This is a genomic window from Rhizobium leguminosarum, from assembly GCF_002953715.1.
Taxonomy (GTDB): domain Bacteria; phylum Pseudomonadota; class Alphaproteobacteria; order Rhizobiales; family Rhizobiaceae; genus Rhizobium; species Rhizobium leguminosarum_V.
The window spans coordinates 1,508,141-1,563,397 of the sequence record NZ_CP025012.1; the positions used below are offsets into that span (position 1 = coordinate 1,508,141).

Sequence of the window (55,257 nt, forward strand, 5' to 3'; positions counted from 1 at the left end):
GATCATCAGCACCGGCCGGCCGCTTTCGAAGAGGAAACTGTCGACGTCGACGTGGCTGTCGGAAGGTCTGGCCGGGTCGGCCTGCGATGCGATCAAGAGATCGGCGCTGCGCGCACTTTCGATCAGCGGTGCGGAGCCGTATCCGGTTGATGTGGCAAAGCTGCGCCATTCGAAGGAGGCGCCTGATGCTTCCGCTTTCGCCCTGAAGATGCGCTCAACCGCAATCGTTTCGCTATGCGCCATGTCCTGCAGCGCCTGCACGGCGACGGGATCGGGGATTTCCATCGGCGCCACCAGCGGCACGGCGGAGATGATTTCGGCATGCAGGCCGATCACATGGGCGCCGCTTTCGGCGGCGATGGCAAAGGCGAAATCGGCAACCGCGCCGCTATTGTCTGATGTATCGAGAATGGCAAGAATAGTTTTGTAAGACATATCAATTCTCCTTGCGCTGAAATGGCGTGCGCCAGGGAAGGAATGCACCGGACCCTTCTGCTGTTCCTTGATGGGGATCAAGGATGGCCCTGAGTTCCGGCGTTGCCCTCAAGCCTCGGCAGAATGGTTTTCGGCGATGTCCTTCCTTTGGCGGATGGCGTCGATCATCTCCTGGACTTCGGTGCCTGCCGCATCGATTGCCGCCTGCGAGCGGCCACGCACGACGATCTCGGTCGAGAATTTCTGGCCGACATAGCGCGGGTAGGAGCCGATGCTGGTTTCCGGATGGGCCTTCTGGATCGCGGTCAAGGGCGTGCCGATCTCGCCTTCGCCGTAAGGGCAGGCGATGGCGAGCGAGAGCACCGGCGTGCCGCTCCGAAGCGTCGGCAGCACATTGTCGACCATCGCCTGGAAGACCTGCGGCACGCCGGCCATGACGTAGACGTTGCCGATGATGAAGCCGGGCGCGGTCGAGACCGGATTGGCGATATGCACAACCCCGCGCGGCATGCGCGCCATGCGCTGGCGCGCCTCGGTGAATTCCATCTCGCGGCGCCGGTACATCTCGGCAAGCAGCGTCATTGCCGCTTCGTCATATTCGCAGGGCACGCCGAAAGCCTTTGAGATGGCATCGGCGGTGATGTCGTCATGCGTCGGCCCGATACCGCCCGAGGTGAAGACGTAATCATATTTGCCGCGAAGCGCGTTCAGCGCCTCGACGATCGCCTCCTCGTCGTCGGCGACGATGCGCACCTCCTTGAGGTCGATGCCGGAAAGGGTGAGCAGGTCGGCGAGGTGGCCGATATTTTTGTCCTTGGTGCGGCCGGAAAGAAGTTCGTCGCCGATGGCGAGCATGGCGGCGGTGACGACGATGTCTTGGCTCATGGGATGTTCCGTGATCTGAGGCTGGTGAATAGGTAGTGCCGTTCGGCCGCTTTGCAAACAGCCAGAGCATGATGCCGAAAAGTGCAAGCGGGAACAGCATTCAGATTTCAGGCCGAGCCAGCCGGAAATCTGAATGCTGTTCGGCGATACCTTCATTTTTGCTGAAATGAAAACGCAAGTGAATTTTCGTCTACGGATGCTGAACACTGAGTTCTTCAAGGCATGGCTGTGTTCGGAAATAGGCGCTGATAGAACTCCCTCGGTCACGAAATTCAACCAGTGCTCCAAGGGAGATTGAAGATGGCGAAGGTTCTCGTCCTTTATTATTCGGCTTACGGCCATATCGAAACCATGGCCTACGCCGTTGCCGAAGGCGCGAAGTCGGCCGGTGCCGACGTCACCGTCAAGCGCGTTCCGGAACTGGTTCCGGAAGATGTCGCCAAGGCTTCCTATTACAAGGTCGATCAGGCGGCTCCGATCGCCACCGTCGACGAACTGGCCGACTATGATGCGATCATCGTCGGTGCCGGCACCCGTTTCGGCACGGTCGCCTCGCAGATGCGCAATTTCTGGGATCAGACGGGCGGCCTCTGGTTCGCCGGCAAGCTCGTCGGCAAGCTCGGTTCGGCCTTCACCTCTTCGGCCACCCAGCACGGCGGCCAGGAATCGACCATCCTCGGCTTCATCCCCACCTTCCTGCACCAGGGCATGGTCGTTGCCGGCCTGCCTTATGCCTTCCAGGGCCAGATGGGCACCGAGGAAGTCAAGGGCGGCTCGCCCTACGGCGCTTCCACCATCACCAATGGCGACGGCTCGCGCCAGCCTTCCGAGATCGAGTTGGAAGGCGCGAAATACCAGGGCGCCCATGTCGCCAAGCTGGCCGCCAAGCTCGCCTGATCTTTGAGGCTGGAATGATGAAGGCGCGGCGGGCGTGGACTCGCCGCGCCTTTTTTGTCCATAGACAGACTGGCGGCCCTTGATCGGCGGCGGCTTTCGAGAGGATGCTTGACCGATCATTCATCGGTGCTGCCGGCCAAAACAGGCACGATTTTTACGCCTCCCGGCTCTTCCCATCGCCCATGGCGCAAGATATTGAAAACGCGAGCGCGGGCGTGGCGAAACTGGTAGACGCAAGGGACTTAAAATCCCTCGGCCTTGGCTGTACGGGTTCGACCCCCGTCGCCCGCACCACAACTATCCTGTTTGAATTTGTCCGTATCTGCGCGTAAAAGCGTGTTTTTGCTTGACAATGGCATTTTCGATGCAAGGATTGCGCCGCGACAGTAGGGCGGTTGAGTAAGTATTGTCTTGTGGGAGTAAGACGATGGTTTACGATTGGAATGGGACTAGGGTTCGGCGCATCCGGATCTTCAAGACCAGCGTCGCACTTGTTCTCGGAACTGCGATAGCTGCGATACCACTGTTCTTCTGGGCAGTGCAGTTGGGCGATTTCTAACTCGAGATAATCAGCGTTCTGCGAAGGGAAGCGCGTTTGACGCTTTGGTCTCGCGCCACCTGTTGATCACCCAGCCAGCGAGCAACCCGAGGGCAGCGCCCATCGCCTTGATGCCGGCATCGTGCAGGCGCGGATGGCGTGTTGGTGTGAGATACTGCAGATATTCGATGGCGACCGCACCGGCGATCAGCAGCACCGCCACCATCTTCCACTGTTTGGGATAACCGAGCGCGAAGGCGAGGCCGACCAGAACAAAGGCGCCCCCACGGTCGGTATCGACCGTCGTCATCGTTTCCGGCCTCAGCCCGATCGGCGAAACGGTGACGAAGAGGATGAGGGCGAGCAGCAGCCAGGCGAGCGGTCTTGCGAATTTGAAGATCATCATGACTTCATATTAGTGGCCGGGCTTTTCATTGACAGTTAAAATCAGTTCATGTGCCATCAATTTTGCGACTGGCTTAAGAAAGGCTTTCCCCCAGAGCGATCCAGCGCTGAAGCGAACTGGAAATGGCTGAAACGGGCTTTCTTTTGTCGATCGGCTCGTGCCATAGCGGCGGTGGCTAATCATGAGAATGGACCACGCCCGTGACGAGACTTGATGTCGAAAGCGCCGAAGAGGCAATGCGCAGCCTGTTTCCGGCAACGCCGCTGCAGCTCAATGATCATCTGTCGGCCCGCTACGGTGCCGATATCTGGCTGAAGCGCGAGGATCTGTCGCCGGTGCGCTCCTACAAGATCCGCGGGGCCTTCAATTTCTTCCGCAAGGCGATCGGGCAGGGTGCCGCCGGCAAGACCTTCGTCTGCGCCTCGGCCGGTAATCACGCCCAGGGCTTTGCTTTCGTCTGCCGCCATTTCGGCGTGCCGGGCGTCGTCTTCATGCCGGTGACGACACCGCAGCAGAAGATCGACAAGACCCGCATGTTCGGCGCCGAATTCATCACCATCCGGCTGTTCGGCGACTTCTTCGACCAGTGCTACCAGGCCGCCCGCGAACACGTAGAGGCGGTCGGCGGCGTCATGGTGCCGCCCTTCGATCATGCCGACATCATCGAAGGCCAGGCAACCGTCGCCGCCGAAATCATGCAGCAGCTGCCGAAGGGAACTGTGCCGGACATGGTCGTCCTGCCGGTTGGCGGCGGTGGACTTGCCGCCGGCATCACCGGTTATCTCGACGGCACGGTGCCGAAATCGGCTTTCGTCTTCACTGAGCCCGCCGGCGCGCCGAGCCTTAAGCGCAGCATCGAGGCGGGCGCGGTAGTGACACTTGCGAAGGTCGACAATTTCGTCGACGGCGCGGCGGTGGGGCGCATTGGCGACCTGAACTTCGCGGCTCTTCGCGATTTTCCGACAAGCCAAGTGCAACTCATGCCGGAGAACGCCATCTGCGTCACCATTCAGGAAATGCTGAATGTCGAGGGCGTCGTGCTCGAGCCGGCCGGCGCGCTGTCGCTGACGGCGATCGCCGCGATGGACGGCCAAACAATTCGCGGCAAGACCATCGTTGCCGTCGTCTCCGGCGGCAATTTCGATTTCGAGCGTCTGCCTGACGTAAAGGAAAGAGCCATGCGTTACGCAGGGTTGAAGAAATACTTCATCCTGCGGCTCGCCCAGCGCCCTGGCGCGCTTCGGGATTTCCTCAATCTGCTCGGCCCCGACGACGATATCGCCCGCTTCGAATATCTGAAGAAATCGGCGCGCAACTTCGGCTCCATCCTGATCGGTATCGAAACCAAGGCGCCTGAGAATTTCGCCCGGCTGATCGGAAATTTCGAAGCAGCCGGCATGGGTTACGAGGATATTACCGAAAACGAGATCCTCGCCAACCTGATCATTTGACTTGGCGATAGCGATGCCGTCGTGCTAAAGGCGGTTCATGGCTTCGTTCATTTCAAATATCTTTTCGATGTTCTCCGGCGGCGGAAAACCGGCCACGGAAGCGGCAGGCCCTTCGGGCGAGCCGCAGCTCTACGGCGATTGCACGATCTATGCCGAACCGCGTAGGGAAGGCAGCCAGTATCGCCTTGCCGGCCGCATCGAAAAGAAGGTCGGCGACGAGGTGCTGGTGCGCAATTTCATCCGCGCCGATCTGTTTACCTCCTCCGACGATGCGATCGAATGCACGGTGCGCAAGGCGCAGCAAATCATCGATCAGCATGGTTCGTCGCTCTTTGGTGACGGCGAGAAGCTTCGTCAGGTCTGAATCGGGATCCGGGCATAGGTCCCTGATAGCGGCTGCAACTATTCCTGTGTGTGACCCGGGGCCCTCCAGCGAGCGCGTTCTCACTCACGCAATCTTAAAGGATTGCGGTGAAAGGTATCGCCTGCAGGATTTGCAGGACACCCCCAGTGTTTGACTGTTTCGGACGATTGACCAAAGCATTCGCTGTCGCGATCACCGCGCCAGCAGGAGGCCGAACGTCCGGAGCCGAGGTCTCATGATGGAGACACTCAACCTCCTTCTCTTCGTCGTCGAAGCCATCGCCTATTTCGTGCTGATGGTAACGCTTCTGCATTTCCGTCATCGGCTCGGTCTCGGGGTTTTCCTGACGGCGCTCGGTGTCATGCATTTCATGGAGACCTATCTGGCGGCGGTCTTCTACGTCTCGCTGCCGTTTGGCGATGTGTCGCCGGGCTCATCCGTCTTTTTCTCCGGCAAGCTGATGATGATCCTGATGCTTTACCTGCAGGAGGATGCGGCGACGGTTCGCCAGCCGATCTACGGCCTGTTCCTCGGCAACCTGCTCACCGTCGGTATTGCCTGGGTGCTGCAGCTGCACCAGCCGCTGCAAATGTCGACCAACCACACGCCGGACGTCGATTTCCTCAAGGAGATGGGCTGGCTGATGGTCTGGGGCACGGCGCTGCTCTATGTCGATTCGCTCGGCATCATCCTGCTTTACGAAAAACTCGGCGATTTCTTCCGCCGCCGCGTCGTCCTGCGTTTCCTGATTTCGGGCTTCGTGCTGCTGACCTTCGACCAGATCGGCTTCTTCGCCGCGCTGCATTATTTCCTTGATGTGCCGATCGCCGCATTCTGGGGCGGATGGAAGGCGAAAATGCTTGCCGTCTGCCTCTACGCGGCGATGTTTGCGATCTATGAGTATCGTGTTCGCCGTATCGGCACAGCCGGGTCCGCACGTTCGATCAGCGACGTATTCGGTGATTTGACGTTCCGCGAGCGCTACAACGATCTTCTGGAGCGCACCGGCCGCGACATGCTCACTGGCGTCTATGATCGGACGCGCATGGAAATGGAAGCGCCGCTGATGCTGCTGGAGGCACTGAAGCAGGGGCTATTCGCCACCGTCCTCATTATCGACGCCGATCACTTCAAGGATGTCAATGACGGCTACGGCCATCTCCAGGGCGACGAGGTGCTGAAGGCGATCGCCGCTCGGCTCGGCACGACGCTGCGCTCCAACGACCGCGTTTTCCGCTTCGGCGGTGAGGAATTCGTTGCCGTCTGTCCGGGCACCGACCACGAAGAAGGGCTGCTGCTTGCCGAGCGACTGCGTTGGACGATCGCGACCAGCGTCAAGACGCCGGATGACAGGCCGGTCACGGTCAGTATCGGCGTTGCGACCGCCGATGAGGACGGCGTCGATTTCACCGCCGTGCTGACGGCTGCCGACGGCAGGCTCTACGCGGCCAAGAAGAGCGGCCGCAACTGCGTCGTCGGCCGCTCCGGCGTGGTGAAACTCAATTAGCCCGGCTAACTCAGTTAGCCCGACCAACCCAGTTGGCCCCGGCCAGCCCCATAGCTATTCCTCGAGAATTCGCATCGATGCTGATGGCGCGCGAGGTCGCGGACGTCGGGAGCGGGTTCCTAATCATCGATCGATACAGTGCGTCGGCCGGGATGTTGAGGATGTTGCTTAAACCGAAACATTTGTCTATCGATCTATGTCTTTTCAATATGTTACAAGCAATATAAAACGGCTTGTTCGTAAAATGCAAACGTGATCTCCATTGCGGAAATATCCCAGATGAGTTTTCCTGCAAGGGGCGTGGAGACATGAGTGATTCAATTGCACGGACGAAAGCCGATGGCGGCGAGTTTGCCGTTTTGTGTATCGGAGGGTTTCTTCTTTCGATCGCCTATGGCGTGACCTTTCTGATCCCGGTGCTGGTGGGCCAACGTGGCGGCGATGAGGCGCTGGCCGGCACGATCATCTCGGCCGCAACTGTCAGCACCGTCATTCTGGTGATCCTGTCCGGCCACATCGCGGATGCCATCGGCTCGGCGCGGGCGGTGGCTGTTTCTGGACTGTTTCTTGCCGCGTCAGCGCTGGGATTCGCCATGGTTCCCTCGGCCGGGTTGAGCCTGATGGCGGTCGGTTTCATCCTCGGTATAGGCTGGGGCACCTTCTATGCGCTCGGACCCATTCTGGTTGCCGCGATCGTCGAACCCGAACATCGGATCAGGTTTTTTGCCCTGCTTTCGGGATCGATGATGTCGGGCATCGGCGCCGGACCGATTATTGGCCGCATCGCCACCAATTGGTCGATGCCGATCGAGGCGGCCTTCGTATTTGCATTCCTTGCCAGTCTCGCCGGCGGTGCGCTCTACTTTTGGCTCCACCTCCGGCTGACCAAGGCCGGCAAGATTTTGCTGCATGTCAACAAGATCTCATTTGGCGCAGCACGCGAGGTGATCGGCTCGCGGGCCATCTATTCCATCATCATGGTCGGCATCGGCGGCGCGATTTTCGGCGGGTTGTCCAGCTTTCAGACCAGCTACGCCAAAGCGCATGGGTTCGACTACTCCCTGTTCTTCATCGGCTTCATGTCCGCCGCGATTCTAAGCCGGCTGTTCGTGGCGGGATATGTGGTCAAGAAGGACCCACTCTATTCGCTGTTGGTCCTGACAAGTCTGACGCTGGCATCGATCCTGCTGTTCCTGATGCTGACATCAAATCAGTTTGCCTATCTGGGAGGCGCGGCGATGCTGGGGGTGGGCTATGGCTTGACCTATTCCGTCATCAACGGCCTGGCGGCCAATGAGGCTCCCGCGGGCCTTATGCCGCAATCGCTGCTGTTATTTTCGCTCGCCTATTCCATCGGCGTCTTCGGCTTTCCGCTGATCGCCGGCAATCTGATCGTTTTCTCCGGCATCCAGACCATGCTTTGTGTATTGCTTCTGCTTGCCGTGCTGAATTTGGCAATCGTTCTGTTTCGTGTTGCCCACCGTGCAACGCAAGAACGAAACAAAGCATCCGTAGGAGACAATACGAGCACTCTATGACGGGTGACCGAGGCCAGCGAAGGGGCCGGGCAAGTTTAACCTGCCCAGCCCGGCTCACTCAGGCAGCGCGGAAGATCTTGGCGCCGGAGGGGGCACTCGTCATGCCGCCGTCGACAGTGATCTCGATGCCGGTGACATTGGCGGAGTCATCCGAGGCCAGATAGAGCGCTGCCTTGGCGATTTCGTCGGCTTCGCTCATGCGGCCGAGCGGGCTCATGCCGCCGATGCGCGCCTCGAGCGCCGACATGGCGTCTTCCGTCTGGGCCATCGGCGACCAGATCGGCGTCTTCGTGCCGCCGGGCGTTACCTGATTGACGCGAATGCCGCGCGGTGCGAGTTCGGACGCCATATTGCGCGTCATCGCACGGACCGCCGCCTTGGTCGCCGCATAGGCCGACCATCCGGGAGCGCCGAGCACGGCATGCACGGAACCGTTGAGGATCACCGAAGCGCCGTCATTGAGATGCGGCAGAGCCGATTGCACGGTGAAGAAAACCGCCGTGAGGTTGGTGCTGATAATCTGGTTAAATTGCTCCGGCGATGTTTCGCCGAGCGGCGTCGCGCCGCCGATGCCGGCATTGGCGAAGACGATGTCGAACTTGCCGACTTTTCCGGCGGCTTCCGCAAAGGCCTTCTCGGTAGCGGCGGCATCGGTGACGTCGACCTTCAGTGCCAGCACACCGGCCCCGAGCGCCTTTTCGGCGGCGGCGAGCGTTTCCGGGTTGCGGCCGGTGATCACAACACTGGCACCCTCGTCGATGAAGACCCTGGCGGTCGCAAGACCGATGCCGCTGTTTCCGCCGGTGATCAGGGCGACCTTGTTTCTTAGACGCATGATTCATGCTCCTCTTGGAATTGGCAACGATCTAGATTATGATCGTTATCTACAAGGATTATGATTATAATCTACATGAGTCAAGAGGCAGTGCCGGGGAGATGTCCGATGGGCCGTTCGCAGCTGGAAAAACAGAAGACGCACGAGAAGATTATCGAGATCGCGTCGAAGCGACTACGCGAAGAGGGGCTCGAAGGTATTGGCGTCGCCGACCTGATGAAGGAAGCCGGATTGACCGTCGGCGGCTTCTACAAGCATTTCGCCTCCCGCGACGATCTGGTCGCCGAGGCGATCCAGTCCGCTTTCGATTCATGGGGACGCAAGCTGGAGGCCGAGGGGGTGAACCCGGCAGAGATGACGGCGGCCGATGTCGCCGATCGTTATGTGAGCGCCGATCATCGCGACAATCCCGGTGAGGGCTGCCCTTTTGCCGCGCTGACCTCCGATATATCACGCAGCGGCGAGAAGGCGCGGGGAATCGCGACGGACGGTCTCAGGCGTAATTTCGCGTCATTGGCGAGCAAGGCTGCGGGAGCAGACGATAGCGAACGGCGGCGCAAGGCGATCATGGCCTTCGCGATGATGGCCGGCGGCGTCGGCCTTGCCAGGATTTCGTCCGATGAGGAACTCTCGGCCGAAATCCTGGCGACGGTCCGGGATTTTGTCGCCGGTATCGACAAATGAAAAACGGCCGGCAAAAGCCGGCCGTTCCATGGAGCGTTGAACAGCCGATCAGGCGGCCAGCGCGATTTCCTGGACGCGCGACTTGGCAGCGTCGATCGCCTTTTCGGCAGCTTCCGGACCGAAGGCCAGGCCTTCGACATAGATGGTCTCGATATCGCTGATGCCGAGGAAGCCGAGAACCGACTTCAGGTACGGCACGGCATGGTTCAGGGGAGCGGCCGGGCCCTGCGAGTAGACGCCACCCGAGGCGAGCACCACGTAAACCTTCTTGCCGGTTGCGAGGCCGACCGGGCCGCTTTCCGTGTACTTGAAGGTCAGGCCGGCGCGGGCGACGTTGTCGATCCAGGTCTTCAGCGACGAATAGATGTTGAAGTTGATGAGGCCGGTGCTGATGACGATCGTGTCGGCGGCAAGCAGTTCGCTGACAAGTTTGTCGGAGGTCTCGACGGCCACGGTTTCCTCAGCGTTGCGGGCCTCGGGCGGCTTGCGGATCGCGCCGGTGAAGAGGTCATCGATATGCGGCAGCGGGTTAGCGGCAAGGTCGCGGCGAACGATGACGCTGCCCGGGTTCTGGCTCTTCAGCTTTTCGGCGAGATCGACGGCGATCGGCGTCGAGAGCGATTCGGCACGCGGGCTGGACGTCAGAAGAAGGATGGACGACATGGTGCATTTCCTTTCGAATTGAATTTGACGGCCCGTTGCTGGGAGGTGAGCCGCAGTCTCGATGAGGAAAATAGGTCTGGCCAGCTATCGAAAAAACGGTGATAATGTCGATCGAAGCTATCGATGGAATGGATAGAAAATGCTCCCGAACCCGACTCTGGACCAATTGCAGGTGTTTCTGACCGTTGCCGAGACCGGCAGCTTCTCGGCCGCTTCGCGAGCGCTGAACCGTGCGCAGTCGGTCGTGAGCTATACGATCGCCAACTTGGAGGCGCAGCTTGAAGTGCCGCTTTTCGAGCGCTCCGGCGCGCGCCAGCCGAAGCTGACGGAGGCGGGCAAGGCGATGCTGGAGGATGCGCGGCGCATTCTAGGCGACCTGCAGGTCATGCGGGCACGCGTCAAGAGCCTGAGGGAAGGGCTCGAAGCGGAGGTATCCGTCGCCATCAGCGTTATGGTGCCTTCACGAGCCCTGGTGGACGTCCTCCACGAATTCCGCGAGATGTTTCCATCCGTTTCGTTGAGCCTCAATGTCGGCGAGCTCGGAATGGTCATGGATCTCGTCCTCAGCGGCAAGGCGACGATCGGGATTGGTGGGGCGGTCGTCAAGCAGGACGATTCGATCGTCACGGAACGGATCGGTCATTCCTTCATGTTGCCGGTTGCCGCGCGCAACCACCCGCTTGCCGGGATCGGCCGGCCGCTGACGCTGGGCGACGTGCGCGAAGAAGTGCAACTCGTCGTCACCGATGCGTCGGGCCGGACGAAGGGGCGTGATTTCAACGTTCTCTCCTACAAGACATGGCGTGTCAGCGATATCGCGACGAAGCACCAGCTCATCAAGGCCGGCCTTGGCTGGGGCGGCCTTCCGGCTTCTGTGATTCATGACGATCTCGTCAGCGGCACGCTCGTCCATCTCGATCTGGATGCCTACGAACAGGGAGAGTATGCCATCTATTCCGTGCGCCAGCTCGCCAACCCGCCCGGACCCGCTGCCACCTGGATGATCGACGCGTTCCGCATGCGGCTTTCCCATTGCCCGAACCAGGCCGATTTTCATGCTCAGATGGCGGAACTCCAGGAACCCGCGACACCGCTCGCGGCCGAATGACGAAGGCGCGGCGAGCGCGCCTTCACCGGCATCCTCTTCGGCCTAAAGAACCAGCCTGAACTTCGAGAAACCGTCGGCCCCTTCGCCGGCATCCTCGATCTTCACGCTTTTGACCTCGGCGAGGAACTGCTTCGCCTTCGGGCCGCTTTCAAAAGTCGCGGTCGTGCCCGGGAGCGGCTTGAAGGTCCAGTTTGCGTCAGCCGACGGATTGATCGTGCCCTGATCATGGATATAGCGGACGATGACGTCGCGGTTGGTATCCGGCGCCTGGAAGATCACCTTATCAGCGGTGATCTCAGGGAAATTGCCGCCGCCGCCGGCGCGGTAGTTGTTCGAGACGACGACGAACTTTTGAGCCGGATCGATCGGCTTGCCATTGAAGGCGAGGTTCTGGATGCGGTTGGCGTCCGGATTGATCGGCTTGCCGGATGAATCATATTTCGGCGGCTGCGACAGGTCGATCTGGTAGGTGACGCCGTCGATCACGTCGAAATTGTAGGACGGGAAATCGTTGTTGAGCAGCGCCGCATCCTTCGAGCCGGCCTCGATGTGATTGAACATGCCGGCAGACATTTCGAGCCAGTTCTTCACCTGGGCGCCGGTGATGGCAACAGCCTGAACCGTGTTCGGATAGAGATAGAGGTCGGCAACGTTCTTGATGGCGATATCGCCGGCCGGAACATCGGTATAGTAATCGGCGCCGCCGCGACCGCCGGCCTTGAAGGGAGCCGCCGCCGAAAGCACCGGCAGATCCTTGAACGCGGTATCGGCGAGCATTTGCTTGATGTACCAGGTCTGGGCTTGGCTGACGACCTGCACGGAGGGATCGTCGGCGACCAGTGCGAAGTAGGAATAGAGCGGTGCGGACGTCTTGCCGACCGGGGTGCGGACATAGGTTAGTGTCGCCTCGTGCTCGGCCTTGGCGGCTTCGATCACTTCCTTCTTGTCGGCGTAGTCGGCAACCACCTTCTTCTTGTCGTCGCGATGATAGATCGGCCGTGCTTCCGAGGTAAAATCGACGATCTTCCAGCTGTTACCGTCCTTTTCGAGCAGCAAGTCGATAAGGCCGAGATGCGAGCCCCAGAAGCCGGCCATCACGGCGGGCTTGCCATGCAGCGTGCCCTTGACGGGATCGGCATTGGCGATGCCGTCCCAGCTCTTCGGGCCGGGGAAGACGAGATGCTGATGGCCGGTGAAGATCGCGTCGATCCCATCGACGGCGGCGAGATGCAGCGAGGCGTTTTCCATCTTTTCGGACGGTGCGCTGCCATCGATGCCGGAGTGCGAGAGCGCAATCACGATATCGGCGCCGGCTTCCTTCATGGCGGGAACCCAGGCCTTGGCCGCCTCGACGATGTCGCGCGTCTGCGCCTTGCCTTCGAGGTTCTTGATATCCCAGAGCATGATCTGCGGTGGTACGAAGCCGATGAAGCCGATCTTGACGGGGCTCTCGTTGCCGGCGCCGTCCTTGATCTGCTTTTCGACGATGATGTAGGGCTTGAAGAAGAGATCGTCCTGCTTCGGGTCGGAGGCGAGCTGGCCCTTGGTCAGGTTGGCGCAGACGAAGGGGAAGTTCGCGCCTGATAGTACCTTGAGCATGAAGTCGAGGCCGTAGTTGAACTCGTGATTGCCGAGCGTGCCCACGATATAGCCGAGCGTGTTCATCGCCTTGATCACCGGATGGACGTCGCCGTCCTTCATGCCATGCTGATAGGCCATGTAATCGCCCATCGGATTGCCCTGCAGCACGTCGCCATTGTCGATCAGCAGTGAGTTGACGGCCTCGGCGCGGATGCCGTCGATGATCGTCCCGGTGCGTGACAGGCCCATCGTGTCGTTCGGCTTGTCGGCGTAATAGTCATAGGGGAAGACGTTGACGTGAATGTCTGTCGTTTCCATCAGCCTGAGATGCGCCTGGTTGGCGCTGGCGCGGGCGCTGAAAGGATGCAGCAGCACCAGGGCGGAAGTGGCGGCGAGGCCGCCGAGCAGGGAACGGCGGCTCATTACGCCAACATCGAAAATGGAAGACATGGAAACTCTCCTTCAGGATCATGCATCGTCCGGCCCGTCAGAATTAGGACGATTTGGCGAGGAGTACACTGCGAAAATGACAGGACGTCAAACAATCCGCCGGAAAAGCGTCATGGCTCAGAAATGCAATTTATGATATAGTTACTCGGCGCCAGGCTGCCGCAGACGTAAGGCCACGGTCACCCTCGGCGGTCGGTGTCAACGGCAGCCGTTGGAGCGATCTCAGCCGCTCCGGCGCAAAGGTGGGGCAGCCTTACGATTTCAGCGTCGATGTCGCCAAGTGAGGCGTCCGCTCGACGTTGGCGGCGGTTCTAACCAGCGGGCGTACCGCCAGCACCGGCCGCATTTCCTTATGGAAAAAGCGGAAATAGGAGGAGATCTGTGCCCGCGCATTTGAATTCACGTCGAACTGGATGCCGACGCGGCCATTGTGCTTCCAGCGGATGACGCCTTCGAGCAGCCCGAGGTTTTCGGCCTCGATGCGCACCTTGCTGCCAGAGGCGGCATGGAGCGGCCCCTTCATCTCCAGGGCGGCACCGGTCGGCGACAGGTTGAGGATGCGGGCATCCACCTGGCTGTTCAGATATTTGACATGGCCGAACACGCGGCAGCTTTTCCGGTCGGCCTTTCTGGCCGTGATTTTCAAGTTGCGGGTCATACTGTCTCCCTTGGTATAGCCGGGGAGCATAGCGCCGGAAAATTGAAATGGTTTTAGGGGCTTGGCTAAAATTGCAGTGAAACCGTCAATTGGCGGCCGCCGCTCTGCGTCCCACCACATGTTCGCGCCAGACGGTGAAGATGCCGGCGGCGACCACGATCGCCGAGCCGACGATCATGTTGAAGCTGAGCGTTTCGCCATAGATCACCATGCCGATGATAGAGGCGTAGACAAGTGACAGATAGGTCAGCGGTTGGACGGCGGCGGCATCGAGAACATCGTAGGCGCGGATCAGGAAATAATGGCTGGAGATGCTGGTCATGCAGACGAGCGCCATCCAGCCCCAGTCGGCCGGCGCCATCCAGCTCCAATAGAACGGCCCAACCAGCGTCATCGTGACGCCGCCGACGACGCCGGTATAGAAGAAGCTGGTCATCGACGAATCGTCGCGGCTGACCAGGCGGGTGGCGATAACGTAGAAGGCGAAGTTGAAGCAGGAAATGACGGCGAGAAGCAGCTTAAGGTCGAAAAATTCGCCTTCCGGCTTCAGGATCAGCAGCACCCCGAAAAGTCCGGCGCCGATGGCTGCCCACCGCCGCCAACCGACCCGTTCGCCGAGGATCGGCATCGCCAGCAGCGCGATCAGGATCGGCGTCGCGGAGAAGATCGCCTGTGAACGGGCAAGGCCGATCACGGCGAAACAGGTGATGGCCAGAACCACCTGAACCGCAAGCAGAACGCCGCGCGTCACCTGCAGGAAGGGGCGTTTGGTGCGGGCCGTCGCCTTGATCCCGCCGCGCATCTTCGACGCGAGGATGATCGTGAAAAGTGCGAAGGCCCAGTAGCGGATCATCGTTACGAAGATCGGCGGATAGGCCGTCGCCAGATGTTTCGAGATGGCGTCCTGCAGCGAAAAGATGGTGAGCGCCAACAGGGCGAAAATATAGCCTTGGGTCTTCGATGTCATGACTTGCCAATGAGCGGGAAACGCCCGCGCGCATCGAAAGTCTGGACAGGCTTTCGGCAAAGATGCAAGGCCTCAAAGGCCGACATTCGGCTTGTCGATGATTTCTCTGAGCGCGAAGCTGGAATTGATCTTGACGACGTGGGGAAGGGCCGACAGCCAGTCGCGGTGGATGCGCTCATAGTCCTCGAGATCACGGGCGGCGACTCTAAGGATATAGTCGTATTCGCCGGACATCAGGTAACAGACAAGCACGTTCGGGCAGAGCTTCACCGCCGCCTCGAATTCCGCCAGCGTCTTGGCGAACTGGCCGGAGAGCGAGATATGCACGATGGCGATCATCTTGTAGTCGAGCGCCTTGTGTGAAAGCCGCGCATGGTAGCCGCCGATGACGCCGCTTCTTTCCAAGATATCAAGCCGGCGCGAACAGGCCGAAGGCGACAGTCCGATCCTTTCGGCAAGCTCGGCATTGGTCATGCGGGCATTGGCCTGCAGCGCCTTAAGAATCGCAAGATCGATGGTGTCGAGATCGGCCATTCGAAGAACCTTCGAAGAAAGATAGAAAGACTGCAATAATCGCCGAAAAATCGCCTCTTCGCAAATCGTCTTTGCAAGGACATTTCACTGCCTTGATGGTTGGATTCCTCATCTGAAAAATCCGCGGCCGCGGAGATAAAATTGAGAGGAACGCGCATGCGTGTCGGTTGCCCGAAGGAAATCAAGAATCATGAATATCGCGTCGGTCTGACGCCGGCTTCGGTGCGCGAATATGTTGCCCACGGCCACGAGGTCTGGGTGGAGACCAAGGCAGGCGTCGGTATCGGCGCTGATGATGCCGCCTATGCCGCGGCCGGCGCGAAGATCGCCGCCTCCGCCAAGGATATCTTCGAAAAGTGCGACATGATCGTCAAGGTGAAGGAGCCGCAGCCCGCCGAATGGGCGCAGCTCCGTGACGGCCAGCTTCTCTACACCTATCTGCATCTGGCGCCGGATCCCGAACAGACCAAGGGTCTGCTCGCCTCCGGCGTCACCGCGATCGCCTATGAGACGGTGACCGACGAGCGCGGCGGCTTGCCGTTGCTGGCGCCGATGTCGGAGGTCGCCGGACGCCTGTCGATACAGGCGGGAGCGACCGCGCTGCAGAAGGCCAATGGCGGCCTTGGCGTCCTGCTCGGCGGTGTACCCGGCGTGTTGCCGGCCAAGGTCGCGGTCATCGGCGGCGGCGTTGTCGGCCTGCATGCCGCCCGGATGGCCGCCGGCCTCGGCGCCGATGTCAGCATCCTCGACAAGTCGCTGCCACGCCTGCGCCAGCTTGACGATATCTTCTCCGGCCGCATCCACACGCGTTATTCCAGCATCCAGGCGCTGGAGGAGGAAGTCTTCTCGGCCGATCTCATCATCGGCGCCGTGCTGATCCCCGGCGCTGCTGCTCCGAAGCTCGTCACCCGCGAGATGCTCTCCGGCATGAAGAAGGGCTCCGTCATCGTCGACGTCGCCATAGACCAAGGCGGCTGCTTCGAGACCTCGCATGCGACCACCCATTCCGATCCGACCTATGAAGTCGACGGCGTTGTGCATTATTGCGTCGCCAACATGCCGGGCGCCGTGCCGGTCACCTCGGCGCACGCGCTGAACAATGCCACATTGGTTCATGGCCTGGCGCTTGCCGATCGCGGCCTGCGCGCCATCGCCGAAGACAAGCATCTGAGGAACGGCCTCAACGTCCACAAGGGCCGCATCACCAGCAAGCCGGTCGCCGACGCACTTGGCTACGAAGCCTTTGCGCCGGAGAGCGTGCTGAACGTAGCGTAAGCTAGCTGACTCAAGGTTAGGCGCCAGCCTCCGCCAGGGCCGGCGCCTTTACCTTGTCGATCCGGCATTGGAAGCAGTTGTTGCGCGCTGAGCGCACATGCACATAGGCGATATCAGATCGTCCCAGCAACTCTTCGCCATAGGCTGGAATATCGCCGATCTCAGTCACCGCGCCGGTACCGTAGACGATGCGGTCGTTCTCGCTGTAGCCGCGGACGATGAAGTCACGGCTCGTCGTCAGCACCGGCGGCATGATCTCTTCGGCGGCATAGCGTGCGCAAGGCTGTTTGTGCAGGAAGACCGGGCCGGTTTCGGCATAGGGCTGCAGCTCGGGGAAGGGCCGGTAGGCGAAAACCAGCAACGCCTCGCCCGCATCGATATTCTGAAGACAATGGCGGCAGGGATGGCCGGGGCCATCGGAAACGATCGTCTCGGGCAGCCTGTCATAGGCGTCGCGGCCGCCGTTCCAGAGGTGTTCGGCGTCGGTCGTCGGCATCGCGACAAAACGAATGGCGGTCATGGCAGATCTCCTTTGTGATTGCCATGAAATGCACCTGGACGAGCGGGCAAGCCACCCGATTCTTGCCGGCGTCTGCATATGAGATCGCCGGAGAGCGAAAAGCGGAGTATCTTCTGTGCGAACGCTGTAAGCCGAAAGGAGAAGGCCTTGGCCGACGTCGATCTCGCGCTGCTGGCGCAACAGAATGCAGAAATACTGGAAGAGCTCAGGGCTCTGCGCCGGGAAGTGGCGGAACTGAAGGAACAGTCGGGCCGCGCGCTCGATTTCGAGCGCCGCAACGACCCGCGCCGCCCGAACAGCCTGACGCATCGTTAGCCATCTCCCCTTACGTCAAGCCGTCAGCTTTTCCGCGCTATCTCCAAAAGCTCCTTGTCGCTGAGCGGCCGGACGATGCCGGTGCCGGTCGAAACGGGGGAGAAGCCGTACATCTGGTAGAGCTGCAGCGCGCGCGGGTGGTCGAGATTGTTGGTGGTGGTGGTGACCCGCTTCGGATTGAGCGACCAGATGGCATAGAGCGCCTGCAGCAGGAACCATTTGCCGATGCCGAGACCGAGCGCATGTTCGATCAGGCCGAAATGGCTGAGCTCGATCATATCCTCGTCTTCGCAGAAATATTCGTAGAAGCCGGCGGGCGCGCCATTCACGTAGAGAACGCTGATATTGTTGCGCTTGTCGTTCAGCGTCTCGGCAAGCTGCTCGTCGCTCATGCGCAACCGATCCACCCATTGCCAGCGCGCACCCACCTGCCGGTAGAGATAGCGGTAGAAGGGCAATGGGATCTCGGGAGCGCGCATGATCGCCGTCTGGATATTGACGGGCACCGGCATGCTTGCCTTCGGCGGCGCCGTCATTTCGAGCCGGGTGATGTGAGCTTTCAGCGAAGCGGGTGTCTTCCCCATGGCGATCAGGCTTTGACCGGCGTCGGCGGACCGGTGACGATGGGCGTATCGTCACGGCTGCCCCATTCGCTCCACGAGCCGTCATAAAGCTTGTTGTCGTGATGGCCGAGCGATTCCAGCGCCAGCGTGATGATGGCGGCGGTGATTCCCGAGCCGCAGGACGTGACGACAGGCTTGGACAGATTGATGCCGGCATCCTCGATCGTCTGCTTGAGTTCGGGCAGCGACTTGAATCGACCCTGGTTGGCGAAGACGCCGGACGGCAGGCTGCGGGCGCCGGGCATATGGCCGGAACGCATGCCGGCACGCGGTTCTGGTTCGGCGGCTGCGAAGCGGCCGGCGCTGCGGGCATCGGCGATCTGCATCGCGGCGCTGGAGACGATGTCGCGCATCGTATCGAGCGTCACCACGCGGCTTTTATCGAAATTCGGCATAAAGGTCACCGGCACATGCTTGGGTGCCGCGGTTTCCAGCGGACGGCCCTCGGCCTTCCAGCCGTCGAGACCGCCGTCGAGAACGAAGACGTTTTTCGCGCCCATCACCCGGAACAGCCACCAGACGCGCGGCGAGGCGAACAGGCCGATGCCGTCATAAACGACGATTCGATCATTCTCGCTGATGCCGAGCCGGCCGACTTCGGCAGCAAAATAATCGGGCGAGGGGATCGTGTGCGGCAGCGACGTCGAATGGTCGGCGATCTTGTCCTGATCGAAGCGGATGGCGCCGGGAATATGGCCGGCCGCATATTCGGCATCGGCATCGCGCTTCTGCGCCGGCAGATAGAAGGAGGCGTCCAGCACGCGCAGGTCGGCTTTGCCGAGCTCGGACTGCAGCCAGTCAGCCGAAACGACGAAACGGCTCTTGGTCTCACTCATTATGGTCTCCCTTGATGGTCAGGCTTCGTCGCTGGGCGTGCCGAAGCGGATGCGGAAGCGCCGGTTCTCTTTGCCCTTCTTCTCGATTTTGGCGATATGGATGCGGCCGACTTCCTGAGTCTCGGAGACATGTGTGCCGCCGCAGGGTTGGCTGTCAATCGAGGAGTTGTCGCCGATGCAGACGAGGCTGACGCGCCCGAGCCCCATCGGCGGGCGCACGTTCTTCGATTTGACGATGTCGGGATTGGCCGTAAGCTCCTCGTCGGTGATCCATTGCAGATAGACCGGATGGTTCTGCTCGACCAGTTCCATCAGTTTGGTCGTCACCTCGTCCTTGTCGATCGTTTCGGCCATGTCGAAGTCGACGCGGCTCTCCTCCTCGCCGACGGCAGCCCCGGTGATCGGATAGGAGCAGACGACGGAAAGCAGGTGGCAGGCCGTGTGCATGCGCATCAGCCTGTAACGGCGCGGCCAGTCGACATGCAACACCAGCGTCTCGCCGACCGCAGGCCGCGGCTCGTTTTCGAGCGGCACATGGATGATGACATCTTTGCTTGGACCATGCTTCGTCTGACCGAGCGCGATCTTGGTCCCGTCCGCACGTTCGAGCTGGCCGGTGTCACCAGGCTGGCCACCTGATGTCGCATAGAAGCAGGTCTGGTCCAGTTCGATGCCCCCGTCTTCGTGAATGGCGGTGACGACCGCCTCGCACGTCGAGAGATAGAAGTCGTCACGATAGAGGGCATTGACGGGCATGGGTCTCACACGGGTTCGTAGGGAACGTGGATCTCGGGTGACTTGGCCATCCAGCCCGGAACGGGCAGCCCCTTCGAGGTGAGGAAATCCGGGTTGAAGAGCTTAGACTGATAGCGGTTGCCGTAATCGCAGAGGATGGTCACCACCGTGTGACCAGGTCCAAGATCCCGGGCGAGATTGACAGCGCCGGCAATGTTGATCGCTGTCGAACCGCCGAGGCAGAGGCCCTCGTTCTCGACAAGGTCGAAGAGATAGGGAAGCGCTTCGGCATCGGAAATCCGATAGGCGAAATCGGGCGTGAAGCCTTCGAGATTGGCGGTGATACGACCCTGGCCGATGCCCTCGGTGATCGAGGATCCCTCGGATTTCAGCGCGCCGTTCTGGTAGAATTCATAGAGCGCGGCGCCGTCGGGATCGGCGATGCCGATCTTGACGTCAGACTTGAAAGCCTTGAGGCCGGCCGCCACGCCTGCCAGCGTGCCACCGGAGCCGACCGAGCAGATGAAGCCGTCGACCTTACCGTCGGTGTCTTTCCAGATTTCCTTGGCGGTCGTTTCGATATGCGCCTGACGGTTGGCGACGTTGTCGAACTGGTTTGCCCAGATCGCTCCGTTCGGCTCGGTCTTTGCCAGTTGCTCGGCGAGCCGCCCGGACACCTTCACGTAATTGTTCGGGTTCTTGTAGGCAACGGCGGGCACTTCGACGAGTTCGGCGCCGAGCAGCTTCAGCGCGTCTTTCTTTTCCTGGCTCTGCGTTTCCGGGATGACGATGACGGTGCGATATCCGAGCGCCTTGGCGACCAGCGTCAGTCCGATGCCGGTATTGCCGGCCGTACCCTCGACGATGACGCCGCCCGGACGAAGCAATCCCTTCCGCTCTGCGTCGCGGATGATGTAGAGCGCGGCGCGATCCTTCACCGACTGGCCGGGGTTCAGGAACTCCGCCTTGCCGAGAATGGTGCATCCGGTCACCTCTGAGGCACCCTTGAGTTTGATCAGGGGCGTGTTGCCGATGGCTTCAAGGACGGAGGGGTGGAAGGTCATGGAATCTGCCTCTATTCGAACTCTTACTTTAGGAACGGTCTTTTCCCTTCACAAGGCTGAGTTGGCAAGAAAAGCTATTCCACACCTCTGTCGGACGCGATAAAATTTGGCTTTCCTCCCCCGAAATGACGCATGCCCGCAATCCAGCGGTGTAAGGGGTGATCCGAAGATTGACTTTCCCCGTACGGATGACGACAAAGCGAAAACGGAGCGCGGCAACAGGGCGTGACCAAAACCGACATGGTTCACGAGCAGATCGACACGATCGATGCATTGATGGCGCATTATGTTGCCGGCTCCTTGCCCGAGCCGGCGCGTGTGCTGGTGCAGTCTCATCTCGAAATGAAACCGGATAATCGCAGCCTGGTGAACAGCCTCGAGCTGCTGGCAGGCGAAGCTCTGGAAAACGCGCGTGAAGTCGCCATTGCCGATCGCGACGGGCGGCTTGCGGCGATCTTTTCCTCTGCGTCTCCCGTCCCGGCGCCGCAGACGGCCGCGCGGCCGGAAAATGCGCTGTTTCCTCAAGCGTTGCGCGCGCTCTTGGGCTTCGAGGCCGAGGATGTGCCCTGGCGCCGGCGGTTGCCCGGTTTCAGGGAATATTCGCTCGACATGGACGGCTGCGAGGTCAGCCTGATGTGGATTCGGCCGGGCCGCGCCTTGCCGGCGCACACCCATAAAGGCATGGAACTGATCCTCATCCTCGACGGCGCCTTCAACGATGAACGCGGCCGTTTCGGTCCCGGCGACATTTCCATTGCCGACGAGACGGTCGACCACCGGCCGGTCGCCGAAAAGGACAGACCTTGCATCGCCTTTGCCGTTTCGGACGGGCCGATCAAGCTCACCGGATCCTTTCGTCAGATGATCGGCGACCTGATCGGCTGAAAGCAGCCACAATGGTGTGATAGAGCCCTAAATCCGGGAGGAGCAGAGAAACTTCCGGACCTGTTTTCGTGTTGATCAGGCGGCCCGGAGGAACATGTCATGCGTGATTTCATTGCCCATCCCGAACATGGAATCGTCTGGATTTCGGGCGCGAGTTCAGGCATCGGCCGGGCGCTGGCGTTAAAGCTCGCCGCCGAAGGATACAAGGTCGCCGTCACCGCCAGAAGTCACGAAAAGCTGGTGGAACTGCAGACCGAAGCCAGCGGCCTTTCCGGCGGCATTGTCGTTCTCGACGGCGACGTCACCGATGCCGAGGACATGGAACATGTCATGGCCTCCATCGAATATGAGCACGGGACACTCGCGATGGCGATCCTCAATGCCGGCGTCTGCCTGCCTGTTCATGCCGAGGACCTGAACCGCAGCGATTTCGAAAAGAGCTTTGCCGTCAATCTTTCCGGCGTCGTCAACTGTCTGTTGCCCGCGATCCGCCATATGAAGGCGAAAGGGCAGGGACAGATCGCCATCGTTTCCTCCGTCACCGGCTATGGCGGCTTGCCGACAGGGGCTGCCTATGGCGCCACCAAGGCGGCGCTGATCAATATGGCCGAAAGCCTAAAATTCGATCTCGACAAGATGGGCATCCGCATCCAGCTCGTCAGCCCGGGCTTCGTCGATACGCCGGCGACGAGGAAGAATGCCTTTCCGATGCCGGCCCTGGTATCGGTCGAGGAGGCCGCCCGGGAGATTGCTGCGGGGTTGAAATCGCAGGCCTTCGAGATCACGTTCCCGAAGCGCTTCACCACCATGCTGAAGCTCGCGCGCCTGCTCCCTTATGGCGCTTATTTCACGCTGGTGAACCGCGTAACCGGCTGGCGGGAGCGGCCGCCATTGTCTGGTCACCGTCCGGTGACGCCGCATGCGGCGGAATGATCAACGGCGCGAGAACACGACCTGGCGCACATCGATATTGCGGGCGCGGAAGCCGGCCTCGCAATAGAACAGATAGAATTCCCAGAGCCGCTTGAAACGCTCGTCGAAGCCCATCGGGCGGATGCGTTCCCAGACCGACCAGAAACGCTCGCGCCATTCGGCAAGCGTGCGGGCATAGTCGAGCCCGAAGCCGAAGTCCTTGACCAGTGACAGGTCAACCTTGCCGGCGAGCTCGGCCAGATGGTTGCGCGTCGGCAGCATGCCGCCGGGAAAGACATATTTCTGGATGAAGTCAGGGTTGCTGCGATACTGGTCGAAGGACTCGTCCTTGATCGTGATGATCTGCAGGCCGGCCTTGCCGCCCGGCTTCAGACATTGCCTGAGCTTGGAGAAATAGGACGGCCAGTATTTCTCGCCGACCGCTTCGAACATCTCGATCGAGACGATCCGGTCGTAGAGCCCTGCTTCATCGCGGTAGTCCTGGAAACGGAATTCCACGCGGTCGTCGAGGCCGGCCTTGCGAATGCGCTCCTCGGCAAAGGCGAGCTGCTCACGGCTGATCGTCAGCCCCGTCACCTTGCAGTTCAGCTCACTTGCCGCAAATTCGGCAAAACCGCCCCAGCCGCAGCCGATCTCCAGCACATGGTCGCCAGGCCCGATGCCGGTCGCCTCGGCAAGCGCCCGGTATTTGGCGTTCTGGGCCGATTGCAGATCGTTGGCGCCGGTGGAATAGAGTGCAGAGGAATAGGTCATGCTCGGATCGAGCCATTCCCTGTAGAAATCGTTGCCGAGATCGTAATGGGCGGAAATATTGCGCTTCGAGCCCGTTTTGGTATTGGCATTCATCCAGTGGCGGACGCGCTCGAAGAGGCGGCCAAGACCGCCCTTGCCATGCGCATAGCTGAACGCGGCCTCGCCGTTGACGAGGAAGAGTTCGAGGAAGGCGGCGATGTCGGGGCTGTCCCAATCGCCGTCCATATAGGTTTCGGCGACCCCGATCGTGCCGCTCGTCAGCGCCCGATAGGCAAGGTTCCAGTTGTGGAGGCTGAGCGCCGCCTTTGGCCCGGCCTTCTTGCCCTCGACCAGCAGCCTGCGGCCGTCGGGAAGGGTAACGGCAAGCGAACCGTGCTGCATATGCAGAAGTCCGCGCAGCGCCAGCTTTGCCTTGAAGGGCAGACCCTTCACCATGCGGGACATGTTTTCGGCCGTCAGCGTCACAGCATCACGAGCCAGCAGATTCCAGTCCTGCGCCTTGCTCATTTCTCCTCCTCCTCCAGCATTTTCCTGCCGGTTAGGGACGAAGCCACCCTTGATGATACGCGCGGCCGCCCCCCGGCCATTGCATCGAACGCTAATGTCATTCCGCTGCTTCCGCAAGCGGGCGGGTTTGGCGGACGCTGACTTCAGGCGGGGGCGCAGGACGCCTGACCAAGACGGCCTCGGCACCGCTCTCCCTGATGAAGGCGCGGAGCACCTCGAGCGCTTCGCCGCTTGCCAGCACCAGCCGCCCTTACCGCTCACGCAGCGACCTGTCGAGCGTTTCCAGCGAATGATGCAGCCACCAGGCCTGCGCAGCGCCCAGCGGACCGGTGTCTGCTGCCTCCGGCTCTCTTATATAGAGCGGGATGATCGGCCCCCCGAAGCGATGGGCGGCTTCGAGAGCCTGCTAGGGATGTACGGAACGCGCGGATCAAAAGTTTCATCCGGCGGAAAAAGCTTTTCGTGGCCTTCGCGACATGAAAAAGGCCGGCGTGAACCGGCCTTTTTTTGAGAGCGGCAGTCTGTCGCTTAGTTGTCGTATTCGCGGCAGGCTTCGCTGATCGATGCGCCGCTCTGGCCGCCGCGCGTGTCGACGCCGGACATCTGTTGCGGCATGCCGGGGCATTCCATCGTCCTCGGCTGGCCGATGCTCTGTGTCGTCGTCGGATCGACGGGCGAGACGGGTACCGGACGAATGCCGTTGTCATCGTTGGTGTAATCGGATGAATAGGTACCCGAATTCGGATCAGTCGAGCCGCCATTCGTCGGCCCGATTGGATCGGGGTTCGATTGGGCAAAGGCTGACGATGCCATGCCGATCGCAAGCAGCGAAGCGGCGATAAGGGATTTGGACATGGGATATCCTCCTTGGATTTTCATCTTGGATGACCGAGGGGTAACTGCCTGATGGAATCATTGTTCCGAAATTTGCTGAAAACCTGCATTCAAGCCTCGCGGCATACCCGGCATGGTTATGCGTAAACCTTAACGGGCGATGTCGCTGGATCGGCGCCAGCGCATGTCCTACTTGCATGCGGAGATACTAAAAAACCGTGGCATGAGGCCGCTATGTTCATCTCCTTTCGTGAAGCCGCAGATCTCGGTCTCCAGATCGTACTTGCACTCACCTTGACGATGAGTGGCATGGCGGTCGCCTCCTACGCCGTCAGGAATGACAAGGCTAAAATTTCCGCGATCGACGTCAGCCGTCCCTCGCTCTGGACCGCTGCTCCGATGCGCGTCGATCCGACTACGCAAGCCTACCTGCGCGCCGATGCTTCGGCCGCACTGGAACTCGCCGATGGTGCCGATGACCTCTGCCACGACCCCATTGGCCTCCGGCTTTCCTGCGACTTGATCGTTACCTCCGGTACTGCGGCCTTCTAGGCGAAGGCGGTTGGGAGGCGTCACCGCCATCCTCCCGAAAGCTTGCAAAACGCAATGATTTGCCGTTTCATCGCGATAGCGACCACCGTTCGACTCTTTCCCTGAAGGATTCAGCCTTTTGTCTATGCCGATGCCCCGCGGCTTCGAGAAGCCCTATGCCGCCTTCCTGTTCGATATGGACGGCACCATCCTCAATTCGATCCATGCGGCCGAGCGTGCATGGAGTGACTGGGCAAGGCGCCATGGGCTCGATGTCGCCACCTTTTTGCCGAAGATGCATGGATCGCGCGGCATTGACACGATCACCCGGCTAAACCTGCCCGGAGTCGATCCCGAACATGAATCGAAGCTGGTGACCGAGGCCGAAATCGCCGATGTCAGCGATGTCGTTGCCATTCCCGGCGCCGCGACCTTTCTGAGTTCACTGCCCCCGGATCGCTGGGCGATTGTCACCTCCTCGCCGTTGCGCCTTGCTCACCGGCGACTGGAGGCAGCAGGCTTGCCGGTGCCGAGATTCATGGTGACGGCTGAGGACGTGAAGGTCGGAAAACCCGACCCGCAATGTTATATTCTGGGAGCCGAGCGCCTCGGTGTCAGCACCCAGGATTGCCTGGTCTTCGAGGATGTCGCAGCCGGCATCACTGCCGGCGAGGCGGCGGGTGCCGATGTCATGGTCATCACGGCAACACATCACCACAAGATGGAGACGCCGCACCCGACCCTCTCATCCTATGACGAGATATTGGTCCGCATCTCCCCCGATCACAGGATGCTGATCGTCCCGAACGCGGGCTGACAGTGCTCCGGCTGCGTCCTGCTTGCTTTTACGCGGTTCACTCCGCGGCTGCGGCAAGACAGCGATCGATGATCCTGCCGATTTCGCTGCGGCAGGAGCCGCAATTGGTTCCAGCGCTCGTTTCCTTGCCGACCGCCTCGACGCTGTGACATCCGCCGCGCACGGCAGCAGCGATCTGGTTGACCCCGACACTGAAGCAGGAGCAGACGGTTGCGCCCGGATCCGGCCTGCCTGCTCCGGGACGACCCGCAACGAGCGCAAAGCGTTTCCTGAGGTCGCCATGCGAGGCGGAGAGCTGCGAGATCGCCCAGTTGCGTGCGACGGCGACGGGCTCGCGTGCCAGAAACAGCGCGGCAAGCAGGACCTCGCCATCGAAGAAGGCGAGCCTGAGGTCGCCGGATTGCCGGTCGGCATAACCAAGCGGTTCGATCTCTGCCGGAATGGCGAAAACCGCGCGGCACCAGGCCGTCCAGTCTTCGACGTTTTCGCCGAAAGCAAGCTCCAGCCGCCAGCCGCCGGCGGCTTTCGCCAGCGCCCAATAGGCGGCGTCAGGCGTGGCGGGTTTTGTCGCCGAGACGGCGAAACCGTAATGGGTGGCGCGGAACGGCCGGACGGCGACGGCAACGTTCTTCGATGCAGGCTGACCGGAAACAGGATCGGTGATCGGTGCGACCACGGCGTCGATCCGCGCTCTTGCGGCGAACTGGTCGTTCCAGTGCATCGGCGCAAAGATGCCGCCGCGTGCCTGGCGATCGGTGACCAGCGCCCTGACGATTGCTTTGCCGTGTGGGCTGTCGATCTCGACGAGGCCTGCGCTTGATATACCGGTCTCGATCGCGTCGCGCGGGTGGATCTCGGCAAAGGGTTCGGCGATATGGGCAGAAAGCCGCGCGCTCTTTCCTGTTCGCGTCATCGTATGCCACTGGTCGCGGATGCGTCCGGTATTCAGCGTGAAGGGGTAGGCGGCATTGGTGCGATCGGTTGCGGGCGGTTTGACCGCGATGAAGCGCGCCTTGCCATCGGGATGAAAGAAACCGCCCTCGGCGAAGAAGCGGGTGATGCTCGGTTCTGTCCCTGCCGCCTGCGGCCACTGGAAGGGCGACAGTTCGTCATAGGCGCTGCCGCTTATGCCGGCGCGCGCGCCGATGTCGAAATCGCGGCTGCCGTTATTTTCGAAGGCGGAAAGCGCGGCGTGTTCTGCAAAGATTGCGTCCGGCGCATCAAAATCGAAGGCGGCGGCAAATCCCATGCGGCGTCCGACCTCTGCAAGCTGCCACCAGTCGGCCCTTGCGTCGCCGGGGATATCGAGAAACGGCCGTTGCCTTGAAATGCGCCGTTCGGAATTGGTGACGGTGCCGTCCTTCTCGCCCCAGCCGAGCGAGGGCAAAAGTACATCTGCGTGCCGGGTCGTATCCGTCTCTTTGAGGATGTCCGACACGACGACGAAGGGACAGGCGGCGATCGCGCTTTCGACGCTGTCGGCATCCGGCATCGAGACGACGGGATTGGTCGCCATGATCCAGAGCGCCTTGATGCGCCCGTCGGCCACGGCGTGGAACATGTCGACCGCCTTCAGGCCGGGCTTTGCGGCGATGACGGGGGAGTTCCAGAAGCGCTGAACGCGATCCCGATCTTCCGCATTCTCGATCGCCATATGGGCGGCAAGCATATTGGCGAGACCGCCGACCTCTCGCCCGCCCATGGCGTTCGGCTGGCCGGTCAGCGAAAACGGTCCCATGCCGGGACGGCCGATGCGACCGGTCGCCAGGTGGCAGTTGAGGATTGCATTGACCTTGTCGGTGCCGGAGGAGGATTGGTTGACGCCCTGGCTGTAGCAGGTCACGACCTTAGGCGTCGTCTCGAACAGGCGGAAGAACTCCCTGATCTGCATGGTCGGCAGGCCGGTCCGTTCCAGGAGATCGTTGATATCAAGCGCGGCGGCCGCCGCAAAAGCCTCGGCGAAACCTTCGGTATGGGCGGCGATATAATTCTGGTCGATGGCCGGACTTGTCGCGAGATGGGCAAGCAGTCCCATGAACAGCGCGACGTCGCCGTCCGGGCGGATGGCGAGGTGCAGGTCGGCGATGTCGCATGTCATCGTCCGGCGCGGATCAATGACGACGATCCGCATGTTTGGCCGCGCCGTCTTTGCGGCGGCAAGCCGCTGGTAGATGACGGGATGACACCAGGCAAGGTTGGATCCGGTCAGGACCACCAGATCCGCAAGCTCGATATCCTCATAGGTCCCGGGCACCGTATCGGCGCCGAAGGCGCGGCGATGCCCCGCCACGGAAGAGGACATGCAGAGCCTTGAATTGGTGTCGATATTACCGGAACCGATGAAGCCCTTCATCAGCTTGTTGGCGACGTAGTAATCTTCGGTCAGCAACTGGCCCGAGACGTAGAAGGCAACCGAATCCGGCCCGTGTTCGGCGATCGTTTCAGAAAAACGCCGGCCGACCAGATCAAGCGCTTCGTCCCAGTCGCTCCGTTCGCCTCCGATCTCGGGATAAAGAAGCCGGCCATCGAGGTCGATGGTCTCGGCAAGGGCAGAACCCTTCGAGCAGAGCCGGCCGAAATTCGACGGATGCTCGGGATCTCCTTTGACGCTGACTGCGCCTGCCTCGTCGATCGTGGCGACAACGCCGCAGCCGACGCCGCAATAGGGACAGGTGGTCTTGACCTCAGCCGCCATCTATTCCGCCGCCATCATCAGGCTTTCCAGGGCGATGAACAGCCGGCCATCTTCGTTCAGCACCGGTATCGTTCGGACCTCGCCTTCGTCGGCGCCGAGCGCCTTGCCTGTTTCCAGCGAGATCACCCAGTTGTGCAGCGGGCAGGTGACCGACTTGGCGTGGACGATGCCCTGGGAGAGCGGGCCGCCCTTGTGCGGGCAGTGATCCTCGATGGCGAAGACCTCGTTTTCGGCTGTGCGGAAGACGGCGATCTTGCCCTGCGGCGTCTTCACGCAGCGCGCGCCGCGCAGCGGGATGTCGGAGAGGTCACCGATTGCGATCCAGTTCATGTCCATCTCCTTATTCTGCAGCCTGCGGATAGCCGATCGTCGCCATCGGCTTGAACTCGTGCTTGTCCTTGCCGGAGACACGCTCCGACCAGGGGTCGACCTGGGCAAATTTTTGGCTGAAGACGAAGCGTTCGTAATAGGCCTTGCGCTTTTCGGCATCGCCCATGATCTGGCGGCGGATTTCCTCTAGGCCGACGCGCTTGGCCCACTTGTAGATGCGCTCGAGATAGCGGGCCTGCTCGCGGTACATCTGCGTCAGTGCCACGATATGCTCCAGCGCCTCGTCCTCGGTCCGGACAAGCCCAAGGACCTCGGTGCCCTTGATGTCGAGACCGGCCGCTCCGGCGAAGTGGATCTCGAAACCGGAATCCACGCAGATCACGCCGATGTCCTTGCAGGTTGCTTCCGCGCAGTTACGCGGGCAGCCAGAAACCGCCATCTTCAGCTTGGCCGGCGTCCAGGAGCCCCACATGAACCTCTCGATGCGGATGCCGAGACCGGTGGAATCCTGCGTGCCGAAACGACACCAGTCGGAGCCGACGCAGGTCTTCACCGTGCGCAGACCCTTGGCATAGGCTTGACCGGAGACGAAGCCGGCCTTGCCGAGATCGGCCCAGACGGCGGGCAGGTCTTCCTTCTCGATGCCGAGCAAGTCGATGCGCTGGCCGCCGGTGACCTTCACCATCGGGATTTCGAACTTGTCGACGACATCGGCGATGGCGCGCAGCTCGTTCGCATTGGTGACGCCGCCCCACATGCGCGGAACGACGGAGTAGGTGCCGTCCTTCTGGATGTTGGCGTGCACGCGCTCATTGATGAACCGCGACTGGTAGTCATCGGCATATTCGTCGGGCCAGTCGCAGACCAGGTAATAGTTGAGCGCCGGCCGACATTTGGCGCAGCCGCAGGAAGTCTTCCATTCGAGCTCCTGCATGACGGCAGGGATGCTCTTCAGACCCTTCGCCTTGATCAGGCGGCGGACATCGTCATGGCCGAGTTCGGTGCAGGTGCACATCGGCTGGACCGCAGCCGGGTTGTAGCTGTCGCCGAGCGTCAGTGCCATGAGTTGTTCGACGAGGCCGGTGCAGGAGCCGCACGAAGCGGATGCCTTGGTATGGGCGCGCACGTCGTCGAGCGACGTCAGCCCTTTGCCCGAAATCGTCGAGGTGATTTTGCCCTTGCATACGCCGTTGCAGCCACAGATCTCCGCGTCATCCGGCAAGGCTGCAACGGCCGCCATAGGGTCCAGCGGCGACCCTCCCTGATAGGCCTGTCCGAAGATCAGCGTCTCGCGCATCTCCGAAATATCGGTTGCCTTCTTCTTCAGGTCATTGAACCAGGCACCATCAGCGGTCTCACCGTAAAGCACGGTGCCGATGATCTTATTGTCCTTCAGAACCAGGCGCTTGTAGACGCCGGCTGAAGCATCGCGCAGCACGATCTCCTCGCGGTCGTCGCCGTCGGCGAAATCGCCGAGTGAATAAAGCTCGATGCCGGTGACCTTGAGTTTGGTCGGCGTATCCGCGTGAACGAAGGCGGGCGAGCGATCTCCGGAGAGATGAGCGGCGGCGATACGGGCCATTTCATAGAGCGGCGCAACGAGGCCATAGACCATGCCGCCGACCTCGGCGCATTCGCCGAGCGCGAGAATATCGCCGTCCGAGGTCTGCATGCCGGCATCAACGACGATGCCGCGATTGACCGCAATGCCGGCGTCCTTCGCCAGGCCGACACTCGGACGAATGCCGACGGCCATGACGACCAGCGTTGCCGGGATGATGCGGCCGTCGTCAAGCTCGATGCCCTCGACCTTGCCGTTGCCGACGATCGCCTTGGTATTGGCCTTGCAGATGACCTTGATGCCGCGTTCCTCGACCGCCTTCTGCAGCAGGTAACCGGCGGCAGGGTCGAGCTGGCGCTCCATCAGCGTCGGCATGACGTGCAGCACGGTGACGTCCATGCCGCGCTGGGCAAGGCCGGCCGCTGCTTCCAAGCCAAGCAGACCACCGCCGATGACGACAGCCTTTTCGCGCGACTGGGCGGCAAGCAGCATGGCCTGCACGTCGTCGAGATCGCGATAGGTGATGACGCCGGGCAGATCCTTGCCGGGAACGGGAATGATGAAGGGCACGGAACCGGTTGCGATCACCAGCTTGTCGTAGCTTTCGGTGACGCCGTGGTCGGAGGTGACGGTCTTGGCGGCGCGATCGATATTGACGATCTTGTGGCCCTTGTAGAGCATGATGCCATGCTTGATATACCAGCCGTCGCCATGAATGATGATCTGCTCGTAGTCCTTTTCTCCTGAGAGAACCGGCGACAGCATGATGCGGTCGTAATTGACGCGCGGCTCGGCATTGAAGATCGTAACTTCATAGCGACCCGGCGCCTGCTCGAAGAGGTGCTCCAGCATGCGCCCGGGCGCCATGCCATTGCCGATGATGACAAGTTTTTCGGTCATATTTCCAGGTCCTTAGATCAGGTTGCAGCCACGGGCGCCGAGTGCCCTTGGCGCGACAGTTGCTTGACGGACAGGTGCATCCAGATGAGAGAGATCACGACGATCGCAAAGAGCAGCAGGAAACAGCTGGACCAAAGGCCGGTCATGTCCTTGAGGAGGCCAAAGGCGATCGGAAGGATGAAGCCGCCAAGGCCGCCCATCATCCCGACGATACCGCCGACGGCGCCGACGTTTTCGGGGTAGTAGGCCGGAATGTGCTTATAGACGGCAGCCTTGCCGAGGCTCATGAAGAACCCGAGCACGAAGATGACGACGATAAAGATGACGGGGGTGATACCGAACGCCGGACCCGTCCCGGCCACAGAAGCAGCCGGCAGCGAAAGGATAAGGGTGGCCACGGCCGATACGGCGAGCATCGTATACATCACGCTGCGCGCCCCCTTCTTGTCCGACAGCACGCCGCCGAAGGCGCGGAAGATGCTGCCCGGGATGGAGTAGGCGGCCGCGACCATACCGGCGGTTTCCAGGTTGAAGCCATAGACGCCGACCAGGTAGCGCGGCAGCCACAGCGACAGGGCGACGAAGCCTCCGAAGGCGAAGAAATAGTAGAGCGAGAAGCGCCAGACCTGAACGTTCTGCAGCGGCGCGAATTCCTCGGCAAAACTCTTGGTGGCGACGCGGCGTTCGCGGCGGAGACGGTAGGCCGGATCGTCGGTCGTGGTGAACCAGAAGACGATTGCCATCAGTGCCAGACAGACGGCCCAGATCTCCGCAACCGCCTGCCAGCCCCATGCGAGCAGCACGAAAGGGGCGGCGAATTTGGTCACAGCCGCGCCGACATTGCCGGCACCGAAGATGCCAAGCGCGGTTCCCTGCTTCTCGGCCGGGAAGAAAGGCGAGACATAGGCGACACCGACCGCGAAGGAGCCGCCGGCCAGGCCGACGCCGAGGCCGGCGATCAACATCTGCGTATAAGTCTGGGCGTAGGAGAGCAGGAAAGTCGCCAATGCGGCGGCCAGCATGGTGAGCGTGTAAACGAGACGGCCACCGTAGCGCCCCGTCCAGATGCCAAGAACGATGCGCACGAGCGAGCCGGTAAGGACGGGGGTGCCGACCAGCAATCCGAACTCGGCCTCGTTCAGCCCGAGGTCCTGCTTGATGCGAATGCCGATGATCGCGAAGATCGTCCACACGGCAAAACAGAGGGTGAAGGCTACAGTGGAGATCCACAATGCTTTGGCTGGTTCGCCGGCCGACATAGGCTGTGCTTTCTCGATGACAGACATAACTTCTCCAGGGCCCGACAAGGTCGCGCCGATCCATCGCTGAGGGTTAAAACAAAAAGCCGCTGATCAGGACGCGCATACACGAGGTGCGCGAAATATCCTGATCAGCGGCTTTGCTGGTGGCGCCCGCCGTTGGACGCCGAATTCTTGGGCCTTCTAGCCCTTTTGCCTGGGAGCAATCCGTTGGCCGGATTGCTCAAGCTAAAAACCTACCTCTTCAATCTGAAGAGCAGTCTCTGTATCTTCCGCGAGCGTCTATCACTCACTCTGCGCTGATCGCCATTGACCGGCGCAATAAAGATTATGCAAGCTGCGTGCCAGTTTTGTGATCTGCGTTCAATCCACTGAATACAAATGATATTTTCGGAAATGTGTCGCCTGCTTGTTTTTCGGGCGGCCACCCGCTCATGCAAATATTTTGTGCGCTTGTCGTGAGGCGGGCAGATACTTGCTGGCGTTTTGTGCAGGCCGGCATCGGTTAAACTTCGTCGTCGCAAACGAAGGCGAGGGCGCTTTTGACTGCAAAACCTGCGACATAGTCCGGCAGCCTCGCCGGGTCGAAGACGTGGCCGTCCATGAAACGGTCGCCCTCGTCACTGCCTTCGATGCGGATATCGGCATCTTCAGGCGCGTTGGCGTCACCGAGAGCCGTGCGATAGAGATCCGGGCGGTAAGCGGATGCTGCGGCCCTTGCCATGCTAAGGCTGATCTCGGCCTGTCCCCAGCGGATCATCTGGCTGTAGATCCAAAGAGCATGGCTTGGCCGGGGATAATTGGCGAAGCCGGAATGGAACATGAAATAATCGGCGATGATGCGGCGGTTGCCCTTTGCGTCGAGGCTGAATTCGCCGGCGAGCACACGGCGAATGATTTCGACGGGGGCAGCGATATAGCGCGGGTCGGCAAGAGCTGCCGCCAGCGCGTCGTGATTTTCCGGCCGGTCGCACCACTGGGCTGCCGCGTCGAGTGCCACGATCAGCCGGGATACGGTTTCAGGATGGCTTTCCGCCCAGTCCGGCCGCATGCCGATCACCTTTTCCGGTGCCGACGGCCAGATATCCTGTTTGGCGGCGACGATGCGGCCGACGCCGCGCTCCGAAGCGACCATGTTCCACGGCGCGCCGACGCAGAAACCGTCGATCGCACCGGCTGCCAGCGCATCCGAAGTCATGGGCGGCGGCACGACGACGAGCTTGACATCCTTGTCGGGATCGATGCCTCCGGCCGCCAGCCAGTAGCGGAATTCGTAATTGTGCGAGGAGAAGGGGTAGGTGACCCCGAAGGTCGGCAGCGGCTCGCCGCGGGCCTTCATCGCCGCCAATATTTTTGCCAATGCATAGGCATTGTCGAGCGCGCTTGCCGTTTCCGGCAATCCTGCGTCATCCCGCATCCTGTCGAAGAGCCGCGTCGACAGCGTGATCGCGTTGCCGCCGCGCCCCAGCGAAAACGGCGTGATCGTCGGCGAGGGATTGGAGCCGAGACCAAGCATGGAGGCAACGGGCATCGGCGACAGCATGTGGGCAATATCGAACTGGCGAAATGCCAGGCGGTCGCGAACATTCGCCCAGGAGACGTCCTTGACCAGATCGAGCGTCAGCCCTTCCTTCCGCGCGAAGCCGAATTCCGCCGCCGCAATCAGCACCGATGCATCGACGAGCGGAATGAAGCCGGCCCGCAGCACTTTCGGTCCTTCGGTGTTCACCCGCACGGGCGAGGGCAGCTCGCCGCCGGAATTGGCGATCTTCGTCATCATATCCACTCCGGTTTCCTCCGGAAATTCATCAGGTCGGCCATTACATCAACAGCCCCGCGGCAGTGACGACGCTCTGGGCAATTTCCGACATCTTCTTCTTTTCGTTCATCGCTGTCTGGCGCAGCAGGGCGAAAGCCTCTTCCTCCGACACGCCGCGCATCTTCATCAATATGCCTTTGGCGCGCTCGATGAGCTTGCGTTCCTCCAGGGCGGAGCGGGCATCGGCAAGCTCCCGCCGCAGCCGGCTGAAGGCATTGAAGCGGCTGACGGCCATGTCGAGGATCGGTTTGACGCGTTCCTTCTTCAATCCGTCGACGATATAGGCCGAGACGCCGGCATCGACAGCTGCCTCGATCGAGGCCGTGTCGGATCGATCGACGAACATGGCAATCGGGCGGCTGACCGTACGCGTCAGCTGGAACAGGTGCTCCATCATGTCGCGGTTGGGATTTTCGATATCGATGATGATCACATCGGGCACCAGCGTTTCGATGATTCGCGCGATGCCATTGACCTCATGCACGACTGTGACGCGCGTATGCCCTGCCTCGCGCAGGCCTTCTTCGATGATGGAGGCGCGAATGGCATTTTCGTCGATCACCAGAATTGTCAGATCGAGATGCGTCATTGCTCTATTCATGGCGCAGTGCAGCAAATTTAGCAAGGCTCCGCCTGAAAAATGTGCAAAAATAGATATGCATAAAAAATAATCAAATTGCCGAAAATTCGAGCTGGATCAATATACAGCGTCGCGGCAAGGTCTTCAGGGCTGCGGTATTTCGGATGTGAAATGGGGAATGGCGTAACCGCGCTTGACCTGTGGCCGTGCGGCAAGCCTGAGATACCATTGCCTGACGTTAGGGAAGGCGTTCAGGTCGATCTTGTGACGCTGAAACCGAGAAACCCAAGGCCAGACCGCCATGTCGGCGATGGAATAATCGTCGACGAGATAGTCGCGGCCTTCGAGCCGCGCGTTCAGCGTCTCGTATAGGCGGGTGTCCCTGTGAAAGAGATCCTCCGCGAATGGCGCTTTGCCGCTGTTATAGGTCAGGAAATAGTGGGCGTGGCCGAGCGTCGGTCCAAAACCGCCCATCTGCCACATCAGCCATTCGATCGTGTGATGCCGGGCGGCGCCCCGCCGGGGCAGGAAGCGGCCGGTCTTTTCGGCGAGGTAGAGCAGGATGGCGCCGGATTCGGCAAGCGTAATGCCGGTCTCGTGATCGACGATAACAGGAATCTTGCCGCCCGGCTTGATGGCGAGGTAGTCCTGCCGGAATTGATCTCCCTTGGTGATGTCGATCGCATGGGAGCGATAGGAAAGGCCAAACTCTTCGAGCGCGATGGATACTTTGAGCCCGTTCGGCGTGATCCAAGTATAGAGGTCGATCATCCCAGGTTCAATCGAACATCATTTCGTCGACCGGCAGCTTCGTCATTCCGAAGCGGCCGGTGACATCGTCGAGGCCAGAGAACATGTCCCGCAGAGTTTGCACGATCGTCTCGACGCGCGGATCGATGACGCGATAGACGATCGCCTTGCCGTCGCGGCGTCCTTCGATCACACCGGCCTCGCGAAGCTCGCTCAACTGCTGGGAAAGCGTTGGCTGGCGGATACCGAGTTCGTCCTCCATCCCAGAGACCGAAGCTTCCGTCTCCATGAGGTAGCAGACGATCGCCAGGCGGTTGGCGTTGGCGATCAGCTTCAGCAATTCGCTTGCTGAGCCGACATCGCGGCAGACTCTTGAGGAAACGGGCTTCGTCAACGGTATCGTCCTTGAAGGTTCTATAAAAAAGTAAAGTGACGGCGCCGAATTTTCAACTCCGGCTCGCTCACTTCGCTCGATCTGGTAAAAGATTTCATTGCCTATCGATTTTATGGGATTTCAAAGGCGATTTTCTCCTGCTGAGGACAATCGCTTCCTGGCAATCAATTTATAAAAAAGTAAATTGATTGCTATGAGCCACGTCATCGGTCGCACAGAATGAAAATTGGTGTTCATCCCAACAATCTGCATCTTCGCCTCGCGCGGCTCTGGCCCGACGCCTTCGTCGATCTGCAGCCGAAATTCGTCTCCTATGCCGAAGGTCGCGATACCGCGGCCCTGCTGGAAAGCGGCGAAATCGATCTCGGCGGCACCGGCTCGACGCCGCCGCTTGAGGCTGATATCCGCGGCCTCGGCGTCGAATATGTCGCCGCCTCCGCGCCGCGCCCGGCCAATGGTGCCATCTTCGTCAAGAGCGACAGTCCGATCGGCTCCGTCGCTGAGCTGAAAGGCCGCCGGATCTCGCTGATCGACGGTTCGTTTCACACCTATCTCCTGGCCCGCAGCCTGGAAGGTGAGGGGATGAGCCTGCCCGATGTCGAGCGGGTCGAAAGCGGCGCGCGCGATTCGCTCGCCGATCTGCTCGAAAGGCGCGTCGATGCCTGGGTCGCCATGTCGCCACGTCTCGAAAAGGCGCTCGAGCGCGATGACGTCAGGCCGATCGTCCGCTGCGGCGCGGCCATTCCCAACCGTTCTTTGTTCTGGACACTGGAGCGGAACGGCCTCTCGGCCGCGGAGATCCGGGCGATCGTCTCCGAACTCAGCCGGATCGGTAACGAGATTGCGGCCGATCCGCGTGCCGCCGCCCGGCTTCTTGCATCTGGCGACCGCGGCGGAACGGATATCGACGCCTGGGAAAAGGTGGTGCGCTCGCGCGACTTCACCGTCTTTCCGATCGACGACGAGATCATTGCCGAACAACAGGAAGAGGCCGACACGCTGCTGCGCCACGGCCATTTCGACAAGGCCATCGTGCTGAAACGCCCGGAAACGACGAGATAACGAAGGAATCAGGCGATGAACGTTTTCTGGTACATGTGCGCGCCCGACGGCGCCTATCCCTGGCAGCCGGAAGGCTCACGTCAGGTCGACTACGGCTATTACAAGCAGCTTGCCCAGGCCTATGACCATCTGGGCTACACCGGCGCGCTGTTTGCGACCGGCGCCCACGACGTCTGGGTGCTGGCGAGTGCGTTGCTTGCCCACACCGAGCGGCTGCGTTTTCTGGTTGCCATCCATCCCGGCCTCGTCGCACCGACATTGCTTGCCAAGATGGCGGCGACCTTTCAGGAATTCGCCCGCGGCCGGCTGCTGATCAATGTCGTCTCCGGCGACGCCAAGATGCTCGGCGCCTATGGGATGATGCTGCCGCATGACGAGCGTTATGACATGGCGGACGAATATCTGCAGCTCTGGCACCGGCTCTTTGCCGGCGAGAGCGTCACCCATCAGGGCAAGTATTTCTCGACCGACGGCGCCAAGCTCGCCTTGCCGGTCGGCGAGAGCATCGCACCGCCGCCACTCTGGTTCGGTGGCTCCTCGGACAAGGCGCTTGAAGTCGCGGCAAGACATGTGGACACCTATCTCTCCTGGGGCGAGACGCCCGCCCAGATCGGCGAGAAGGTCAAGGCGGTGAAGGCACGGGCTGCCCAATACGGGCGTGAACTGGAATATGGCATCCGCCTCTATGTCATCGTTCGCGACACCGACGAGAAGGCCTGGGAGGCGGCGGCCGACCTCTATGGTCGCATGGACGATGCGGCGATCACCGCCAACCAGCGTTTCGTCGCAAGAAGCGATTCCGTCGGCCAGCAGCGCATGACCGCACTGCATGGCGGCCTCAAGCCGGAAAATCTGCGCGATCTCGAAGTCGCGCCGAACCTCTGGGCCGGCATCGGCCTGGTCAGGCCCGGCCCGGGTACGGCGATCGTCGGTTCGCCGGATACGGTTCTGCGCACGCTCGAAGCCTATCAGAAGGCTGGTGTCGATACTTTCATTCTTTCTGGCATGCCGCTGCTTGAGGAAGCCTATCGTTTCGGCGAAAAGGTGCTGCCGCGTCTCGATGTCAGCAGGGAAGTCTCGAAGGCGCGCAACTACACCTGGTCGACGCTCTTCGATCGCGATCTTTCGACCGTCAAGAATGCCTGATCCTCTCGCCAGAAGGTAAGTTTTGTGGCCACCAGTGAATTTCATCCGATCGAACAGGCCGCTCCGGACAGCGGGGTGGCAGCGCGCCTGCTGCGGGTGATCGAGGCGATTCTCGGCATTGCCGCGGCAGTCGTTCTGGCCGTGCTGCTCTTGATGGTGCTCGTCACCGTCTGCCTGCGCTATTTCTTCAGCGCCGGCTTCATCGGTGCCGAGGATCTCGGCATCTGGCTGCATGTGGGCCTGATCGCGCTCGGCGCGCCGCTCAGCCTCAACAGCGCGCTTGCCATGCGCCTCGACGTCTTCGTCAAGATGCTGCCGGAAAGCCTGCAGAAGGTCACGCGGATCGGCGCCGATGTCTTCACCGTGCTTTCGGCGCTGATTCTGAGCTTCGGCGGCAGCGAGATCATGACGATGCTCGGCGGCGTCTCACCGACACTCGGCGTGCCGGAATGGATCCGCTTCGGCTTCCTCGGCGCCGGCGGCGCGCTGATTCTCGTCGTGCTGCTTCTGCAGCGCATCGCCGAAGGCAAGATCCTGCCGGTTGTGATCTCGCTTGCCGTCGGTGTCGCGCTCTATGCCGGCATCCCGCATGTCTCGCTCGATCTCGACTGGCCGCCGAGCATCTTCCTGGGGTTGATCGCCGCGGTCGGTCTCGTGCTTGCTGCGCCGCTGCCGCACGCCTTTCTTGCCGCAGCCTATGTCGTCATCGCCTTGGGCAGCAGCCTGCCCGAGCCGGCGATCGTTTCCGCGACCGTCACCGGCATATCGAAATTCCTGCTGCTCGCCATCCCCTTCTTCCTGCTCGCTGGCGGCCTGCTGACGGCCTCCGGTGTCGCCAATCAGCTCGTGCGCTTCGCCGCCGCCATGGTCGGTCATCGCCGGGCCGGGCTGGCGCAGACGACACTGCTCACCAGCGTTCTTTTTTCCGGCGCCTCCGGCTCATCGGTCGCAAATGCCGCCTTCGGCGCATCGACCTTCCAGCCCGAGCTGGTCAAACACGGCTACAGGCCGGCGCAGGCGGCGGCCATCATCGCCTCGACATCGGTTCTCGACAATGTCATCCCGCCGTCGATCGCATTTCTCATCCTTGCAACCGCGACCAATCTTTCCGTCGGCTCGCTGCTCGTCGGCGGCTTCTTCGCCGGCGGCCTGATGGCCATATGCCTGGCGGTCGCCATCCATCTGACCGTGCGTGAGCAGGTGCCTTTGCCGCGCGCAAATGCGAAACAGCGCTGGCAATCGGCGGTCCAGGCGATCCCAGCCTTCGGGCTCGGCGTCATCGTCGTCGTCGGCATCCGCATCGGCATCGTCACCACCACGGAGGCGGCAGCGCTTGCCGCTTTCTACACACTGCTGCTCGGCATCGGCGCGCGCCTCGGCATTATTTCACTTTATGCCGCTTTTCGTCAGGCGGCTGTCGAGGCGGCAGCGATCGGCCTTCTCATCGGCACGGCCGGCCCCTTTGCCTTCCTGCTGGCGGTCGATGACGTATCCGGACTGATCTCGCATCTGACGACGGTGCTCGGTGGCAGCGCGCTTGCGGTCATCCTGCTGTCGAACGTCATCCTGCTGGTCGTCGGCCTCGTTCTCGATATCGGCGCCGCGATCCTGCTCTTCGGCCCGATCCTGCTGCCGGCAGCGGTCGCCGCCGGCATCGATCCCATTCAGTTCGGCGTGATCATTGTCGTCAACCTGATGATCCATGGGCTGACGCCGCCGCTCGGCATGCTGATCTTCGTCGTCAGCGGCGTCACGCGTATTCCCGCCTCAGAGCTCTTTCGGGCGGTGGTTCCCTATCTGCTCGCCCTCCTGGTCTCGCTCGCAATCCTCTGCGCTTGGGCCGTCATCTTCTAGTAAACAGGACAACCCCATGGACAATCTCAACCGACGCAATTTCCTGAAAACCGCAGCTTTCGCTGGAACGGCGCTTGCAGCGCCTGCTTACGTCCGCACGGCCGCTGCCCGCACGACGACGATCACGATCGCCTCGTTGCTCGGCGACGACAAGCCGGAAACGAAGATCTGGGTGAAGATCGGCGAACTGGTCGAAGCGAAGCTTCCCGGTCAGTTCAAGTTCAATATCGTCAAGAACGGTGCGCTCGGCGGCGAGAAGGAAGTGGCCGAAGGCGTGCGCCTCGGCTCCATCCAGGCCAGCCTTTCGACTGTCTCGTCGCTCTCCGGTTGGGCGCCGGAACTGCAGATCCTCGATCTGCCTTTCCTCTTTCGCGATGCCGACCATGTCCGCAGGACCGTTGGCGGCGATGTTGGCGCCGATCTCAAGCAGAAACTGCAGGCGCAGAATTTCGTCGTCGGCGATTTCATCAATTACGGCGCCCGCCATCTCCTGACCAAGGAACCGGTGACGCGGCCGGAGCAGCTCAAGGGCAAGCGCATTCGCGTCATCCAGAGCCCGCTGCACACCAAGCTCTGGAGCGCATTCGGCACGACGCCGATCGGCATTCCGATCACCGAGACCTATAATGCGCTCGCAACCGGTGTCGCCGACGCGATGGACCTGACCAAGTCGGCCTATGCCGGCTTCAAGCTCTATGAGGTCGTGCCTGATATGACCGAGACCGGCCACATCTGGGCATCCGGCGTCATCTATTATGCCTCGACCTTCTGGGCCGGCCTCAACGACGAGCAGAAGGCGGTGTTCCAGCAGGCTTCCAGCGAAGGGGCTGCCTATTTCAACCAGCTGATCGTCGACGACGAATCCAAATCCGTCGAGACGGCGCTTGCCAACGGCGGAAAGCTCTTGAAGCCGGAAGCCTTCGAGGAATGGCAGAAGGGCGCCCAGGGCGTCTGGGCGGATTTCGCGCCTGTTGTCGGCGGCATCGACAAGATCAAATCGGTCCAGGCCGCCTAGGCGAGGGGCGGGCGGTTCTCCCGCAGCTTTTGACGGGACCGATGGAAAACCCATCGGTCTCTTCATCGCGCGCACTTGCCGGAAAAATAATGCCGGAGCAGGCCGGAAATCGAAAGAGCATGCCTTCGGTGATCGTGGTATATAACTTACTTAAAATCCTGGAATGGGAAGTTTTTACCTTCGGCCGGTGCGATCCTGTTGACCGCAATCTCGCGACCGCTTCCGGCAGACGGATCCCATGGCCTCGATTTGAGATAAACAACATTGAACATAAGGCTTTGGAGGGCCGACCATGAGCTTACGCATCAACGATATTGCCCCCGATTTTACCGCCGACACCACCCAGGGACCGATCAGCTTCCATGAGTGGATCGGCAGCGGCTGGGCCGTCCTGTTCTCGCATCCGAAGAATTTTACGCCTGTTTGCACGACCGAGCTCGGCGCCATGGCTGGCCTTGCCGGAGAATTTTCCAAGCGTGGCGCCAAGGTCATCGGCATCTCCGTCGATCCGGTGGAAAGCCATGCCAAGTGGAAGAACGACATCAAGACCGCCACCGGCTTCGACGTTGAATATCCGCTGATCGGTGACAAGGACCTCAAGGTCGCCAAGCTTTACGACATGCTGCCGGCCGGCGCCGGCGAGAGCTCGGAAGGCCGCACGCCTGCCGACAACGCGACCGTGCGTTCGGTCTTCATCATCGGTCCCGATAAGAAGATCAAGCTGATCCTGACCTATCCCATGACGACGGGCCGCAATTTCAATGAGATCCTGCGCGCCATCGATTCCATCCAGCTGACGGCCAAGCACCAAGTGGCGACACCAGCGAACTGGAACCAGGGCGAGGACGTCATCATCACCGCCGCGGTTTCCAACGAAGACGCGATCACGCGTTTCGGCTCCTTCGATACGGTTCTGCCCTATCTCAGGAAGACCAAGCAGCCGACGGCCTGACTACTGCTTTCAAGCCATTCCCTAAGCCGCCGCGAAAGCACTTCGCGGCGGCTTTTTACTGATCAGACTAAGCGATGGCTTTATGGGCTCTCACCGCATCGCCGAATGCCTGAAACAGCGCACGATTAACAGGGTTGGTTTGCGGATCGTATTCGGCATGCCATTGCACACCGAGCGCAAATCCCGGCGCGTCCTTGAACCGTATCGCCTCGATCGTCCCGTCCTCGGCAATGCCTTCGGCAACGACCCTCTCGCCGAGTTCGAGGATGCCCTGCCCATGCAGGGAGTTCACCCGGATCGTCTCCCGGCCGAGGATGCGTGCAAACATCCCGTCCTCTATAAGTCGAACGTCGTGTCGATCGCCGAAAACGATGGCAGGGTCGGGATGGATCTCGCCGGTCTCCAGGCGCGGCATCCGGTGGTTCATGCGTCCTGGCAACTCCCGGATTTCAGGATGCAGCGAGCCGCCGGCCGCGACGTTCATTTCCTGAAAACCGCGGCATATGCCGAAGACAGGAACGCCCCGTTCAACACAGGCTTCGATCAACGGCAGGGCCAGATCGTCACGATCCTCGTCGTATGGCTCATGCCTGGTATCCGGCACCATGTTGAAACGGCTGGGATGGACATTGGCCCTAGCGCCCGTCAGTAGAACGCCATCGACGATGGCCAGCAGCTCCGTGATATCGGTCAGTTTAGGATTGCCGGCAAACATCAGCGGCAAGGCTTCGGCAACATCGGCCACGGCCCGCAGATTATTTTCTCCGACAAGCTGGGTCGCAAATCGGCTTTCGACGATGCGGGCGTTCCCGATGATGCCGATTACAGGTCTCGTCATTGCTGGCCACACCCCAAGTCGCAACGCCAGCTGCTGCCCAAACCGTCAGGATCCGCGGGCAGGTGATCTGCAACGCCGCGAAGCGGGAACCGGCCTTTGGCTGGCTGCTGGCTCGGTTGTCACTATGGATATCCTTTGCCGCAATGACGGTGCAAGAGCTATCGCAGCCGATGCTCAATCCGGAACGGGAAGGGCGCGCTGGTTGTAGAGGATCTTGCGGATGTGCGCCTGTTCCTCTTCGGAAAGCTTGCTGTTGTCGGTGCCGAGATCCGCGCCGACCGCAAGGCCGCGCTGGACGCCGGGCCTTGCGCCGACCTCCTCGAACCATCGCTTGAAATGCTTGAATTCGGCGATGTCCTGACCCTGTGCCTGCCAGTTGACGGTCCAGGGATAGCTGACGATGTCGGCGATGGTGAATTCATCGCCGGCAAGGTAGCGCCGGTCGCGCAGCCGCATGTTGAGAACGCCGTAGAGACGGTTGGCTTCGTCGGTGAAGCGCCGCACCGCATAGGACTGATCGCCTTCGCGATCGCCAAGGCGACGGAAATGACCGGCCTCGCCGAGTTTCGGCCCCTGGTTGGCCATCTGCCAGATCACCCATTGCGTGACCTCGTATTTGCCGCGCAGATCCTGCGGCCAGAATTTTCCGGTCTTCTCGGCGAGGTAGAAGAGGATCGCGCCGGATTCGAAGACGCTCAACGGACCGCCGCCATCGGCAGGCGCGTGATCGACAATGGCAGGCATGCGGTGATTGGGGTTGAGTCTGAGATAATCAGGCCTGAACTGGTCGCCACGCCCGATATTGACCGGCACCAGCCGGTAGGGCGTGTCCGTTTCCTCCAGGAAGATCGAAACCTTCTTGCCGTCGGCGTCGGCCAGTAGTGGAGATCAATCATCTGCTTATCCTCGTTTGCTCGGGATTTCCTGGCAAACAGGATGACGCTACGACCATGGCAGGTCGAATATGTTTGTTCCAAAATCGATGGCGAAATTAGAAACCTGTGACCGTTCCCGGCACCAATTCGGGTGCAGATATGGAAATGGGGGGAAGCGTCGCGCCTTCATCGATGGTATCTAGAATCCAGCGTCGCGATGGAAGTTCGAACCTGCCGAGATCCGATGATACGTCGAAAGCGTCAGTCCGACATTGCGAGGAGATCGACGAAGGCCATGCTTTCGCTCTGTCTTCTGTTTCCCGCTGTGGACACAGTAAAGGCCCAGCCTGAGGGGAGCGCGGGGCCGCCGGCCTGCTTGTATTCGGGACCTTCGGCGTTGGGATCTGGTGAGACGCTCTGCATCCGGAAAGATAGTTTCAACCGCGATCTTTGCGTCGCGATCGAGCATTTCGCCAGCGCCAATCACTTGCCGCCGGATTATTTCGCCCGTCTCATCTGGCGGGAAAGCACCTTTCGCCCAGATGCTGTCAGCTTCAAAGGAGCGCTGGGGATTGCGCAATTCATGCCCGGAACGGCGAAACTGCGCGGTCTCGAAGACAGCTACCAGGTGTTGGAAGCCCTGCGGAAATCGGCGCAGTATCTCGACGAATTGCGCAATCGTTTCGGCAATCTCGGCCTTGCCGCCGCCGCCTATAATGCCGGGGAAAACGGGCTTTCCACTTACCTTGCGTCAGGCAGATTACCTTACGAGACGCGCAGCTATGTGATGGCAATCACCGCGCATACGGTCGAGGAATGGAAGGATAATCCGCCGGTAGACTCGGCCGCCCCGCTCAACAAGGACAAATCCTTCCTCGACGGCTGCGTGGCGCTTGCGGAGAGACGGACGTTGAAGGACACGCCCTGGCGTCAGGAGGGCGAATGGGCGCCCTGGGGCGTCCAGCTTGCGGCGAATGCGAATGTCGCGGTCGCTCGGCGCATGTTTCTCGATGCTGTGCAGGATCTGCCTGCGCCCCTGAATGCGGAGCAGCCGCTGATCCTGCGCCAGCGTGATCGCAGCTTTGGTTTTCGCCCGCGTTATGCTGCCCGCATCGGCCGGCAGACGCGCATGGACGCCAACAACCTCTGCAACCAGATCCGCAAACACGGCGGCACCTGCCTTGTTTTCAAAAATCGATAGCGGGCCTGGTCCAGCCCCTTGATCACGAAAAGTCTGCTTGCAGGATCACCTAAGCGCGGCATATTCAACACGGAAATGCTAAGGGAGGAACGATGATGCGGGTTTTGGTAATCGGAGCAACGGGCCATGTCGGAACCTATCTCGTTCCCCGTCTGGTGGAAGCCGGTCACGACGTCGTCACGATCAGCCGCGGCACAGCAAAGCCCTATACGGCAAACCACGCCTGGGCTGCCGTCGATCAGCGTCAGCTAGATCGGGCAGCCATGGAGCGGACGGGTGATTTCGGCCAAGCCGTACGTGGTGTGAAAGCCGACATCGTCATCGACATGATCTGCTTCACGCTGGAAAGTGCCGAGCATCTGGTGACGGCGCTGTCGGGGCATGTCGGTCACTTCCTGCATACCGGCACGATCTGGACGCATGGCCATTCGACAGTCGTACCCACGCTGGAGGAGACGCCGAAATTTCCCTTCGGCGACTATGGGACGCAGAAGGCGGCAATCGAAACCTATCTGCTGCAGCAGGCAAGGCTTCGCGGATTTCCGGCAACCATCATCCATCCCGGGCACATTGTCGGTCCCGGCTGGACGCCGCTCAATCCGGCCGGCAATTTCAACCTGCAGGTCTTTTCAACCCTTGCCCGCGGAGAGACCCTGGCGCTGCCCCATTTCGGCTTGGAGACCGTTCATCACGTCCATGCCGATGACGTGGCGGCGATGTTCATGGATGCGATCGCCAACTGGAATGCGTCGACCGGCGAAAGTTTCCACGCGGTTTCGGAGCAGGCATTGACCCTTCGCGGTTATGCCGAATCCATGTCTCGCTGGTTCGGGCACGAACCGAAGCTGAGCTTCGCTCCATTCGACGCTTGGGCCGAAAGTCAGACGGCTGAGGATGCGAAGGCGACCTGGGAACATATCGCCCGCAGCCCGAATTGCTCGATCGCCAAAGCCGGACGCCTGCTCGGCTACACTCCGAGATACACCTCCCTGCAGGCGGTGCAGGAATCGGTCGGTTGGCTGGTCGAGCAGGGGCGGATCGAGACCTGATCCGCCAGCGCCGCGCGTAGCGGTCGGCTGCTTTTGTTTTACGCAATTCCGGACGGAAAACCGCTTCGCACTTTTCCTGAAATTGCTCTAACGGATCAGGATAGCCCTGAAATCATTGACATTGGTTCCGGTCGGGCCGGTTTCGAAGAGATCGCCGGTGGCCGCAAAGCCCGAATAGCTATCATTGCCGTCGAGCAGCCGGCGCGGATCGAGCCCGGCGGCGCGCAGGCGCCTCACCGTGTCGCCATCGGCAAAGGCGCCGGCATTATCCTCCGAGCCGTCGATCCCGTCCGTGTCGGCGGCGAGAACATGAACGCCCTCCTGTCCGTCGATCGCAAGCGCCATGGCGAGCGCGAATTCCCCATTGCGTCCGCCCTTGCCACCCCTGGCTCTCAGCGTCACCGTCGTCTCGCCGCCGGAAAGAATGATGACCGGCTTGGAAAACGGCCTGTTGCGGCCCAACACCTCGCGGGCAATCGCCGCATGCACCAGCGCCACGTCGCGCGATTCCCCCTCGATCGCATCGGAAAGGATCGCCGGCTCGATCCCCTGCGATTTCGCCAGGGCCGCCGCGGCCTCCAGCGACACGCTGGCCGAGGCGATGATATGATACTCGTGGCCTGCAAAGACAGGATCGTCCGGCCGCGGTGCATTGGCCTTCGCCGAGTTCAGATGGTCGAATGCGGCCCGCGGCAGCTGCAATCCGTATTGCCTGATGATCTCGAGCGCATCGTGCCGTGTCGAACCATCAGGGACCGTCGGCCCGGAGGCAACGTGGGCCGGGTTGTCGCCAGGAATGTCGGAGACGATCAGACTGACGACCCTTGCTTTGGTCGCTGCTGCAAGTCTTCCGCCCTTGATGGTGGAGAGATGCTTGCGCACGACATTCATCGCCGAAATCGGCGCGCCCGAGGCAAGCAGCATTTCGTTGAGCGCGATCTCGTCTTCAAGGGTCAGCCCGTCCGGTGGGGCGGGCAGCAGCGCCGAGCCGCCGCCGCAGATCAGCGCGATCACCAGATCGTCTTCCGTCAGCCCGTTCACCGTCTCGGTCAGCCGCTTTGCGGCGGCAAGGCCAGCCGCATCCGGCACCGGATGGGCGGCCTCGATAATCTCGATGCCGCGTGTCTCGCAGCCATAGCCGTAGCGGGTGACCACCACACCTTCGAGCGGTCCGTCCCAGACGCTTTCGAGCGCCCGTGCCATCTGCGCCGCGCCCTTGCCGGCGCCGATTACCACGGTCCTTCCCTTCGGCCTGTCGGGCAGATGCGCCTTGATGCCGGTCAGCGGATCGGCGGCGCGAACTGCTGCGTCGAACAGGCTTTTCAGGAAATCGCGGGGAGCGGTTATCGTCATCGGTAGTCTCTGCTGCCTCGGTATCGATGGTGATGTGGGGCGCTTGTTGCACCATAGCCTACTGCATAATGCAGCAGTTCAAAGTGTTACAGCGCCTTTTGCGGCTCTCGAAAATCCGCGTGGCGCGGTACACTCGCGTCAGTCGGCGAGGGCGGCCAGGATGCGGACCCAGGATCGTATGCCTTTATGGAAGCTGGAGAGATCGTATTTTTCGTTCGGGCTGTGGACGCGGTTGTCGAAGCGGGCGAAGCCGACCAGGAGGGCATCGCATCCGAGCCGGCGTTTGAAGTCGCCGACGATGGGAATCGAGCCTCCCGTGCCGGCAAGGGCTGCTTCGCATTGCCATTCTGTCGAAAGCGCCTGAAGCGTCCTGGTGAGAAACGGACTATCGATCGGCATGACGGTTGCCGGCGAAAGCCCGTAATCCCTGAAGCAGACCGAACAATCCCTAGGGATACGGGCGCGCACGTGCCGCTGGAAGGCATCGCGGATCGCCTGGGGATCCTGTCCTTCAACCAGGCGAAACGAAATCTTGGCTCTTGCCGTCGCCGGAATGACCGTCTTGAAGCCTTCGCCTGTATAGCCGCCAATCATACCGTTGATCTCGCAGCTCGGCCGCGCCCAGATCTGTTCGAGGACGGAACGGCCTGCCTCGCCGGCCGGATCTCTCAGGCCGATATCGCCGAGAAAGGCCTCCTCGTCGAAGGGCAGTCTTTTCCACAGCGCCTTGATGGCGTCGGGGAGCTCTTTCACGCCATCATAGAATCCCTCGACCGCGACGCCGCCATCGGCTCGCCGCAGGCTCGAAACGACGTCTGACAATACCTGCAGCGGATTGCGCGCGGCATTGCCGAACATGCCGGAATGCAGATCTAGATTGGCGCAGGTGACCTCGATTTCCGTGGTGTAGATACCACGCAGCATCGTTGTGACGGCAGGCGTTTCGCGATCCCACATATCCGTGTCGCAGACGAAAACCGCATCGGCCTTCAACTCGTCCGCCGTGGCATCCAGAAAGGGTGCGAGGCTCGGGCTGCCGGCCTCTTCCTCACCTTCGAACAGCACGCTCACCTGCACCGGCAGTTTTCCGGTGACGCTCTTCCAGGCGCGGCAGGCTTCGACGAAGGTCATCAACTGTCCCTTGTCGTCGGAAGCGCCGCGCGCCACGATCGCGGTATCGCCGTTCGGCAAGGCTTCCATGCGCGGCTCGAACGGATCGCTCGTCCACAGCGCCAGCGGATCGACCGGCTGGACATCGTAATGGCCGTAAAACAGCAGATGCGGTCCAGATGCCGCCTTTTCATGGGCGACGACCATTGGATGGCCGGTCGTTTTGCGTACCGATGCTTCGAAGCCGATGGCAGCCAGATCCCGGCTCAGCCATTCGGCAGCAGTGCGGCAGTGATCGCGATAGGCGGGGTCTGTCGAGACGCTCGGAATGCGGATCAGCTCGAAAAGCCGCGCCAGGCTACCATCGAGGCTTTGGTCCACATGGGCAAGAACGGCATCGATATCTTGATCCATGGCACTAGTCATCGTCTCTCCTCAGCGTTTCAATCTTCCGGATCGAGAATGCAGCATTGCTCTGCTACAGGCGTCAGCACGGCGGACGCCCCTGTTTCCAGCGGATCGGACAGCGCCCCATTGGCGGTGATCTCTCCTGCGGCCGTCGTGCATTTGTACTGATAGGCCCGGCCGAGATAGGTGCGCGTGCCGAGCACGGCGGCGATGCCATCACCGTCACGGCTGACGGCAAGACCGTCTGCGCGGCAGGCCAGGACGAAGTCGTCCTTGATCGGTCCGAATGTTTCCTGAGACAGCTGCAGCCGCGCTCCGCCCGTTGTTTCGGCGGTCACAAGCGCGCCGTTGCGCGTGGTCACCTTCATGCCGATCAGGTTCTCGAAGCCGACGAAACGGGCGACGAAGGCGTTGGCCGGCTGGCGATAGAGCACCTCCGGCGCGTCAAGCTGCATGATGCGCCCGGCATTCATGATCGCCACCCTGTCGGAGATCGAGAATGCCTCTTCCTGGTCGTGGGTGACGTAAAGCGATGTCGTGCCATTGGCGCGCTGGAGCTGCCTGATCTCGACGCGCATGTCGATCCTGAGCTTTGCATCCAGGTTGGAAAGCGGCTCGTCGAACATCAGAAGCGGCGGCTCGATGACCAGGGCCCGGGCGAGAGCCACGCGCTGTTTCTGACCGCCCGACAGAGCCGATGGCAGGCGGTCGGCGAGGGCGGAAAGGCCGACGCGCTCCAGCATGGCCATCGTTCTTTTCGTCCGTTCCGGCTGGGGAATACGACGCTGTCTCAAGCCGAAGGCAACATTGTCCTGCACACTCAGATGAGGAAAAAGCGCGTAGTTCTGAAAGACCAGGCCGATGTCGCGCGCATGCGCGGGGAGGCCGGTCAGGTCGCGCTCGCCGAGCTTGATGCTGCCGCCGGTCGGCTGCAGAAAACCGGCCACGAGGCGCAATGTCGTCGTCTTGCCGCAGCCGCTGGAGCCCAGCAGGGAGACCAGTTCCCCGGCCATGATTGAGATGGACAGATCCTTGAGCACCTGCGTGCTGCCGTAATGGGCGGAGATGGAATCGATGGTGAGGGATACGGTCAAGAGCGTTCTACTTTGTCAGGAAGGTGAGGCCGAGCGTGGCCTCAACGACGGCCATGACGCCGACTGTTACGAACATCAGCAGCACCGATACCGACGCGATCGTCGGATCGAAGAATTGTTCCATATGCGCAAGGATCTGGATCGGCAGCGTCGAGATGCCCGGCCCGGTCAAGAAGACCGAAACCGACACGTCGTTGATCGAGGTGATGAAGGCGAGGATGAAGGCAGCAATGACCCCGGCGCGGATATTCGGCAGGACCACGGTCAGGAAGGTTTTCAGCGGTGGGCAACCCAGGCTGATCGCCGCCTCCTCGACGGAAAAATCGAAGGCCGCCAGGCTGGCGCCGACGACACGCACCGAATAGGGCAGGATCAGCAGCGCATGGCCAACCAGCAGGCTGATGAAGATCGGCAGCCCGAGGCCTATCGTCACCGATTTCATCAGCGAAAATCCGAAGACGATCTCCGGCACCAGGATCGGCAGGACGAAAATGGTGGAAAGCCAGCGCGGCAATTCCACCCGGTAGCGGTTGATCGCATAGGCCGCCGGGACGCCGATCAGCAGAGAGAGCGCCGTGCCGAAAAAGGCGATCTGCAGGCTGGTGAGCGCAGTCGTGCGGAAGGCCTCAATCTCGAAGATATTGACGAACCACCGCAATGTCAGGCCCTGCGGCGGGAAGGTTAGATAGGTCGTGTCGCTGAAGGCCGCACTGATGATGATGACCAGCGGTGCGAGCAGGAAGAAGAAAACGCAGGCCGCGAAGGCGGCGAGGAGCGGGTGAATGCGCCTGTCCATCACACCGCCATCGGATTGAGCCGGCGTGCGATGCGGCTCATGATGAGGACGACGCCGAGCGTCAACACCACCATGATGGCGGCAATCGTCGATGCGCCGACCCAGTCGAAAGTCACCATGGCGCGCTGATAGAGGAAGGTCCCCATCATCATCTGCTTTTCTCCGCCGAGCAGTTGCGGTGTCGCATAGGAGGTGAAGCTGCCGGTGAAGACCAGGACCGCGCCGACGATGAGGCCGGGTGTCGCGAGCGGCAGGATCACCTGAAAGAATGTCATCAGCGGTTTCGCGCCGAGCGAGGCGGCGGCGTCGATCAGATCGCGCGGGATGCCTTCAAGCACCCCGACCAGCGTCAGGATCATCAGGGGAACGAAGAGATAGACCATGGCGACGATCACCGAGCCTTCGGTGTAGAGCATCGAAAGCGGCTCCCCGATAATGCCGGTCGAGATCAGCATGGCGTTCAGGATGCCGTTCTTCCCGAGAATGATCAGCCATGCGAAGGATCGGACGACGACACCGGTCAGCAGCGGAAAAACCGCCGCGATGATCATGATGCTCTTTGCGCGACCGGGCATCTGCGCGATCACATAGGCGGTGATGAAACCGACGGTGAGCGAAATCGCCGTCGTGACCAGGGCGACCTCCAGCGTCCGATAAAGAACCGCCCGCCGAAAGCCGCTGCTGAAGAATGTCACATAGGGCGCAAACACGCCCTTCGGTTCCGCAAATGTCGCCGCGATGGTGATGGCCACGGGAATGATGAGAAGCACAACGACCGCAATCGTCGCCGGCATCGTCAATCCCCACTTGGCAAAATGCTTCATCTTAAAACTCGTGGCAGGTCCTGATATCAGGAGCGCGCCGCATCTCGGATTCGGATGTGCGGCGCTTCCATGTCTGGCCTAGGTCTGGCCCAGGACTGGCAAGAAACCGGCCTCAGGCCGGATATCGCGCAGCTTACTGACCGAAGACTTCGTTCCAGCGGTCGATCCAGTCGGCCTTGGCAGCGTTCATCTTGGCATAGTCGATTCGGGTAAGGCTCGCGACCATATCCGGGCCATAGGTCCAGATCTTCGCCTGGTTCGGTGTCAGGCTGACCTTTGTCGAGATCGGCGCATCGACGCCTTGTTCGGCTTCAGCCTGCTGGACTTCTTTGGACAGGATGAAGTTGATGAACTGATGCGCGAGTTCAACATTTTCCGAACCCTTCGGGATGTTCACGGTGTTCAGCGTCGCGATGTCGCCGTCCTTGAGCTTGGCCCATGTCATCGTCGGAACGGCCGCCTGCATCGATGCCAGGGTAAAGTCCTGGGCCAGCGCAACGCGAACTTCGCCTGTTGATATCAGGTTCACCAGCTCCGAGCCGGTGTTGTAGTTCTTGACGACATTGGGCTTCAGTGCCTCGATTTCCGAAAAGGCCTTGTCGGCGTCTTCATAGGCATCCGCGCCGCCATGCTTGCCGGCTTCCAGCACGACCAGCGGGCCGGCCGTAGTGGTGATTCCGGGCAAGGAGACGGAGCTTTTCAGATCGTCGCGCCACAGGTCGCCCCAGGCGGTGATCGGCGGATTGACCTTGGCGGAGTCATAGACGATGCCGACGCGTCCGATCGTATAGGCGGGCCCGTATTTGCCCTGAGGCGCCTTGCCCAGCTCGTAGATATCCGCAAGGTTGGGGATCTTCGACGCGTCGACTTCCTGGAACAATCCCTGTTCGATGCCGAGCTGCGAGAAGCTGTCGGTGAGATAGATGACATCGACGCCCTTGCCGTCGCGCAATTTCAGCTTGTTGAGCCGGTCGGCATTGTTACCGGTCTCGAACACGATCTCGCAGCCACAGATCTTCTTGAAGGGCGTGATGATGTTCGCATTCATCTTCTCGCCGTTATAGCCCCACCAGGAGATGGTCAGCGTCTTCGATTGCGCCTGTGCCGCAGCGGTGCCCCCGACGGCGGCAAGCAGCGCAAGAGACAGGATTCGGGCAATACGGCTGGCCTTCATGAGCAATGTCCTTCTGTGAAAAACGGCGTTGATAATCGGGATCATACCCCCTGGATTTGAGGGATACTATTTTTTGATCGGTCGGGTCGCAAGCTCAATACTTGGGCAAATACGCTCTTGTGCCGAGAATTTTCCAAGACCGGAGCATCGCTTTACACATCGGCGTGTGGTCTTTACGGTCCGGCGATTCCAGCTTCTCACGGGCATTCCATTCATGGCCACTTCGCGCATTGCTCCTCTTCCCGATGATCTGCTGATCAACGCGTCTGACGAGGTGGTGACGCGCCAGGATCTTGTGCTGACGGCGCTCGGACGCCGGCCCGCCGACAGGTTGTTGCGAGTGGGCAGGTTGCTTGATGTCCATTCGAGGACCTGGCTCGACGATCAGGAGATCGTCATCAAGGGCCGCCGCATCGCCTATGTCGGCCCCGCCGGCAGTTATGCAGGCGAAGTAAGCGAGCGGTTCTCGGAGCCCGATCTTGCGGCCGTGCCGGGCTTCGGCGAGGCCCACAAACATATCGAAAGCTCCCATCTGACGCCGGAATGGGAGGCGGCTTTGGTGATGCCGCATGGCGTGACCTGGACATGTGAGGCGAGCCACGAATTTTCCAATGTCAACGGCGCCCGTAATCTGGAATTTTGGCTGGAAGCGCGCCGGCGCGGATCGCCGATGAAAATCTTTCCCCTGCCTGGCTCCGCCGTCCCGCCGACCGCCTATGAGTGGGGTGGCGGCTGGTTCGGCTACGATGAGCAGAAGGCCTTCCTTTCTGAAAGCCTGATGGTCGCCGGGCTCGACGAGGTCATGGACTGGCCGTCCATATCCGATCCCGGCAATCCTTCCTACGATCGGCTGTGGGGCATGATCGGTGCGACCTTCGAGCAGCGCGGGGTGGTCGAAGGCCACGGTGCCGGACTGTGCGACATGGCCTCGATCAATGCGTTCGCCGCAGCGGGTCTCGCCTCCGATCACGAAGGCTGGTTTCTCGATGAGATCTGGCAGAAGCTCCTCCACGGTCTTTTCATCGAGCTCAGGCCGCATTCCCTGCCGGAGGTCATCCGCGGGCTGATCGACAAGGGGCTGACGGACTGGTCGCAGGTCGCCCTGGTGACCGACGACCGCAGCGCCTCGGACACGTTGAAAATCGGCGCGACCGACCACAATGTGCGGCTCGCCATTGAAAACGGCCTTGCGCCGGAGATCGCCATCCAGTGCGTCACCCTCAATCCGGCGCGCCATATGCGGCTGACGCCTTGGGTCGGATCGATCGCGCCGGGCCGTTTCGCCGATATCGTTCTTCTCAGCGACGTCGCCAGCCTGTCGATCGAAAAAGTGTGGGCGGACGGACGTCCCGTATCCGAGGGTGCGACCTTCATTGGCGTGCGTCCTGAAATCGATTGGCCGCAATGGGCGACGCGCACCGTGAACATAGACAGGACGGTCACGGCTGACGATTTCCGTATCGAGGCGCCGCCGAACCGGACCACGGTCAACGCAGCACTTTTGCGGCCGTTTCACTGGCACGACGATTTCATCACCATGGAATTGCCGGTGGAGGATGGCGTCGTACAGCGGGATCCCGCGCGCAATGTCACCAAATTCTCGATTGTCGACCGGTTCTCCGGGGAGGCCAAGGTCTCCAGGATGTTCTGGCTGGGCACCGGACCACGCACGCCCGAGACGGCGCTCGCCTCCACGCTCGGGCACGACAAGCACAATATCTGGACGGTCGGCTCATCGGATAAGGCGATGGCGATGGCTGTCAATGCCCTGAACGAGCAGCAGGGTGGTTGGGCGCTGGTCTCCGGCGGCAAGATTCTCGCCCGCGTTCGCTACGAGGTTGGCGGCCTGATGACGGCGCGTTCGGCCGAAGCGCTGGATGCGGAGATGCAGGCCCTTTATGCGGCCGGCGCCGGGATCGACTGGATGTACGAGCCGACCTTTTCGCCCCGATGGTGGCCGGGCTTTCCCGAACGCCTGTCATTTGCGACGCTGACTTGCTCGCCCTGGCGCTGGGTCCTGGTCGCGCCGTCGGAGTTGGCGCCGGAGGGGTTCGTCAACGTGCTCACCGGCAAAACCCATCCGATCGTC

The 55,257-nt window shown here is 61.1% G+C and carries 53 protein-coding genes, 1 tRNA gene and 2 pseudogenes (2 of these 56 only partly in view); 23 read left to right on the forward strand and 33 right to left on the reverse strand.

Annotated features, from left to right (window positions below):
* Positions 1 to 435 carry the 5' portion of a universal stress protein gene (locus CUJ84_RS07670; protein ID WP_105005757.1) on the reverse strand. The gene continues 408 nt to the left of window position 1, outside the view, so the window shows 435 of its 843 coding nt (coding positions 1-435); it begins with the start codon at positions 433 to 435; its stop codon lies beyond the left edge, outside the window.
* A gap of 108 nt (positions 436 to 543) precedes the next feature.
* On the reverse strand, positions 544 to 1,320 hold the full coding sequence (locus CUJ84_RS07675; protein WP_105005758.1) for a competence/damage-inducible protein A: 777 nt from the start codon (positions 1,318 to 1,320) through the stop codon (positions 544 to 546).
* 133 nt (positions 1,321 to 1,453) lie between these two features.
* Here CUJ84_RS07675 and CUJ84_RS37875 point away from each other — a divergent pair, with 133 nt between their 5' ends.
* The 3 genes from CUJ84_RS37875 (at position 1,454) to CUJ84_RS07685 (ending at position 2,511) form a co-directional block, all read left to right on the forward strand.
* Positions 1,454 to 1,618, forward strand: a complete 165-nt coding sequence (locus CUJ84_RS37875) for a hypothetical protein (RefSeq protein ID WP_158686909.1) — start codon at positions 1,454 to 1,456, stop codon at positions 1,616 to 1,618.
* 2 nt (positions 1,619 to 1,620) lie between these two features.
* Positions 1,621 to 2,217 carry an NAD(P)H:quinone oxidoreductase type IV gene (gene wrbA, locus CUJ84_RS07680; protein WP_105005759.1) on the forward strand — a complete coding sequence of 199 codons (597 nt, stop codon included), beginning with the start codon at positions 1,621 to 1,623 and terminating at the stop codon, positions 2,215 to 2,217.
* A 209-nt stretch (positions 2,218 to 2,426) separates the two neighbouring features.
* Positions 2,427 to 2,511 (forward strand) — tRNA-Leu (locus CUJ84_RS07685).
* Between the two features lie 275 nt (positions 2,512 to 2,786).
* Here CUJ84_RS07685 and CUJ84_RS07690 read toward each other — a convergent pair.
* A complete protein-coding gene (locus CUJ84_RS07690) occupies positions 2,787 to 3,161 on the reverse strand; it encodes a VanZ family protein (RefSeq protein ID WP_027684981.1) in 375 nt (124 codons plus the stop codon).
* A gap of 200 nt (positions 3,162 to 3,361) precedes the next feature.
* Between CUJ84_RS07690 and ilvA the strand changes: the two genes are divergently transcribed.
* The 4 genes from ilvA (at position 3,362) to CUJ84_RS07710 (ending at position 8,021) form a co-directional block, all read left to right on the forward strand.
* Positions 3,362 to 4,612, forward strand: a complete 1,251-nt coding sequence (ilvA, locus tag CUJ84_RS07695) for a threonine ammonia-lyase (protein WP_105005760.1) — start codon at positions 3,362 to 3,364, stop codon at positions 4,610 to 4,612.
* Between the two features lie 37 nt (positions 4,613 to 4,649).
* Positions 4,650 to 4,976, forward strand: coding sequence for an HlyU family transcriptional regulator (locus tag CUJ84_RS07700; RefSeq protein WP_105005761.1), 327 nt, complete (start codon positions 4,650 to 4,652; stop codon positions 4,974 to 4,976).
* Between the two features lie 235 nt (positions 4,977 to 5,211).
* On the forward strand, positions 5,212 to 6,483 hold the full coding sequence (locus CUJ84_RS07705; RefSeq protein ID WP_105005762.1) for a GGDEF domain-containing protein: 1,272 nt from the start codon (positions 5,212 to 5,214) through the stop codon (positions 6,481 to 6,483).
* 308 nt (positions 6,484 to 6,791) lie between these two features.
* Complete coding sequence (locus CUJ84_RS07710; protein WP_105005763.1) at positions 6,792 to 8,021, forward strand: MFS transporter; 1,230 nt, start codon at positions 6,792 to 6,794, stop codon at positions 8,019 to 8,021.
* A 58-nt stretch (positions 8,022 to 8,079) separates the two neighbouring features.
* On the opposite strand, the gene CUJ84_RS07715 is transcribed toward CUJ84_RS07710, so the two are convergent.
* Positions 8,080 to 8,856, reverse strand: coding sequence for an SDR family oxidoreductase (locus CUJ84_RS07715; protein ID WP_105005764.1), 777 nt, complete (start codon positions 8,854 to 8,856; stop codon positions 8,080 to 8,082).
* 108 nt (positions 8,857 to 8,964) lie between these two features.
* Here CUJ84_RS07715 and CUJ84_RS07720 point away from each other — a divergent pair, with 108 nt between their 5' ends.
* Entirely contained in the window at positions 8,965 to 9,540 is a 576-nt protein-coding gene (locus CUJ84_RS07720; protein ID WP_105005765.1) for a TetR/AcrR family transcriptional regulator, read from the forward strand.
* Positions 9,541 to 9,588: 48 nt separating this feature from the next.
* Here CUJ84_RS07720 and CUJ84_RS07725 read toward each other — a convergent pair whose 3' ends face one another.
* Entirely contained in the window at positions 9,589 to 10,203 is a 615-nt protein-coding gene (locus CUJ84_RS07725) for an FMN-dependent NADH-azoreductase (RefSeq protein WP_105005766.1), read from the reverse strand.
* Positions 10,204 to 10,342: 139 nt separating this feature from the next.
* On the opposite strand from CUJ84_RS07725, the gene CUJ84_RS07730 reads away from it, so the two are divergent.
* On the forward strand, positions 10,343 to 11,311 hold the full coding sequence (locus CUJ84_RS07730; protein WP_105005767.1) for a LysR family transcriptional regulator: 969 nt from the start codon (positions 10,343 to 10,345) through the stop codon (positions 11,309 to 11,311).
* Between the two features lie 42 nt (positions 11,312 to 11,353).
* Here CUJ84_RS07730 and CUJ84_RS07735 read toward each other — a convergent pair whose 3' ends face one another.
* The 4 genes from CUJ84_RS07735 to CUJ84_RS07750 all read right to left on the reverse strand — a co-directional run bounded on the left by CUJ84_RS07735 (position 11,354) and on the right by CUJ84_RS07750 (position 15,501).
* Complete coding sequence (locus tag CUJ84_RS07735) at positions 11,354 to 13,342, reverse strand: bifunctional 2',3'-cyclic-nucleotide 2'-phosphodiesterase/3'-nucleotidase (RefSeq protein ID WP_105005768.1); 1,989 nt, start codon at positions 13,340 to 13,342, stop codon at positions 11,354 to 11,356.
* 253 nt (positions 13,343 to 13,595) lie between these two features.
* Positions 13,596 to 14,000 carry a PilZ domain-containing protein gene (locus CUJ84_RS07740; protein ID WP_105005769.1) on the reverse strand — a complete coding sequence of 135 codons (405 nt, stop codon included), beginning with the start codon at positions 13,998 to 14,000 and terminating at the stop codon, positions 13,596 to 13,598.
* 85 nt (positions 14,001 to 14,085) lie between these two features.
* On the reverse strand, positions 14,086 to 14,967 hold the full coding sequence (locus tag CUJ84_RS07745) for a DMT family transporter (protein WP_105005770.1): 882 nt from the start codon (positions 14,965 to 14,967) through the stop codon (positions 14,086 to 14,088).
* 72 nt (positions 14,968 to 15,039) lie between these two features.
* The gene (locus CUJ84_RS07750) at positions 15,040 to 15,501 is read right to left on the reverse strand and encodes an Lrp/AsnC family transcriptional regulator (RefSeq protein ID WP_018241729.1); all 462 of its coding nucleotides are present in this window, start codon (positions 15,499 to 15,501) and stop codon (positions 15,040 to 15,042) included.
* Positions 15,502 to 15,657: 156 nt separating this feature from the next.
* Here CUJ84_RS07750 and ald point away from each other — a divergent pair, with 156 nt between their 5' ends.
* Positions 15,658 to 16,776 (forward strand): alanine dehydrogenase, encoded by a 1,119-nt coding sequence (gene ald, locus CUJ84_RS07755; protein WP_105005771.1) that lies wholly within the window; start codon positions 15,658 to 15,660, stop codon positions 16,774 to 16,776.
* A 16-nt stretch (positions 16,777 to 16,792) separates the two neighbouring features.
* On the opposite strand, the gene CUJ84_RS07760 is transcribed toward ald, so the two are convergent.
* Positions 16,793 to 17,296: a DUF1203 domain-containing protein gene (locus CUJ84_RS07760; RefSeq protein ID WP_105005772.1), complete on the reverse strand. Its 504-nt coding sequence runs from the start codon at positions 17,294 to 17,296 to the stop codon at positions 16,793 to 16,795.
* A 78-nt stretch (positions 17,297 to 17,374) separates the two neighbouring features.
* On the opposite strand from CUJ84_RS07760, the gene CUJ84_RS07765 reads away from it, so the two are divergent.
* Positions 17,375 to 17,611 carry a hypothetical protein gene (locus CUJ84_RS07765; RefSeq protein ID WP_105005773.1) on the forward strand — a complete coding sequence of 79 codons (237 nt, stop codon included), beginning with the start codon at positions 17,375 to 17,377 and terminating at the stop codon, positions 17,609 to 17,611.
* 23 nt (positions 17,612 to 17,634) lie between these two features.
* On the opposite strand, the gene CUJ84_RS07770 is transcribed toward CUJ84_RS07765, so the two are convergent.
* The 4 genes from CUJ84_RS07770 to CUJ84_RS07785 are packed head-to-tail and all read right to left on the reverse strand — an operon-like array spanning position 17,635 to position 20,869.
* Positions 17,635 to 18,195, reverse strand: a complete 561-nt coding sequence (locus CUJ84_RS07770) for a GNAT family N-acetyltransferase (RefSeq protein WP_017963991.1) — start codon at positions 18,193 to 18,195, stop codon at positions 17,635 to 17,637.
* Positions 18,196 to 18,200: 5 nt separating this feature from the next.
* Complete coding sequence (sseA, locus tag CUJ84_RS07775) at positions 18,201 to 19,070, reverse strand: 3-mercaptopyruvate sulfurtransferase (protein ID WP_105005774.1); 870 nt, start codon at positions 19,068 to 19,070, stop codon at positions 18,201 to 18,203.
* 18 nt (positions 19,071 to 19,088) lie between these two features.
* Positions 19,089 to 19,826, reverse strand: coding sequence for an alanyl-tRNA editing protein (locus CUJ84_RS07780; protein ID WP_027684962.1), 738 nt, complete (start codon positions 19,824 to 19,826; stop codon positions 19,089 to 19,091).
* 5 nt (positions 19,827 to 19,831) lie between these two features.
* Positions 19,832 to 20,869 carry a cysteine synthase A gene (locus CUJ84_RS07785; protein ID WP_105005775.1) on the reverse strand — a complete coding sequence of 346 codons (1,038 nt, stop codon included), beginning with the start codon at positions 20,867 to 20,869 and terminating at the stop codon, positions 19,832 to 19,834.
* 225 nt (positions 20,870 to 21,094) lie between these two features.
* Here CUJ84_RS07785 and CUJ84_RS07790 point away from each other — a divergent pair, with 225 nt between their 5' ends.
* Positions 21,095 to 21,754: a ChrR family anti-sigma-E factor gene (locus CUJ84_RS07790; RefSeq protein ID WP_199788788.1), complete on the forward strand. Its 660-nt coding sequence runs from the start codon at positions 21,095 to 21,097 to the stop codon at positions 21,752 to 21,754.
* Positions 21,755 to 21,853: 99 nt separating this feature from the next.
* Positions 21,854 to 22,687 carry an SDR family NAD(P)-dependent oxidoreductase gene (locus CUJ84_RS07795; RefSeq protein ID WP_105005776.1) on the forward strand — a complete coding sequence of 278 codons (834 nt, stop codon included), beginning with the start codon at positions 21,854 to 21,856 and terminating at the stop codon, positions 22,685 to 22,687.
* Here CUJ84_RS07795 and CUJ84_RS07800 read toward each other — a convergent pair whose 3' ends face one another.
* From CUJ84_RS07800 to CUJ84_RS07810, 3 genes and pseudogenes are all read right to left on the reverse strand, one after another.
* Complete coding sequence (locus tag CUJ84_RS07800; protein ID WP_105005777.1) at positions 22,688 to 23,947, reverse strand: SAM-dependent methyltransferase; 1,260 nt, start codon at positions 23,945 to 23,947, stop codon at positions 22,688 to 22,690.
* 133 nt (positions 23,948 to 24,080) lie between these two features.
* Positions 24,081 to 24,353 (reverse strand): annotated as a pseudogene (locus CUJ84_RS07805) (deoxyribodipyrimidine photo-lyase); the annotation flags it as partial.
* Between the two features lie 122 nt (positions 24,354 to 24,475).
* Positions 24,476 to 24,802, reverse strand: a complete 327-nt coding sequence (locus tag CUJ84_RS07810; protein WP_018241745.1) for a hypothetical protein — start codon at positions 24,800 to 24,802, stop codon at positions 24,476 to 24,478.
* Positions 24,803 to 25,015: 213 nt separating this feature from the next.
* Here CUJ84_RS07810 and CUJ84_RS07815 point away from each other — a divergent pair, with 213 nt between their 5' ends.
* Together CUJ84_RS07815 and CUJ84_RS07820 are read left to right on the forward strand one after the other, a co-directional pair.
* On the forward strand, positions 25,016 to 25,333 hold the full coding sequence (locus CUJ84_RS07815; RefSeq protein ID WP_105005778.1) for a hypothetical protein: 318 nt from the start codon (positions 25,016 to 25,018) through the stop codon (positions 25,331 to 25,333).
* A 118-nt stretch (positions 25,334 to 25,451) separates the two neighbouring features.
* Complete coding sequence (locus tag CUJ84_RS07820) at positions 25,452 to 26,129, forward strand: HAD family hydrolase (protein WP_105005779.1); 678 nt, start codon at positions 25,452 to 25,454, stop codon at positions 26,127 to 26,129.
* A 37-nt stretch (positions 26,130 to 26,166) separates the two neighbouring features.
* Here the strand turns inward: CUJ84_RS07820 and CUJ84_RS07825 are convergent, their stop codons facing one another.
* The 8 genes from CUJ84_RS07825 to CUJ84_RS07860 all read right to left on the reverse strand — a co-directional run bounded on the left by CUJ84_RS07825 (position 26,167) and on the right by CUJ84_RS07860 (position 36,417).
* Positions 26,167 to 28,824, reverse strand: coding sequence for a nitrate reductase (locus CUJ84_RS07825; protein ID WP_105005780.1), 2,658 nt, complete (start codon positions 28,822 to 28,824; stop codon positions 26,167 to 26,169).
* Complete coding sequence (gene nirD, locus CUJ84_RS07830; RefSeq protein ID WP_028732148.1) at positions 28,825 to 29,160, reverse strand: nitrite reductase small subunit NirD; 336 nt, start codon at positions 29,158 to 29,160, stop codon at positions 28,825 to 28,827.
* A 4-nt stretch (positions 29,161 to 29,164) separates the two neighbouring features.
* Positions 29,165 to 31,615, reverse strand: a complete 2,451-nt coding sequence (nirB, locus tag CUJ84_RS07835) for a nitrite reductase large subunit NirB (protein WP_003558768.1) — start codon at positions 31,613 to 31,615, stop codon at positions 29,165 to 29,167.
* 17 nt (positions 31,616 to 31,632) lie between these two features.
* Positions 31,633 to 32,901: an MFS transporter gene (locus tag CUJ84_RS07840; protein ID WP_003558770.1), complete on the reverse strand. Its 1,269-nt coding sequence runs from the start codon at positions 32,899 to 32,901 to the stop codon at positions 31,633 to 31,635.
* A 478-nt stretch (positions 32,902 to 33,379) separates the two neighbouring features.
* On the reverse strand, positions 33,380 to 34,660 hold the full coding sequence (locus tag CUJ84_RS07845) for a CmpA/NrtA family ABC transporter substrate-binding protein (protein ID WP_199788789.1): 1,281 nt from the start codon (positions 34,658 to 34,660) through the stop codon (positions 33,380 to 33,382).
* A gap of 34 nt (positions 34,661 to 34,694) precedes the next feature.
* Positions 34,695 to 35,282, reverse strand: a complete 588-nt coding sequence (locus CUJ84_RS07850) for an ANTAR domain-containing response regulator (protein WP_105005782.1) — start codon at positions 35,280 to 35,282, stop codon at positions 34,695 to 34,697.
* Positions 35,283 to 35,417: 135 nt separating this feature from the next.
* Positions 35,418 to 36,044: a glutathione S-transferase family protein gene (locus CUJ84_RS07855; RefSeq protein ID WP_105005783.1), complete on the reverse strand. Its 627-nt coding sequence runs from the start codon at positions 36,042 to 36,044 to the stop codon at positions 35,418 to 35,420.
* 7 nt (positions 36,045 to 36,051) lie between these two features.
* Positions 36,052 to 36,417: an ArsR/SmtB family transcription factor gene (locus CUJ84_RS07860; RefSeq protein ID WP_105005784.1), complete on the reverse strand. Its 366-nt coding sequence runs from the start codon at positions 36,415 to 36,417 to the stop codon at positions 36,052 to 36,054.
* A 219-nt stretch (positions 36,418 to 36,636) separates the two neighbouring features.
* On the opposite strand from CUJ84_RS07860, the gene CUJ84_RS07865 reads away from it, so the two are divergent.
* The 5 genes from CUJ84_RS07865 to CUJ84_RS07890 all read left to right on the forward strand — a co-directional run bounded on the left by CUJ84_RS07865 (position 36,637) and on the right by CUJ84_RS07890 (position 42,446).
* The gene (locus tag CUJ84_RS07865) at positions 36,637 to 37,479 is read left to right on the forward strand and encodes an ABC transporter substrate-binding protein (RefSeq protein ID WP_105005785.1); all 843 of its coding nucleotides are present in this window, start codon (positions 36,637 to 36,639) and stop codon (positions 37,477 to 37,479) included.
* Positions 37,480 to 37,494: 15 nt separating this feature from the next.
* A complete protein-coding gene (locus tag CUJ84_RS07870) occupies positions 37,495 to 38,625 on the forward strand; it encodes an LLM class flavin-dependent oxidoreductase (RefSeq protein WP_105005786.1) in 1,131 nt (376 codons plus the stop codon).
* Between the two features lie 24 nt (positions 38,626 to 38,649).
* A complete protein-coding gene (locus CUJ84_RS07875) occupies positions 38,650 to 40,479 on the forward strand; it encodes a TRAP transporter large permease subunit (RefSeq protein WP_105005787.1) in 1,830 nt (609 codons plus the stop codon).
* A 16-nt stretch (positions 40,480 to 40,495) separates the two neighbouring features.
* The gene (locus tag CUJ84_RS07880) at positions 40,496 to 41,494 is read left to right on the forward strand and encodes a TRAP transporter substrate-binding protein (RefSeq protein ID WP_105005788.1); all 999 of its coding nucleotides are present in this window, start codon (positions 40,496 to 40,498) and stop codon (positions 41,492 to 41,494) included.
* A gap of 292 nt (positions 41,495 to 41,786) precedes the next feature.
* Complete coding sequence (locus CUJ84_RS07890) at positions 41,787 to 42,446, forward strand: peroxiredoxin (protein WP_003538881.1); 660 nt, start codon at positions 41,787 to 41,789, stop codon at positions 42,444 to 42,446.
* 67 nt (positions 42,447 to 42,513) lie between these two features.
* Here CUJ84_RS07890 and CUJ84_RS07895 read toward each other — a convergent pair whose 3' ends face one another.
* Together CUJ84_RS07895 and CUJ84_RS07900 are read right to left on the reverse strand one after the other, a co-directional pair.
* The gene (locus CUJ84_RS07895; protein WP_105005790.1) at positions 42,514 to 43,284 is read right to left on the reverse strand and encodes a gamma-glutamyl-gamma-aminobutyrate hydrolase family protein; all 771 of its coding nucleotides are present in this window, start codon (positions 43,282 to 43,284) and stop codon (positions 42,514 to 42,516) included.
* 174 nt (positions 43,285 to 43,458) lie between these two features.
* Positions 43,459 to 44,180: pseudogene (locus tag CUJ84_RS07900) on the reverse strand (glutathione binding-like protein).
* A gap of 196 nt (positions 44,181 to 44,376) precedes the next feature.
* Between CUJ84_RS07900 and CUJ84_RS07905 the strand changes: the two are divergent.
* Positions 44,377 to 45,360, forward strand: coding sequence for a lytic transglycosylase domain-containing protein (locus CUJ84_RS07905; RefSeq protein ID WP_199788790.1), 984 nt, complete (start codon positions 44,377 to 44,379; stop codon positions 45,358 to 45,360).
* 92 nt (positions 45,361 to 45,452) lie between these two features.
* Positions 45,453 to 46,409 carry an NAD-dependent epimerase/dehydratase family protein gene (locus CUJ84_RS07910; protein WP_199788791.1) on the forward strand — a complete coding sequence of 319 codons (957 nt, stop codon included), beginning with the start codon at positions 45,453 to 45,455 and terminating at the stop codon, positions 46,407 to 46,409.
* A gap of 87 nt (positions 46,410 to 46,496) precedes the next feature.
* Here the strand turns inward: CUJ84_RS07910 and CUJ84_RS07915 are convergent, their stop codons facing one another.
* The 6 genes from CUJ84_RS07915 to CUJ84_RS07940 all read right to left on the reverse strand — a co-directional run bounded on the left by CUJ84_RS07915 (position 46,497) and on the right by CUJ84_RS07940 (position 53,168).
* A complete protein-coding gene (locus CUJ84_RS07915) occupies positions 46,497 to 47,762 on the reverse strand; it encodes a glycerate kinase type-2 family protein (protein WP_105005792.1) in 1,266 nt (421 codons plus the stop codon).
* Between the two features lie 138 nt (positions 47,763 to 47,900).
* Positions 47,901 to 49,298, reverse strand: a complete 1,398-nt coding sequence (locus tag CUJ84_RS07920) for a dipeptidase (RefSeq protein ID WP_003558800.1) — start codon at positions 49,296 to 49,298, stop codon at positions 47,901 to 47,903.
* Between the two features lie 17 nt (positions 49,299 to 49,315).
* On the reverse strand, positions 49,316 to 50,374 hold the full coding sequence (locus CUJ84_RS07925; RefSeq protein WP_003558802.1) for an ABC transporter ATP-binding protein: 1,059 nt from the start codon (positions 50,372 to 50,374) through the stop codon (positions 49,316 to 49,318).
* A 7-nt stretch (positions 50,375 to 50,381) separates the two neighbouring features.
* Positions 50,382 to 51,173, reverse strand: coding sequence for an ABC transporter permease (locus CUJ84_RS07930; protein WP_105005793.1), 792 nt, complete (start codon positions 51,171 to 51,173; stop codon positions 50,382 to 50,384).
* Positions 51,170 to 51,994, reverse strand: coding sequence for an ABC transporter permease (locus CUJ84_RS07935; protein ID WP_003558806.1), 825 nt, complete (start codon positions 51,992 to 51,994; stop codon positions 51,170 to 51,172). Before CUJ84_RS07935 ends, CUJ84_RS07930 begins: the two co-directional genes overlap by 4 nt.
* A gap of 133 nt (positions 51,995 to 52,127) precedes the next feature.
* Entirely contained in the window at positions 52,128 to 53,168 is a 1,041-nt protein-coding gene (locus tag CUJ84_RS07940) for an ABC transporter substrate-binding protein (RefSeq protein WP_105005794.1), read from the reverse strand.
* Between the two features lie 73 nt (positions 53,169 to 53,241).
* Here CUJ84_RS07940 and CUJ84_RS07945 point away from each other — a divergent pair, with 73 nt between their 5' ends.
* Positions 53,242 to 55,257, forward strand: partial view of an adenine deaminase gene (locus tag CUJ84_RS07945; RefSeq protein WP_105005795.1) — the 5' portion only. Its footprint extends 6 nt past the window's final position; 2,016 of the gene's 2,022 nt are visible here — the first part of the coding sequence; the start codon lies at positions 53,242 to 53,244; the stop codon falls past the right edge of the window.

What these genes read in the sequence shown, in the direction of transcription:
- CUJ84_RS07675 (WP_105005758.1), bottom strand. Translation starts at nt 1,320, where the DNA reads ATGAGCCAAGACATCGTCGTCACCGCCGCCATGCTCGCCATCGGCGAC.
- CUJ84_RS37875 (WP_158686909.1), top strand. Translation starts at nt 1,454, where the DNA reads ATGCTGTTCGGCGATACCTTCATTTTTGCTGAAATGAAAACGCAAGTG.
- wrbA (WP_105005759.1), top strand. Translation starts at nt 1,621, where the DNA reads ATGGCGAAGGTTCTCGTCCTTTATTATTCGGCTTACGGCCATATCGAA.
- CUJ84_RS07690 (WP_027684981.1), bottom strand. Translation starts at nt 3,161, where the DNA reads ATGATGATCTTCAAATTCGCAAGACCGCTCGCCTGGCTGCTGCTCGCC.
- CUJ84_RS07700 (WP_105005761.1), top strand. Translation starts at nt 4,650, where the DNA reads ATGGCTTCGTTCATTTCAAATATCTTTTCGATGTTCTCCGGCGGCGGA.
- CUJ84_RS07705 (WP_105005762.1), top strand. Translation starts at nt 5,212, where the DNA reads ATGATGGAGACACTCAACCTCCTTCTCTTCGTCGTCGAAGCCATCGCC.
- CUJ84_RS07710 (WP_105005763.1), top strand. Translation starts at nt 6,792, where the DNA reads ATGAGTGATTCAATTGCACGGACGAAAGCCGATGGCGGCGAGTTTGCC.
- CUJ84_RS07715 (WP_105005764.1), bottom strand. Translation starts at nt 8,856, where the DNA reads ATGCGTCTAAGAAACAAGGTCGCCCTGATCACCGGCGGAAACAGCGGC.
- CUJ84_RS07720 (WP_105005765.1), top strand. Translation starts at nt 8,965, where the DNA reads ATGGGCCGTTCGCAGCTGGAAAAACAGAAGACGCACGAGAAGATTATC.
- CUJ84_RS07725 (WP_105005766.1), bottom strand. Translation starts at nt 10,203, where the DNA reads ATGTCGTCCATCCTTCTTCTGACGTCCAGCCCGCGTGCCGAATCGCTC.
- CUJ84_RS07730 (WP_105005767.1), top strand. Translation starts at nt 10,343, where the DNA reads ATGCTCCCGAACCCGACTCTGGACCAATTGCAGGTGTTTCTGACCGTT.
- CUJ84_RS07735 (WP_105005768.1), bottom strand. Translation starts at nt 13,342, where the DNA reads ATGTCTTCCATTTTCGATGTTGGCGTAATGAGCCGCCGTTCCCTGCTC.
- CUJ84_RS07740 (WP_105005769.1), bottom strand. Translation starts at nt 14,000, where the DNA reads ATGACCCGCAACTTGAAAATCACGGCCAGAAAGGCCGACCGGAAAAGC.
- CUJ84_RS07745 (WP_105005770.1), bottom strand. Translation starts at nt 14,967, where the DNA reads ATGACATCGAAGACCCAAGGCTATATTTTCGCCCTGTTGGCGCTCACC.
- CUJ84_RS07750 (WP_018241729.1), bottom strand. Translation starts at nt 15,501, where the DNA reads ATGGCCGATCTCGACACCATCGATCTTGCGATTCTTAAGGCGCTGCAG.
- ald (WP_105005771.1), top strand. Translation starts at nt 15,658, where the DNA reads ATGCGTGTCGGTTGCCCGAAGGAAATCAAGAATCATGAATATCGCGTC.
- CUJ84_RS07760 (WP_105005772.1), bottom strand. Translation starts at nt 17,296, where the DNA reads ATGACCGCCATTCGTTTTGTCGCGATGCCGACGACCGACGCCGAACAC.
- CUJ84_RS07765 (WP_105005773.1), top strand. Translation starts at nt 17,375, where the DNA reads ATGAGATCGCCGGAGAGCGAAAAGCGGAGTATCTTCTGTGCGAACGCT.
- CUJ84_RS07770 (WP_017963991.1), bottom strand. Translation starts at nt 18,195, where the DNA reads ATGGGGAAGACACCCGCTTCGCTGAAAGCTCACATCACCCGGCTCGAA.
- sseA (WP_105005774.1), bottom strand. Translation starts at nt 19,070, where the DNA reads ATGAGTGAGACCAAGAGCCGTTTCGTCGTTTCGGCTGACTGGCTGCAG.
- CUJ84_RS07780 (WP_027684962.1), bottom strand. Translation starts at nt 19,826, where the DNA reads ATGCCCGTCAATGCCCTCTATCGTGACGACTTCTATCTCTCGACGTGC.
- CUJ84_RS07785 (WP_105005775.1), bottom strand. Translation starts at nt 20,869, where the DNA reads ATGACCTTCCACCCCTCCGTCCTTGAAGCCATCGGCAACACGCCCCTG.
- CUJ84_RS07795 (WP_105005776.1), top strand. Translation starts at nt 21,854, where the DNA reads ATGCGTGATTTCATTGCCCATCCCGAACATGGAATCGTCTGGATTTCG.
- CUJ84_RS07800 (WP_105005777.1), bottom strand. Translation starts at nt 23,947, where the DNA reads ATGAGCAAGGCGCAGGACTGGAATCTGCTGGCTCGTGATGCTGTGACG.
- CUJ84_RS07810 (WP_018241745.1), bottom strand. Translation starts at nt 24,802, where the DNA reads ATGTCCAAATCCCTTATCGCCGCTTCGCTGCTTGCGATCGGCATGGCA.
- CUJ84_RS07815 (WP_105005778.1), top strand. Translation starts at nt 25,016, where the DNA reads ATGTTCATCTCCTTTCGTGAAGCCGCAGATCTCGGTCTCCAGATCGTA.
- CUJ84_RS07825 (WP_105005780.1), bottom strand. Translation starts at nt 28,824, where the DNA reads ATGGCGGCTGAGGTCAAGACCACCTGTCCCTATTGCGGCGTCGGCTGC.
- nirD (WP_028732148.1), bottom strand. Translation starts at nt 29,160, where the DNA reads ATGGACATGAACTGGATCGCAATCGGTGACCTCTCCGACATCCCGCTG.
- nirB (WP_003558768.1), bottom strand. Translation starts at nt 31,615, where the DNA reads ATGACCGAAAAACTTGTCATCATCGGCAATGGCATGGCGCCCGGGCGC.
- CUJ84_RS07840 (WP_003558770.1), bottom strand. Translation starts at nt 32,901, where the DNA reads ATGTCTGTCATCGAGAAAGCACAGCCTATGTCGGCCGGCGAACCAGCC.
- CUJ84_RS07850 (WP_105005782.1), bottom strand. Translation starts at nt 35,282, where the DNA reads ATGACGCATCTCGATCTGACAATTCTGGTGATCGACGAAAATGCCATT.
- CUJ84_RS07855 (WP_105005783.1), bottom strand. Translation starts at nt 36,044, where the DNA reads ATGATCGACCTCTATACTTGGATCACGCCGAACGGGCTCAAAGTATCC.
- CUJ84_RS07865 (WP_105005785.1), top strand. Translation starts at nt 36,637, where the DNA reads ATGAAAATTGGTGTTCATCCCAACAATCTGCATCTTCGCCTCGCGCGG.
- CUJ84_RS07870 (WP_105005786.1), top strand. Translation starts at nt 37,495, where the DNA reads ATGAACGTTTTCTGGTACATGTGCGCGCCCGACGGCGCCTATCCCTGG.
- CUJ84_RS07880 (WP_105005788.1), top strand. Translation starts at nt 40,496, where the DNA reads ATGGACAATCTCAACCGACGCAATTTCCTGAAAACCGCAGCTTTCGCT.
- CUJ84_RS07890 (WP_003538881.1), top strand. Translation starts at nt 41,787, where the DNA reads ATGAGCTTACGCATCAACGATATTGCCCCCGATTTTACCGCCGACACC.
- CUJ84_RS07895 (WP_105005790.1), bottom strand. Translation starts at nt 43,284, where the DNA reads ATGACGAGACCTGTAATCGGCATCATCGGGAACGCCCGCATCGTCGAA.
- CUJ84_RS07905 (WP_199788790.1), top strand. Translation starts at nt 44,377, where the DNA reads ATGGAAGTTCGAACCTGCCGAGATCCGATGATACGTCGAAAGCGTCAG.
- CUJ84_RS07910 (WP_199788791.1), top strand. Translation starts at nt 45,453, where the DNA reads ATGATGCGGGTTTTGGTAATCGGAGCAACGGGCCATGTCGGAACCTAT.
- CUJ84_RS07915 (WP_105005792.1), bottom strand. Translation starts at nt 47,762, where the DNA reads ATGACGATAACCGCTCCCCGCGATTTCCTGAAAAGCCTGTTCGACGCA.
- CUJ84_RS07920 (WP_003558800.1), bottom strand. Translation starts at nt 49,298, where the DNA reads ATGACTAGTGCCATGGATCAAGATATCGATGCCGTTCTTGCCCATGTG.
- CUJ84_RS07935 (WP_003558806.1), bottom strand. Translation starts at nt 51,994, where the DNA reads ATGAAGCATTTTGCCAAGTGGGGATTGACGATGCCGGCGACGATTGCG.
- CUJ84_RS07940 (WP_105005794.1), bottom strand. Translation starts at nt 53,168, where the DNA reads ATGAAGGCCAGCCGTATTGCCCGAATCCTGTCTCTTGCGCTGCTTGCC.